Here is a 57671-nt window from a genome sequence, read left to right as displayed (position 1 = left end):
AATGATTATTATTACAAGGACAAGGAGAGAATTATGTACGATACAATCATTATTGGAGCAGGCCCTGCTGGGATGACAGCAGCCCTCTATGCTGCTAGGAGTAATCTCAAAGTGGCCTTGCTGGAGCGTGGAGTGCCAGGAGGTCAAATGAACAATACCGCTGATATTGAGAACTATCCTGGTTATGGTCATATTAGTGGTCCAGAGCTGGCTGAAAAGATGTTTGAACCTCTAGAGGCCTTAGGTGTAGAGCACCTTTTTGGTCTGGTGCAAAAGATTGAAGACCATGGTTCTTTCAAGAAGATTTTTACAGAGGATGAGAGCTTTGAAAGCAAGACCCTGATTCTTGCGACAGGCGCCAATCATCGGCACTTGGAAGTTCCTGGAGAGGCAGAATATAACAGCCGGGGAGTTTCCTACTGTGCAGTCTGTGATGGAGCCTTCTTCCGCGATGAGGACCTCCTGGTCGTAGGTGGCGGAGATTCTGCGGTTGAGGAGGCTATTTTCCTGACTCGCTTTGCCAAGTCTGTCACCATCGTTCACCGCCGCGATGAATTAAGGGCCCAAAAGGTCTTGCAGGACCGGGCCCTAGCCAATGAAAAAATTCATTTCATCTGGGACTCTGTTGTCGAGGAAATCAAGGGAGACCAGGGCCGAGTCAATACCGTTGTCCTCAAAAATGTCAAGAGCGGCCAGGTCAGCCAGCATGATTTTGGTGGGGTCTTTATCTATGTCGGTCTCGATCCTGTCAGCGATTTTGTCAAGGATTTGGATATTAGAGATGAGGCTGGCTGGATTATCACCGACCAGCAAATGGCTACGTCCGTTTCTGGTATCTACGCTATCGGTGATGTCCGCCAAAAGGATTTACGCCAGATCACAACTGCTGTGGGTGATGGTGCCCTTGCCGGCCAGGCAGTCTACAAATATATTACAGAACATTAAAGATTAAAAACCTCTTGGCTCAGATTCAGCCAGGAGGTTTTGTCTTGTGTTTACCGATAGACAACTTTATGTTAAAATGAAGGTATCTAGTATAGAGAAAGAGTAGGTAGAAAATATGAAAAAGCACCGTCTTATTTATCTTGCAAGTACGGCTGTTTTGTTAGGAATTGGTTCCTATCAAGTTAAGGCAGATGAGTTTACAGAACATCCGTTAGAAAGTGATTTAAATAGAGAAGAAAATCAAGAAGAAGGTCTAGGCCTGACTAAACAGGAAGTTAGCCAAGAAGTTAAGGAACAAATTCAACAAGACTTAGCAGATAAAGAGCAAGTAGCTACTCAGTCAGATGAGGAAAACAATACAAAAGCTGGGCTTGAGCAGTCTCCGGTAAAAGAAAATCAATTAAGGGATAAGGAAGAGACGGTTTTAGATTCTCAAATCGAAAATCAAACAGAAGACAATTTGACTCCAAAAGAGAAAGAAAAATATGATAGTCAGCCTTTAGCTCCCCATGACAAAACACCAGAAGGTCACTTATCAATTGAGAACCAGGATAATAATGCTGGGACCTATGATGTAATCGTTTCTCAAGTATATAGTCCTAAAGGTGTAAAAGAAGTTCTTCTTCCTACTTGGTCTGATAAAGATGGCCAAGATGATTTGATTTGGTATACTGCTAGTCAACAGGCTAATGGTAATTATAAAGTGACAATTAAGGCTAGGAATCATAAATTTTCTACCGGCTCTTATCACAGTCACCTTTATTATATCCAAGAAGACAATACTCAGATTGGAATTGGGTCAACTAGTACTCAGGTCTCCATTGGTCGTCCTAAGGGGAAAATTGAAGTAAGAAATCAAGATGATCAAGCAGGGACCTTTGAATTGTTAGTTACAGAAATTTCCAGTCCTAAAGGTGTAAAAGAAGTTCTTCTTCCTACTTGGTCTGATAAAAATGGTCAAGATGATTTAATTTGGTATAAAGCTAATCAGCAAGCTGATGGTAGTTATCTAGCAAAAGTAAGCTTGCGTGACCACAAATTTTCCACTGGAGTTTATCACAGTCATCTTTATTATATCCAAGAAAATGGAAGTATGGTAGGTGTGAACTCTACTAGTGCTGAAATATCGCTGGCTCCTGCTCAAGGTAAAATTGAAATACAAAATCAGGATAATCAGTTAGGAACATTCGATATCCTAATTACAAACATTTCTAACCCCAAAGGGATAAGGGAAGTTCTTCTTCCTACTTGGTCAAAAGTCAATGGTCAAGATGATTTGGTTTGGTATAAGGCTAGTCAACAGGCTGATGGTAGCTATTTAGCCAAGGTTCGAGCTCGCGATCATAAATATACATCAGGTGAGTACAGTGTTCATCTTTATTATGTCCAAGAAGATGGTACAACGGTTGGCGTTGGAAGCACGAGTTTAGACGTACAGATAGATAAAGAGCATATCAAACCTACTGGAAATATCCTTATCCAAAATAACAATCCTAAAACAGGTATTTTCGATGTGTTAATAACCAATATTTCTAACCCTAAGGGAGTTAAGGAAGTGTATATTCCTGTTTGGTCGACTATCAAGGGTCAGGATGATTTAGTTTGGTATCAGGCTAATAGGCAAAATGATGGCAGTTATAAAATAACTGTTAAAGCTAGCGATCATAAAAATTCTGTTGGAGAATATCAGCTCCATCTGTATTATGTTCAAGATGATGGAAGCAAGGTTGGGGTCGGTAGTACAACTGTTCAAGTTTCTAAAGCAACCTATACAACTCCTTATTTTTCACAGAGGGATGGCCGCTGGGCTGGACGTGTTTACGGAATTGGCAATATGGATGCAGCGGGCTGTGTACCAACAACCCTAGCTATGGTTATATCTGGAATAAGAGGAGAGACAGTTTTACCAACTACTGTTGCAGACTACCTTTATCATCAGACAAATACCTTCAATAAATTTGGTTTTGGTACCAGTAGCCGGGGCATTGTTTTAGCAGCTAATAATTGGGGGCTAACAACAGAGGTCTTAGGAACAGATATGGCTATTAGAGATGCTTTAGAATCAGGCCATCATGTCCTAGGAGCTGTTGGAACAAGTATCTTTGCTTCTTATCCAATTACCCATGAGCTAGTTTTGAAAGGTTATGATAATGGTAAGACATATGTGATGGATCCTTACAATTCTAGAAACAACGGTTGGTATAGCCTCTCCTATCTTTCATCTGTTCGAAGTACTGATCCAACAGATAATACAGAAGGCTCCCCTTTTATTGCAATTAAGGGCTAGACCAGTAAAACTTTCTTGAGCGAGTAATTAAATTTTAGATATAAAGACAGATCAAAATATATGGTCTGTTTTTATATTCCATACAAATCCTTTTTAAAAATACTAAATAGGTATAAATGCGAGATGCTCATTTCTCCTCCCTTTTAATTTGTGATATAATAAACCTATGTTTAAAAAAGGAGTAGTTTATGTATCCAGACGATAGTTTAACCTTGCATACGGACCTTTATCAAATCAATATGATGCAGGTATATTTTAAGGAAGGGATTCATCAAAGGCATGCTGTTTTTGAAGTCTATTTCCGGAAGGAGCCTTTTGAAAATGGCTATGCTGTTTTTGCTGGTCTAGAAAGGATTGTCTCTTATTTAGAACAACTCCAGTTTACAGAGAGTGACTTGGCCTATCTGAGGTCTCTCGGTTATGCAGAGGATTTTTTGGCCTATTTGGCGGACTTTAAAATGCAATTAAGTGTTCGAGCGGCCCGAGAAGGGGATTTGGTTTTTGCCAATGAACCCATCGTTCAAATCGAAGGCCCCCTAGCCCAGTGTCAATTAGTTGAGACAGCCCTATTAAATATTGTTAACTACCAGACCCTAGTAGCTACCAAAGCCGCTCGGATTCGCTCGGTTATTGAAGACGAACCCCTCATGGAATTTGGGACCAGACGGGCCCAAGAGATGGACGCTGCTATTTGGGGAACCAGGGCTGCTGTTATCGGGGGAGCAGACGGGACTAGTAATCTTAGGGCCGGCAAGCTCTTTGACATTCCTGTCCTAGGAACCCATGCCCATGCTCTAGTTCAGGTCTATGGCAATGACTATCAGGCCTTTAAGGCCTATGCTGAGACCCACCACGACTGTGTCTTTTTAGTTGATACCTACGATACCCTTCGCTTGGGAGTTCCGGCTGCCATTCGGGTAGCTAGGGAAATGGGGGATCGGATTCGTTTCTTGGGCGTCCGCATCGATTCGGGAGATATTGCCTATATTTCTAAGAAGGTCCGCCAGCAGCTAGATGATGCAGGCTTTCCAGAAGCTAAGATTTATGCCTCTAATGACCTTGATGAAAATACCATTTTAAACCTTAAAATGCAGAAGGCCAAGATTGATGTTTGGGGAGTAGGAACCAAGCTAATCACAGCCTTTGATCAGCCGGCTCTGGGAGCTGTCTACAAGATTGTCGCTATTGAGGATCAAAATGGACAGATGCAAAATACCATTAAATTATCCAATAATGCAGAGAAGGTCTCCACGCCAGGGAAGAAGCAAGTCTGGCGAATTACCAGTCGTGAAAAAGGAAAATCGGAGGGAGATTATATTACCTATGATGGCATCAATGTGGATGGCCTAAAAGAGTTGAAAATGTTCCACCCGACCTATACCTATATCAAAAAAACCGTCAGAAATTTTGATGCAGTCCCACTATTGATTGATATCTTCAAAGAAGGGAAAAGGGTCTACCAACTCCCTAGTCTGGCGGAAATTCAAAGCTATGCCCGCAAGGAATTTGATAAGCTTTGGGACGAATACAAGCGGGTCCTCAATCCCCAAGATTATCCAGTTGATTTGGCCCAGGATATTTGGCAGGACAAGATGGATTTGATTGACCAGATGCGCCAGAAAGCCTATGAAAAGGAGGAGAACAAGTGAGCCTACAAGCAGAAATTATTAAAAAGCTAGGGGTCCAGCCTGAGATTGATCCCCAGATAGAAATTCGTCGCTCGATTGATTTTCTCAAGGCCTACCTTTATAAGCATGACTTTTTGAGGACCTATGTTTTAGGAATCTCTGGTGGCCAGGACTCAACTCTAGCAGGTCGTTTGGCCCAACTGGCCATGGAGGAAATGCGGACAGAAACCGGGGACGCTAGCTATCAGTTTATCGCTGTTCGTCTTCCTTATGGTTTACAGGCTGATGAAGCAGATGCCCAGAAAGCTCTAGACTTTATAGGGGCTGATCTTAACTTGTCTATCAATATCAAGGAGTCTACGGATGCCATGATGGAGGCAGTCCAGGCTACAGGTGCGACTGTTTCTGATTTCAATAAGGGAAATATCAAGGCCAGGAGTCGGATGATTGCCCAGTATGCCCTGGCGGGAAGTTACCAGGGAGCAGTCATCGGGACGGATCATGCTGCCGAAAATATTACAGGTTTCTTCACCAAGTTTGGTGATGGAGGGGCAGACATCTTGCCCCTCTACCGGCTCAACAAGCGTCAGGGCAAGCAACTTTTAGTAGCCCTCGGAGCAGATTCAGCCCTTTATGAAAAGGTACCGACAGCTGATTTAGAAGAGGACAAGCCGGGTCTAGCAGACGAGTTGGCCCTGGGTGTCACTTATGATGAAATTGATGACTATTTAGAAGGAAAGGTCATTGCCCCTAAAGCACAGGAAACGATTGAAAATTGGTGGAAAAAGACCGAACATAAGCGGCACCTACCGATTAGTGTCTTTGATGATTTTTGGAAATAAGGAGGAAGTCAGAATGAAATCCCTAGATCAAACATTTACAGATAAGCTCTATGCGGCCTATCAGGCCAATCAAAAATTTGGATCCTTGGAGAATGCCATTAGTCATAATGGTCTTTTCAAGTCCCTAGAAAAAAGGAAGGCCCAAGTGGAGAATTTGCCTGTCTTTTCCCTGGATTTAACCAAGGATGCAGTCAGCAATCAAAAGGCATCCGGTCGTTGTTGGATGTTTGCGGCCCTCAACACTTTTCGTCATAAACTGATTGCTGATTTTGAGTTGGAGTCTTTTGAACTCTCCCAGGCTCACACCTTTTTCTGGGATAAGTATGAAAAGTCCAACTGGTTTTTGGAGCAGATTTTACTGACAGCGGATCAGGACTTGACTAGCCGTAAGGTCAAGTTTTTACTAGATACTCCCCAGCAAGATGGGGGACAATGGGATATGGTCGTGGCCCTTTTTGAAAAATATGGAGTTGTGCCCAAGTCAGTCTATCCAGAGTCCATCTCTTCTAGTAACAGCCACGAGCTCAACCATATTTTAAATAAGATTCTGCGCCAGGATGCTGAAATTCTCCGTCAACTATTGGCCAGTGGAGCGGACCAGGCCCAAGTCCTGGCTAAAAAAGAAGAGCTCCTAGCTGAAATCTTCAACTTCCTAGCCATGAATCTAGGCCTACCACCTCGCCAGTTTGACTTTGCCTACCGGGACAAGAACAATAATTACCATAGCGAAGAAGGGATTAGCCCCCAAGAATTTTACCAGAAATATGTCAACTTAAAGTTGGATGACTATGTTTCGATTATCAATGCTCCGACAGCTGATAAGCCTTATGGTCGCTCTTATACCGTTGAGATGTTGGGCAATGTCGTAGGAAGTCGTCCTGTTCGCTATTTAAACGTCGATATGGAGCGTTTGAAGGAGCTGGCTATTCTGCAAATGCAAGCCGGAGAAACAGTTTGGTTTGGTTCCGATGTGGGCCAATCCAGCAACCGTAAGGCTGGCATTATGGCGACAGAACTCTATGACTTTGAGGCCAGCATGGACATCAAGCTTAGCCAGGATAAGGCTGGCCGCTTGGATTACAGCGAGAGTCTGATGACCCATGCCATGGTCCTGGCTGGGGTGGATTTGGACCAAGCGGGCAAACCTAAAAAATGGAAGGTTGAAAATTCCTGGGGTGAAAAAGTTGGTGATAAGGGTTATTTTGTTGCTAGCGATTCTTGGATGGACGAATATACCTACCAAATCGTGGTCCGCAAGGACCTGCTGACAGAGCAGGAGCTAGCTGCCTATGAGGCTGAGCCGACCCTCCTTGCACCTTGGGACCCAATGGGGGCCCTGGCTCGTTAGTAGCAGCTGACATAAGTAAAAAAATAAAGTCAGAACTTAAAGGCTAAGTCAAACTTGCCTAGCCATTTCTTTTAGTTAGAGTAGAAGACTTCTAGCTCAAAGTCGCTAATCATCAAGCAAAGAAAAAACTTAGTAAGCTTAGTCTCCCTAAGTTTCAACTTAAAGACAAACAGTTTCAATACTTGTTTGTCTTTTCTTTTGTCCTTGTAGACCTTTTAAGCCATATAAAAATGCCTCCCAGTTTTGAACTGGAGAGGCATTTGACTCTATTGATTGTTAGAGTTTTGGTTTTGTTGATTGTTTGGGCTAGATGACTCACTAGTTTCAGTGTTGGAGGAGTCATTGCCCGTTTGGCTAGAGCTAGAGTAGTCATCTGTGGTGCTAGAACTAGTTGAGTAGTAGTTGGATGAATTGTTATAGTAGCGGTTATTATAGTAGCTACTATTGCTGAGGTAGAGGTAGGATCCGCTGCGGTAGAGTCCGCTCGGTGCCTCCCAGTCGACATTTCCTTCAGAATGAAGGTAGGTCATCATATTGCGGTAGACATCGGTTGCCACCTTGACTCCATCATCTAGGACAGGAGTTAGGCGGTTAGAGTAACCGGTCCAAACAGCCATTGAGTACTGTGGTGTATAGCCGACAAAGAGCTCGTCTGGTGTCACGATACTAGAGCCATAGTAAGGCTTGGTTAGTTTCGCTAGTTCATCAGGAGTATAGTTAGTTGTCCCGGTCTTACCAGCTTGATAGACTCCTGAAATCAAGGCATTTGTACCAGTCCCTGAGGTCAAGACCGTCTTCATCATATCGGTCATCATATAGGCCGTTGTTTCCTTCATGGCCTTGCTACCACTATTACTAAAGTCTTTAGAGGTCCCATCGGTAAAGACAACCCGATTGACATATTGTGGCTTGTAGTAAGTACCACCATTGGCAAAGGCCGCAAAGGCCGCAGCCATTTTTTCACTGCTTGCCCCGTACTCACGACCAGACTTGCTGGTATTACTTGAAATGGCATTGGAATAATGCATTTCTGGGTAGTTGATACCAAGTCCGTTAAGGAATTTGAGTGAGTCTTCCAGGCCGACCGCAGCGAGGGTCTTAACGGCTGGGACGTTCCGCGATTGCTGGATTGCGTACTGCATGGTCATCCAGCCCATGTATTTCATATCCCAGTTGTAGACGGGAGTGCTGGATTCAGGGAAGTTGTAAGGTGCATCACTGATACCGGCTCCTGTTGTGGTATAGACTTCATTTTCCAGGGCTGGAGCATAGTCGGTAATCGGCTTCATGGTAGAACCCCAGTCCCGGTTGGTCTCAACAGCTTGGTTGGTACCAAAGGAAACGTTGGAGGTCTGGTGTCTAGCTCCTAGTTGGGCAATCACTCGACCATTGGTAACGTCCATAATGGTTGAAGCAACCTGCATTTCATTGTCTGGGTAAAGGACATATTCATCACTATTATAGATGTCCCAGAGTTTTTGTTGGGCTGCCGTATCCACATTGGTATAAACTTCCATACCAGTAGTCAAGACATTATAGCCTGTTTCTTTCTCAACCTGGTCAATCACTTCTTTCAGATAGTTGTCCATATAAGCCGGATAGGCTGCGGAACTCTTGAGCGGTTGTAGGCCATCAGTGATTGGGGTATTGACAGCTTGTTCGTATTGCTCGGCTGTCAGATACTTTAATTTGTACATTTCAGACAGGACCAGATTGCGGCGCTTAAGGGAGGCTTCTGGCTGGCTGTAAGGGTCATACTGGTTAGGAGCCTGAGGCATGCCGGCTAGGAGGGCTAGCTGGGGTACGCTCAAGTCCTTCAGGTCCTTGCCGTAGTAATTTTGGGCTGCTGTCTGCATACCGTAGTTACCGTTGGACATGTAGACCTTGTTGACATAGTAGGTCAGGATTTCCTGTTTGGTCGCCTTGCGCTCTAACTGAATCGCTAACCAAGCCTCTTGGGCCTTACGCGAGAGGGTTTGATCGGCCGTTGAGGTTGAGAAATAGGTCAATTTAATCAACTGCTGGGTCAGGGTTGAGCCCCCTTGCTTACCGCCTTTTCCAAGGTTGTTGAGGAAGGCCCCGATAATCCGGACCGAATCCACTCCCCGGTGATTGAAGAAACGGTGGTCCTCAATAGCCACGATGGCATGGACCAAATCAAGAGGCAATTCACTGGTTTCAGCATTGACCCGTTTTTCAGCCCCCAAGTCCGCAATCAAATTCTTTTGATTGTCATAAATCTTACTGGACGTCGTTGCAATCAGCTTGTCCTCAGACAAGGCTGGTGCCTTATGAGCATAGTAGAAGAAGATCCCACCACCAGCTATAATCCCTAGGATAAGTAGGGAGACGAGACCGCAAGCGGCCCATTTTAAAGCTGTGAGCATGGATTGTTTATTCATTTTTATTACCACCTAGTAGATTTTTTGCAATGATTTCAAGATAAGGAACGCTGGGAAGGGCAGCCTGGGGGACCAAATATCCATGTTCTTGGATATAGGTTAGAGGCATGGACTTACTCCCCTGGTCAATCTTGTAAAAATCAATTAGATAAGGAGCGGGAAGGAGATAGGTCTCCTTCAAAGTCGAAAAATGTAGAAGGACAAAGCAAATTCCGTCTTGCTCAGTGACCCTCTCCATGTGGTCAATCTGGTGAGGGTGAAAGTTTTTCATGGGCATGGAATTTTTCTGGCGGGTTTCCTTGGCCTCAAAATCAAGATAATAGCCCTGGTAGACACCAGAATAGTCGGTCGTGGAGGCCTGCCTAAAGTAGGCTTCCACAATCTTGGCTCGACTCCTTTGGGGATAATCAACTCGGACAATCTGGACAGGTGTTGGCTTTTTATGAATGACCGCTAGCCCGCGACTAAGATAGTAGTCGTTGCTTGCGTTAATCATCTTTTCAAAAGACATCCCCCGATTAGCAAAGTTAATCGTCCCCTTTTTTCGTCTTTTTATGTTATTTTTGGGAATAACCTTATGTGGATAGTTGACCATAGAACTCCTTATTGGTACAATAACATCACTCTATTATATCATAAAAAATTGTAAAAGGATAATAAATGACAAGTATCTTGGTAGTTGGCTACAGGGCTTTTGATTTGGGCCTCTTTAATGACAAGGATATTCGTGTAAAAATCATCAAAAAAGCCATTAGAAAGGACCTGCTTGCTCTCTTGGATCAAGGCCTAGAATGGCTGATTTTTACGGGAAATCTAGGTTTTGAATATTGGGTCTTGGAAGTCGCTAGGGACCTGCAAAAAGATTATGACTTGCAACTGGCTACGATTTTTGCCTTTGAAAATCAGGGACAAAACTGGAATGAGGCCAATCAAGAAAAACTGGCCCAGTTTAAGGCGACATCCTTTGTTAAATATGCCTACCCTCGCTACGAAAGTCCCAGACAGTTTGCTGATTATAACCAATTTCTTTTGAGCAATACTCAGGGTGCCTATGTATTTTACGACGAAGAAAGGGAAACAAATCTTAAATATCTTTACCAAAAGATGAAAGAAAATCAACAATATTTTATCAAAAGATTAACCTTTGATGACTTAAATGAAGAGGCAGAAAATTTTTCTGAAAAATAAGGTTTAGACCTTGATTTTTATCTCTCTTTTCGTATATAATGATAATGACTAACGAGAATGGAGAGAGAAATGGCAAGTATTATTTTTACCCCTAAGGATATTTTTGATCAGGATTTTAAGAGCAGTGTTCGCGGTTATAGCAAGCAAGAGGTTGATGAATTTCTGGATGATGTGATTAAAGACTATGAGACCTATGCTGCTTTAGTTAAGGATTTGAAGGCTGAAAATGCTCGCTTAAAAGAAGAATTGGCTAATAAACCCCAGGAAGCTCCGGCTCCGACAGTGAGCCCTAATCCCCAACCCAAGGTGGACATCCCTCAGTCTGCTAGCGTGACTAATTTTGACATTTTAAAACGTTTAAATCGGTTGGAAAAAGAAGTTTTCGGCAAGCAAATTGTTGATAGTGAATAGATAAGACAGGTGCAATTTTTGGATAATCGCATGGGAATCGCTTGTGATTTCTATGAGGAAAGTCCATGCTAGCACTGGCTGTGATGCCGGTAGTGTTTGTGCTAGGCGAATCCATAAGCCTAGGGACGATTTTTCGTTACGGCGACCGAAAGGACTAAGTCGCAAGATAGGTCTGAATAGGTCTGAAAGTGCCACAGTGACGTAGTTTTTGTGGAAACGCAAAAAGTGGAACGCGGTAAACCCCTCAAGCTAGCAACCCAAACTTTGGTCGGGGCATGGAATACAGGGAAACGAACCTAGTATTCTGACTGGAAACAGTAGACAGATGATTATCGAAGGAAGTGAGACCTAGTCATTTCTGGAACAAAACATGGCTTATAGAAAATTGCATATAGGTTGGCTAGCGTATGCTAGCTTTTCTTTTGAGGATACTTAATGAAGAAAACATTTAACTTAATCGCCACAGCAGCGGCTGGTTTAGAAGCAGTTGTTGGACGAGAAATTAGAAATCTAGGCTTGGATTGTCAGGTCGAAAATGGTCGGGTCCGCTTTGAAGGAGATATAGAAACCATCATCAAAACCAATCTTTATCTGCGTTCAGCTGACCGGATAAAAATTGTTTTGGGCTCCTTTCCAGCCAAAAGTTTTGAGGAGCTCTTTCAAGGAGTCAAGGCCCTGGACTGGGAAAATTACTTGCCCCTGGGTGCAAAATTCCCCATAGCCAAGGCCAAATGCGTCAAGTCAAAACTCCACAATGAACCCAGTGTTCAGGCCATTACCAAAAAGGCCATTGTCCGCAAGTTGCAGGCCCACTACGCTCGTCCAGAAGGAGTTCCCTTGCAAGAAAATGGAGCAGAGTTTAAGATTGAGGTTTCAATTTTAAAGGATCAGGCTAGTCTGATGATTGACACGACCGGCTCTAGCCTTTTTAAAAGAGGGTATCGGACCGAAAAAGGGGGAGCGCCCATCAAGGAAAATATGGCGGCAGCCATCCTCCTCTTATCTAACTGGTATCCTGACAAGCCCCTGATTGATCCAACCTGTGGCTCAGGGACCTTTTGTATCGAGGCGGCCATGTTGGCCCTCAATATTGCGCCGGGCTTGGGGAGAAGTTTCGCCTTTGAGGAATGGCCCTGGGTCGAGGCCGACCTGGTCCAAGAAGCTAGGCGCAAGGCCAGGTCTGAAATTAGGCAGGATTTATCTTTAGATATTATGGGAACGGATCTGGATGGGCGAATGATTGAAATCGCTAAAAAGAATGCCCAGGCCGCTGGTGTGGCCGAGCAGATTGACTTTAAGCAAATGCGGCTTCAGGACCTCCGCACCGATAAGATAAATGGTGTGATTATTTCCAATCCTCCCTATGGAGAGCGGCTTTTAGATGATGATTCGGTCAGCCAGCTCTATCGAGAAATGGGACAGACCCTAGCCCCTCTTAAGACTTGGAGTCAATTTATCCTAACCAGTGATGAGGCTTTTGAGCAAAAGTTTGGACGACAAGCAGATAAGAAACGCAAGCTTTATAATGGGACCCTCAAGGTTGATTTGTATCAGTATTTTGGCCAGCGAGTCAAACGTCAAACAGACTAGAAAGGACAGGTCATGACTAAAGAAGAAAAATATTCAGGCAAGGGAGAAGAGGACAAGGAGTCCATTCTAGATTTTGAAGAAGCTAAGGAAATGACGGTTGGTCAGGCTAGCAGGAAAAGTGAAGAATTAGAAGCTGGTGTGACTGCTGACGATAATGTTTTGGATAAATACATCAAGCAGCATCGCCAGGAAATCGAGGCAGGAAAATACGAGGCTAAGGAGACTAGCCAAGGAAAGTTTGCTGATACCAGTCTAGACTTGGAAGATTTAATCAAGGAAATCCGCAGTGAGGCCCGAAAGGAAGGGACTTCTTCAGCAGAAAAAGTCCAAGAAATTCCAGTAGAGGATAATTCCCAAGTCGAAGAAGTAGAGGCGGAAACTCAGCCTGCCCCTAGTCTTCAAGCAAGTGACGAGCTCACACAAGAGCCTGAAAATGAAGAAGATAGTGAAGTGACACAAGCCTTCTCAAGCCCTCCTTTGGAGGAAAAGGGAAGTTCGATCCTAGAAAGCGAGCAAGAGTCCGAGCAGGATACCCTTCCCTTGGATGACTTGCCAAGTAGCCTGAGTCGCAGTCGTTCGGACCACTATGCGAGGGATGACTGGCAGGACGAGGAAGAAACAACTCCCTTTTATAAGCGGAAAAAAGTTATCTATTCCAGTCTAGCTGTTTTAGCCCTAGCTATTGGAGGGACCAGTCTCTTTCTATTGAACCAGCAGAGGCAGGCAGGTAAGACCAAGACTAGTAGTTCTAGTAGCCAGACTAGTCAAAAATCGTCTAGCTCTTCAGATAATGTGGACAATCCCGACTTAAAGGCCTTTAACGACTTGTATGATTCCTTCTTTACTGATAAGAATAAAATTTCGCTTAAGAACAGTAGTTTTTCTAACCTATCTAAGCTCAAGGCAGCCTTGGATAAACTCAAGGATAGCAAGGAATACAATGTAGCCAAGGCCAAATATGATAGTTTGGTCAAGCAAGTGGAGGCTATCCAGGCTGTTAATAACCAGTTTGAGTCGGCCGCTGTCACCGATGGCGTCTTGGACTCCAATGCCAAGGTCAAGGCGGGAGCCAAGTTTTCTGAGGTCAATACAGGTAATGACCACTTAGACAAGCTCTTAAAATCAGCCATCAGTCAGGCCAAGGGGCAAGAAACGGTTGCTCCGACCAATCCAGGGACAGCTGCTTCGACAGCTGACTCCAACCAGACAGCAGAACCTGCTCCAAGTAGTCCAAGCACACCTGCTGCAGGTGGCAATAATCAGGCGGCAGGGACGATTACCAGCCCCACTCCTTACGGGGGACTTTCAAGTGCTGGTGTAGCCTTGCAGCGCGATCGCAGTCGTGTCCCTTATAATCAGGCTGTCATTGATGATGCCAACAACCCAGCTTGGACCTTTAATCCAGGCATCTTAGAAAATATCCTGAATATCTCCCGCCAACGGGGCTATATTACGGGAGACCAGTTTATCCTGGAAAGGGTTAATATTGTTAAGGGAAATGGTTACTATAATCTCTTTAAGCCAGATGGGACCTACCTTTTTAGTATCAACTGTAAGACCGGCTACTTTGTCGGAAATGGTCCAGGTTATGCGGACTCCTTGGATTATTAGTTAGATAAAACTATAGGCTCTAGATGAAAAAACTAGAAACGAATGGCTCCTCCTTCTTAGATTGAAAGTCTAAAAAGGAGGAGCTTTTTGAATCTTAGCTTGACCTTTGCCTCCAAGTCTTACTTGTTTCCTTCAACACTCCACTGGAGTGTTGAAGCTTTGTTTAAAATTGTTATAAAACTGTTAAAAAGTCTATTCAGAGCCTATTTATCAGTCTTTTTGGGCCTAAGCTCCCCTTTTTCCGGCTTGTTTTTGTCATAAAAAGTCCTTATAATGTAAGGAAATGTAGGAAAGCCCCCGTTTTTGAGGGCGCCTACTCTTGGCTGATAAAAGGAGGAAATGCCATGCGAAAAATTCAACAGTCCTTTTTGGCTCTTTTTTTAGGGCTGCTGCTTTTCTTATCTGTTTTGCCCGTTGCTGCCGAGCGCTCTTGGCCCAGAAATATCTCGGTTGCAAAGACCAGTCTAGTCATCAATAATTATGAGTTTGGCCCGGCAGTTGACAAGCTAGTCCTAGAAATGAATGACTATGTAACCAGGGTTGACACCAGTTCATTACAAGTCAAGACAATGGGAGTAGATCGACGAGTGACCAAGGCTTATCTATCTGATGCTCAAGGTCGAGAAGCCCGACAAAATGCCAGCAAGTATCTAGCCCTAGATTTGGCTGTTGATAGCTTCAACTCAGATGATCCGACCCAGACCGCCCAACCCTTCAGTTTTGACTTGACTACTTACCGAAATAGCTGGGTTAGTTCCTATCCCGTCAAGGTGGACGGACTGAGGCTTTCTCCCTACTATGGCCGCCGCTTGATTCAAGTCAATTCAGAGCAGGAGACTATTGCTAATAAAATCATCCCTTCTGCCCAAGTCTTTTCAGAGCGTGGAGCTTACAGTCTTCCTTATGCTGCCTATCAACCCCAATCAGCAGGTAGCGGTGAGAAAAAGCCTCTCTTAGTCTGGCTCCACGGGATTGGTGAAGCTGGAGAGGACATCAATTTCCCTCTTCTAGCAAATGAAGTCAATAAATTAACCCAAGAGGAGATTCAGAGTCACTTTACATCGACAGGAACTGGAGCTCAAAAGGGCGCTTATGTCTTGATACCTCAATCTCCGACAGCTTGGGGAGAATCTCAAGAAGCGGCCCTCAAGGAAACGATTGAGAGCTATGTGGCAGCCCACCCAGATATTGATAGAAGCCGTATCTACCTGATGGGTGGTTCAAATGGAGCTAGCATGACCGTCGATATGGGGGTTAGCTATCCAGATACCTTTGCAGCCCTAGTTCCCATTGCGGGCTTACTCTCCTCGCGCGTCCAGGTGACTGAGAGTGCTGGTGACAACATCTATAGCCTAGATGAGAAAAGCATGACCGCCCTCAAGGACCAGCCTATCTGGCTGATAACAGCTAGGGCTGATGAAAGTGTCCCAGTAGATAGCAACACCCTCCCCTTCTATAAGGGCCTACTTCATGGTGGAGCTAGCAACAAGTGGTTAACCTATTATGAAAATGTGCAAGGAACAGAGCTAGCCCAAACTTACAATGGCCACTGGTCTTGGATTTATCTCTTCCATGACCAAATCACAGGGGTCCAAAATCCCGATAATGCTCGAACTTGGCCTGGTCTAACAGGAATGGTGGCTACGGATGCAGCCAAGGGGGGCGATGCCCAGGCGACAGTTAATGGTCAAGCCTATAATAATATCTTTGATTGGCTAAATGCCCAAAGACGATAATGGTTAAATAGAAATGGAAATGAAGCATTCAACCCTCTAGAAAGGAAGAAAGCTTCATTTCTTTTTTTATCAACTTAGGGTGAGAGCTTTGGACAATATTGCAATTTTTTGACAGCTATGTTACAATAGTCCAAATAAAATTTACCTAAAAAGGAGACTTCTATGGTTCAAGTTCAGTCCAATTCTTCCAGCGCCAAGGCCTGCGCGAGTAGCCTCATGGCGGCTGCTACTAGTCTGATTTCTACTTCCTCTATCCAAGAAGATAGTAGCAGTAACTATGTCGGAAATGACCTCCTTAAAGAACTTTTTGCTAGCGAGGAGACCCTAACAACAAATGTAGCTGCCCAGATTGAGAAATTTGTTGGCCTGGTTCATGGTGTTCACAAGGGCTTTGATGCTTCGGACCAATGGTTGGCTTATCAGCTTCAAAAAAATAGTTATGCTGCTCTTATCGGTCAAAGCAAGCAAAATTCTTCTGCTACTAGCAAGAAAAAGACCGGAGGCAAGTAGATGCCCAAGAAAAGTCTAAAGGAGATTGAGGCGGCTCAACTCGAAAATGAGAGAGAATTTGACCGTTTGGCTCGCAAGAAACGTCAGCTAGCCAGCTTTGAGCAAGACCTAATGCTGGCTTATTCAGATCTCTATCAACCCTTGCAGCAACTCGATTACCAAGTGACTGGCTCTAAGGATACTAGTGATTTAAATGAGCTCCTACTGACTTGGCGAAGGGTGGAAAGCCAGCTGACCCAGGCTTTTATAGAGGCCGAGGGCCAGTTAAAAAAGATGGAGGGAAACCTAGAAGACCAGTCTGAGCAGATTGCCAGACAGAAAAGAGCCTTTTACGAGGAGGAAGAAAATGGGAATTAAGATGAACTTAGGAGCTAGCGATGCCCAAGCAAGCTCAGCCCAAAGTGTGATGGCTGAACGATTGGCTGCCTACGACCAACTGGTTGCAGCTGTTCAGCTCCTTTCGGGTGCCAGTAATCTAAAAGGAAAGGCTTATGGCAATGTCCTAAGCTATGCGGAAGGGAAACTCCTGCCCTTTGCGGAAGGAGCTAAACTCCTTATTCAGGGAGTCGGCCCCACAGCAGCCAAACCTGCTAGTGATTATCGCGGTCAGGTCGGAGGAGAAGACCTAGATGAGGATGATTTAGTCAAGCAAATAGAGGCTTACAATAAGAGTATTGATGCTGCTCAGCAAACCCTGGCTAGTCTGACGGTCTCTAACCCCCTCTCCAGTATTGCCCCTCTGTCCAATACAGCCCTTAGTCGGGCCGTTTCTGCTGCTATCGCCCAAACTACTAGTAAGCGAGATGAACTCCAAACCAAGCTAGACAAACTCAGGACCTGGGCAGCTGGTACTGCCAATATCCTAGGTGAAGTCAGTCCTCTCCAAGCTGCTGTCAGTCAAGGCTTTTCTGAAATCTCTCAGGATTTTGCCGCTTTTAATGGGAGCTTCCCCACTATCAAAAAAGGGGAAGAACCCCAATGGGTCAAGACCATTAACAAGCATGTGAAGGCGGAAGAGGCAGAGGTAGAGGAAGCCAAAAAATCAAATGTAGATTATCAAAAGGTACTTGCTAAAATAGCACAGGGGAAAGAGCCTAATGAGAAAGATTTGAAAGTCATGAAAAGTTTTTCGGATAACTATCCGCAGGAAGCAATTGACTTTTTGAAATCAGCTCTATCCACAGTCAGCGAAGAAAGCCTAAAGAAGATTATCAGTAAGATTGATAGTTCTATCCCGAATCTGACTAGCTATATACATGTATCTACTAGCCAAAATCCTTATTTTAAAAATGTCGGAGTATCCTTTAATGCTAGTAGTTATGCAGATGACCTTGCCTCTTCCTTTGCTAAAAAATTCTTCAAAGGGGCAACTATTGCCGAGGTTAGTCTACCTATTCCAGGAACATCTGCCTCAATGAAAATTTCAGGAGTTAGTTCTGTCTTTATGGGACTTGACTTTATGGAAAATCTCAAGAGCGAGAATGTCGGACGAGCCTTTAGTCATACAATGACGACTGCAGCTATGACTAGTGTAGGTGTCACAGCTGTTGAAACCGGTATATTGGCAGCAGCGGTAGGAGGTTCAGAATTTGCTAGTGTTGCAGCCGCTTCAATGATGGCTCATCCAGTTGGTTGGGCGATTATAGGTGGGATAGCAGTAGGATATGTAGCAGGTTTAGCTTATGACAAGAACTTTCTAGGGATAAAGGACTTTGCGAATAGTGTGGGTGATGGTATCAATAATATGGCTAATGGTGTCGGAAAAGCCCTTGATTCAGGCTTCAAATCCGTTCAGAAAGTATTTGGGTGGTAAGTATGGATTTAAAATTTATTCCTTCAAACTTAGCTTCTTACCAGATAGTTGAGGCAGAAGGAAAAAAGTATTTAATGGATACAAGTACAATGAGCCCTAAAAGTTATTTGTGGGGTAGCCTACCGAATGAAATTTCGGTAGAGATGATAGAGCTTACTCCTAATACTGTAGATAGTTTTAGGTTACTTGGAAAAGCGAAGTCCAGAACCACACTTGGAACGGCGACTATTGTGCTTATGGTACAGCCATTTGTGAAAATCATTGATAGCTTATTAACAACCTTTTTCAACCAAAATGATATTAGTCAAAGGCTTTTTATAAAAATAGCTCTATTTCTTATTTCAATTCTATTAACTTATCTCGGTTTTATTTTTTATGCTAGAATAATACATAAAAAATCAGCTAGTCAATTGACTGGACAGGAAAAACAATATCAAATGATATTCAAAACAAGTAATAGACGTTACTATGAGTGTTATTTCTTGATAAGTATGATTTTGATTTGTCTAATTTTTTATATGCTAATTAGCGGTGGACGGGAAGGATTTTTATTGATTATAAATACAATATTCACAGCAATAACTTTTATGTATACTCTAGGAATATTTCCAGTGAACGTTTTTTATGCTAACAAAAGAATATTATTTGAAAGAATCGAAGAAATCAATCATAAGGAGAAAAAATGAACAAGATTTTACCAATTGGAACCATTCTTTATTTGAAAGAAGGAACGACAAAAATAATGATTTTAAATCGTGGTGTCACAGTAACACAAGATAATCAAGAAGTTCTCTTTGACTATTCAGCTGCGATTTACCCTATGGGGCTTAACCCCGAGCAACTCTTCTATTTTAATCAGGAAGATATTGATAAGGTTGTCTTTGAAGGCTATCACGACGAGGAGGAAGAGCGATTTGTTCAACTGTATCAAGACTGGTATTTAAAACAGAAAGAGATCCTTCCTAAAGGAAAGACTTCTCGATAAGAAAGTCAAATATTTTCTAGGCCCTGGTGGCCTCTTTTTGTTAGGAAAAAGGCTGGGAAAGTGCTACAATAGGGGAAAGAAAAGGACTATCTTGAAAAACAGATTGAGGGTATTAAGAATGGAGTAGGCGATGCTGTAAAGGGCGTCAGTGATTTTTTAGGAAGTGTGTTTAATTGAAAAAAACAAAAAATATGATTTCAATCGGTGTTTTTAAGGACAAGGGGCTGTTTTATGATTTTGATGACAATAAAGTATACAGTCGCCAACTTGGAGCATTAAAAATATATAATCTTAAATGGTTTGTCCTAGGATTAAGTCTCTTTCTAGGTGGTTTTTTGGGACAGTTGGGGTCATTTGACACAAGCTTATTATTTATGAAATGGCTCTATTTATGTTTGTCTTTTGCTGGGATTGCTTTACTTTTATCTCTAACGCTTAAAAATCCTAGTGAATTGGATTTAGAAGAATTTCATTATCATAGATATTTTGAATGGGAAGCTTTTTTGGAGAAAACAAAATCTCAATTTTACTTTCTTTTAATGGGTAGCGCCTCATGCACGCTTGCTCTAATTTTATCAATCCAAAACTATCTACGACAAGCTAGTATCATGTTTTATGTGTTGGCTAATATCTTTTTTGCAGCAGTCTATCAAATGGTAGTAGTTTTACAAATCTTTAAGCGGCATAGAATGTTGCAAATATTGATGAAAAATTTTTAGAAAAAATAATGAGCCAATTTATAGCTATCGGAAAATTCGACAATAAGATGATTTATTTTGACAAAAAACATTCAGAATTATATATGTTGCCTATGAAGCAAGAGACAGCTCCAGATTTTAGGTGGCTAGTCCCAGCTACAAGTATTGCAATTAGTAGTTTAATGGCAAAGTTAAATTCTAGTGTCATAGTTGAGCCAATTTATCGAATCTTAATTGTCCTTGTGATATTTTTATTATCTATTCTTTTAGTAGAATTTGCATTGAAAGTACCCGATAAAGAAAAGATAATTAAATTTGATTCTAAAAGATATTTTGAATGGGATAACTTTATAGCAAAAGAAAAAAGCAATTTTTTTCTTTTGCTAGGAATAGATTTATTTATTTCTTTTATAGGTGGAATATATACTTTTGATTACTTGAAAACAGGAATAAATAGTAATTTATTTATTATTATTTTAGCATTTCCGTTATTCTATCTTTTTACTTTTCAAATAGATTTAGTAAATCGTTTTAAAATACTAAGAAAATTATAGTTAAAGAAAAAATTATTGAAATTATTGAAAAGAACAAAGCAACAAATTTTAATTGGCATATTTGAAAGATGAAATATTTTCTATATGTCAGTAATTTTATGGTTATACTAATTTATATATTAGTTCATTTATTTCTATTCACCTCTAATCTATACAAGAGAATACGTATTATACATATTTTACGGAAAGGGTAATCTCATGACTAAATATTTACCACTTGGAAGTGTTGTCCAATTACATAATGGAGACGTAAAACTCATGATTATCAGTCGTTTTTCGTTATATAATCATCAAGGAGAAATTGAAGAATAAATTGGTTTAAAAAGACAGGGGGCAGTACACTAGATAAGGCAGTTCAGCTGTCTTTTTTATTTTGGGGGATATGATATAAATGTCGTGATACATAAAAAAACCTCCCTCTCTAGCTAGGCTAGGATTAGTTGGAGGTTTTTGTTTTTTTGATAGGTAGGTAGTTGTATGATTGGCCTTGGGCTAGTTAAACGAGATGGCGTTCAAAGGCATTATCTGAAATACCCTGCGCAAGGATGACTTTGGCCCATTCCTTGGCTGAAAAGAGGCTGTGATCCTTGTAGTTTCCACAGGATTCGATAGTGGTGCCTGGGACATCCTCCCACTCGGTTTTATAGGCGATTTCTTCTAGGCTGGAGCTGATTACCTGGGCAATTTCAGCTGGACTGTGTTGGCCCCACATAATCATGTGAAAGCCAGTTCGACAGCCGAAGGGCGAACAGTCGATTAGTCCATCAATCCTTTGTCTAATCAACATGGCCAAGAGGTGCTCGATGGTATGGAGGCCGGCTGTGGGGATAGAGTCTTGGTTGGGTTGGACCAAGCGAATATCATAGTTGGAGATGACATCTCCCTTGGGTCCAGTCTCCTCGCCAATCAAGCGGACATAGGGGGCCTTAACGATGGTGTGGTCCAGTTCAAAACTTTCAACGGTAACTTTTTTAGTCATGCTTGTCTCCTTTTTTTCTACTAGCTAAATTATAGCATAAATTTCCCCGACTGGCTGAAAGAAAGGCAAAGGCTTGCTGGGACTGATTTCCTATAGATAATATAAGAAATCGTTTCCTTTTTTCCAATTTCAATTTGTGAATTTTACGTTTTTATGATAAAATAATTAAGAATTTTTGAAATTCATATTAACTAAATAATGAGGTAAAAACATGGAACTTATTCTTTCAGTTGTTTTTGCCGTCATCATTGGTTTAGTCATTGGATATGTAAGCATCTCGGCCAAAATGAAGTCTTCAAAAGAGACCGCAGAGCTTACTCTTTTAAATGCTGAACAAGAAGCAACCAATTTACGCGGACAAGCTGAACGGGAGGCCGATTTGATTATCAAAGAGGCTGAACGGGAAACCAATTCGCTTAAAAAAGAAGCACTTTTGGAGGCAAAAGAAGAAGCCAGAAAGTATCGAGAAGAGGTTGAAGCGGAGTTCAAATCTGAACGTCAAGAGCTAAAGCAAGTTGAGAGTCGTTTGACAGAACGCGCAGCTAGCCTTGACCGTAAAGATGATAACCTGACCAACAAGGAAAAATCACTCGACCAGAAGGAACAAAGCCTTTCTGACAAAACTAAACACATTGATGCGCGGGAAGAGCAACTAGCTGAGCTTGAAAAGCAAAAAGAAGCTGAGTTAGAAAGGGTTGCCTCCCTTTCACAAAGTGAAGCGCGTGATATGATTCTGGCCCAAACAGAGACCAAGCTTTCTAAAGAAATTGCCAGTCGGATTCGGGATGCCGAGCAGGAAATTAAGGAGCGTTCAGACAAGGTCGCTAAGGATATTCTTGTTCAGGCCATGCAGCGGATTGCTGGTGATTATGTGGCTGAGCAGACCAACTCAACAGTCCATTTGCCAGATGACAGCATGAAGGGTCGGATTATTGGCCGAGAAGGTCGAAACATTCGGACCTTTGAGAGCTTGACTGGAATCGATGTGATTATCGACGATACTCCAGAAGTGGTTACCCTATCTGGTTTTGACCCTGTTCGGCGGGAGATTGCCCGGATGACTATGGAGGCCCTACTCAAGGATGGCCGGATTCATCCAGCCCGTATCGAAGAGTTGGTTGAGAAAAACCGCCAGGAAATTGACCACCGGATTCGAGAATATGGTGAAGCAGCAGCCTATGAAATTGGGGCTCCCAATCTTCATCCAGATTTGATGAAGATTATGGGTCGCTTGCAGTTTCGGACTTCTTATGGCCAAAATGTTTTGCGCCATTCCGTTGAGGTTGCTAAGTTAGCCGGAGTTATCGCTGGTGAGCTGGGTGAAAATGCCAATCTAGCCCGTCGGGCTGGCTTCCTCCACGATATTGGAAAAGCCATTGACCGCGAAGTAGAAGGTAGCCATGTTGAGATTGGAACTGAGTTGGCCCGTAAGTACAAGGAGCATCCGGTTGTTGTCAATACTATTGCTAGCCACCATGGAGATGTTGAGGCTGAAAGTGTCATTGCGGTTATTGTCGCAGCGGCAGATGCCCTCAGCGCCGCTCGTCCAGGTGCTCGGAGCGAATCTCTGGAAAGCTATATCAAACGCCTTCAAGACCTAGAAGAGATTGCCAACAGTTTTGATGGGGTAAAAAATAGCTTTGCCCTGCAGGCTGGTCGAGAAATCCGAATCATGGTTAATCCAGGCAAGATTAAGGATGACAAGATTACTATCCTAGCCCATGACGTGAGAGAAAAGATTGAAAATAATCTTGAATATCCAGGAAATATCAAGGTGACGGTTATTCGCGAAATGCGAGCAATTGACTATGCTAAATAAGAAAAGGAGCAGGGCAAAAGCCCAGCTCTTTTTCTAAAGGGAAAGAGGAGAAAATGGTTGAAATCAAGCTAGTTCCTGTCACATCAGCTGAGGAAGAAAAATTTATCAAGGAGATCCAAGAGGCCTTTCAAACGAGCTTTGAACAAGAGTTTGGTCCGTCAGAAGGGAAGATTTTGCCGGAGGCAGATATTCGTCAATCTTTTGAAAGTGCTGGTTCAGAAGCCTTTTTTGCTGTGGAAAACGGTCAAAAAGTAGGCGGGCTTGTTCTTGTCATTGATGAAAAGACGGGGTGCAATCACTTGGACTTCTTGTATGTCAAGGTCGGCTGTCAAAGCAAGGGGCTAGGACAGGCTATCTGGCAGGCTGTGGAGCATCTCCACCCAGAAACCAAGGTCTGGGAAACCCATACGCCTTATTATGAAAAAAGGAACATCCATTTTTATGTCAATCGTTGCGGTTTTCAAATTGTGGAATTCTTTAATTCTAGCCACCTTGACCCACATGCGCCAGCTGGTCAGCTTGGAGCACTACCTGTTGAAATCGGTAAGGATTTCTTTCGTTTTGAAAAGCTTATGAAGCCTAGCGAAAAATAAGTAAATTCATTTACAGTAGTTGAAATATCGCTCCTTTTTTGTTACACTAGATAAAAGACTGTGAAGGAGATAAAATGGCGGAACGAGGCTTACTAATCGTTTTTTCTGGCCCCTCTGGTGTCGGTAAGGGGACCGTTCGACGGGAAATTTTTGAGAGTAGCGATAATCAATTTCAATACTCTGTATCGATGACTACCCGGCCTAAAAGACCAGGAGAGGTTGACGGAGTGGACTATTTCTTTCGGAGTCGGGAGGAATTTGAGGACTTGATCCGCCAGGGACAGATGCTAGAGTATGCCGAGTATGTCGGCAACTACTACGGAACTCCCTTGACCTATGTCAACGAGACCTTAGATAAGGGGATTGATGTCTTTTTGGAAATCGAAGTTCAAGGAGCCCTCCAGGTCAAGAAAAAGGTGCCAGACGCTGTCTTTATTTTTTTGACTCCGCCAGACTTGGAAGAATTACAGGAACGCTTAGTTGGTCGCGGTACCGATAGTGCCGAGGTTATTGCCCAAAGGATTGAAAAGGCCAAGGAAGAGATTGCTCTGATGCGGGAATATGACTATGCTATTGTCAATGATCAGGTCGCTCTTGCTGCCGAGCGGGTCAAAAGAGTGATTGAGGCCGAACATTTCCGAGTGGAGCGAGTAATCGGCCACTATCAGGACATGTTGGCTCAGCCAGTCTCCACTAGATAAGAAATTAGAAATTAGGTAAAAGAAAATGATGTTAAAACCCTCTATTGATACCTTGTTGGACAAGGTCCCATCAAAGTATTCTTTGGTTATTTTAGAAGCCAAGCGTGCTCATGAACTAGAAGCAGGAGCAGCTGCGACCCAGGAATTTAAGTCTGTCAAGTCTACTCTACGTGCCTTAGAGGAGATTGAGTCTGGCAATGTTGTGATTCATCCGGATCCAGCAGGTAAGCGTGAGGCTGTTCGCAGACGTGCCGAAGAAGAACGCCTCCGCAAGGAAGAAGAAGAGCGCAAGATTAAGGCGCAAATTGCTAGAGAAAAAGAAGAAGGTGAAAAAATTTAAGGTTGAGGCATCTCAATCTTATTTTTTCGCTTCTTCCCTTTTATCAAGTGGTTAAAAATCAAGTTTTCTATGTGTAGATTTGGTTTTGAGAATAGAGAAGAAAGGAGAGAAAGATGCAAGTAGCTCAGGTCATTGTAGATGTCCCCTTGATGCAGACAGACAAGCCTTATAGCTATCTGGTACCCAGCCAGTTTGAGGGCCTTTTGGAAGTAGGGATGCGGGTCCATGTGCCCTTTGGCCAGGGCAACCGTTTGATTCAGGGTCTTGTTTTGGGCCTCTTTAATCAGGATTCACAACATGTAGCAGAAACTGAGGAGCTAAAGGAAATTGTGGAAGTCCTGGATGTGAGTCCGGTCCTCAATCAAGAGCAAATCTGGTTGGCTGACCAACTGCGTAAGACGGTTTTTTCTTATAAAATCACGATTTTAAAGGCCATGTTACCTGGCTTTCTCAACTCCAGCTATGATAAGATTCTCTATCCGACAGACCTGCTAACTGCTGAAGAGGAAGCCCAGCTTTTTGCGGGCAGGCAGAAAATGCACTTCTCGGACCTAGACAAGGACCGCCAGGCCCAGATTATGCGTCTGGCTCAAAAGGGAAAAATCAGGCTAGAATATCAGGCCTTGGACAAAAAGAAGATTAAGACTGAAAAGTGGTATCGACCGGATTTGGCGGTCTTGGCTCAGTTGGAGCTGCCCAAGGCAGCTAAGAAGAAACAGGCTTTAAAGGACTATCTTCTGGCCCAGCCGCAAGAGCTTCTGGCTAGTGACCTTGGTCAGGAATTTTCCAGACCTATCATCAATTACTTTATTGAGCAAGGGGCCTTGCTAGTGGAAGAGCGGGAGGTCAATCGGGCAGCAGCTTACTTTGAAAAGAATTATCAGAGTAAGCGACTAGAGCTCAATGAGGAGCAGGCCTTTGTCGTCCAGCAGCTGGTGCAAAAAATCGGCCAGCCTAGCAAGCCCTTGCTTTTAGAAGGGGTGACAGGAAGCGGAAAGACCGAGGTCTATCTCCAGCTTATCGAGGAGGTCTTAAAGAGGGGAAAGACGGCCATTATGTTGGTGCCAGAGATTTCTCTGACTCCCCAGGTGACAGAACGTTTTATCGGTCGTTTTGGCAAGCAAGTGGCCCTCCTTCATTCGGGGCTGTCTGACGGGGAGAAATACGATGAGTGGCGCAAGGTTGAGCGAGGCCAAGCCCAGATTGTGGTCGGGGCCCGTTCGGCTATCTTTGCTCCCCTTAAAAATATCGGAGCCATCATCATTGATGAGGAGCATGAAGCCTCCTATAAGCAGGACAGCAATCCCCGTTACCATGCGCGGGAAGTGGCTCTTTTGCGGGCCCAGTACAATCAAGCCATCTTACTTCTAGGGTCAGCAACTCCCAGTCTGGAGAGTCGAGCCAGGGCTAGTCGGGCTGTTTACGATTTTTTACAGCTCAAAAAGCGCGCCAATCCCTTGGCCCAGATTCCCCAGGTGGAGGTCTTGGACTTTCGAGACTATCTGGGGCAGAATGAGACCAGCAACTTTACCCCGGCCTTACTGGAGGCGATTGAGGCCACCTTGGCTAGGGGAGAACAGGTTGTTTTGATGCTCAACCGCAGGGGCTATTCTAGCTTTGTCATGTGTCGGGAGTGTGGGACAGTGGACACCTGTCCAAACTGTGATATTTCCTTGACCCTGCACATGGATAGTAAGACCATGAACTGCCACTATTGTGGTTTTAGTAAGGGCATTCCTAGAGTCTGTCCCAACTGTTCCAGTACCAGTATTCGCTATTACGGAACAGGGACCCAGAAGGCCTATGATGAGCTGAGCCAGCTCTTTCCACAAGCCAAAATTCTTAGAATGGATGTGGACACAACCCGCAAGAAGGGTAGTCACGAAAAGCTCCTATCTAGTTTCGGTCGTGGAGAAGCCCATATTCTCCTGGGAACCCAGATGATTGCTAAGGGTTTGGACTTTCCTAATGTGACCCTGGTCGGCGTACTCAATGCCGATATAGCTCTTAATCTGCCAGACTTCCGCTCGTCTGAGCGGACCTTCCAGCTCCTGACCCAGGTGGCCGGTCGGGCTGGTCGAGCGGAAAAAGCTGGTCGTGTTTTGATTCAGACCTATAACCCCAACCACTATGCCATTCGATTTGCTAAGGACCAGGACTATGAGAGTTTTTATGCCTATGAAATGGCTATTAGAAAGCAGCTCTCCTATCCGCCTTATTACTTTACGGTCGGCTTGACCCTGTCCCACCAAGAGGAGGATTTTGTCCTTAAAAAGGCCTATGAGGTTATGGACATTTTAAGGGCCAATCTATCCGAGCAAATTCAAATTTTAGGGCCGACTCCCAAGCCTATTGCCCGCACGCATAATCTCTACCATTATCAAATTTTACTCAAGTACCGCCAGGAAGCAGGCCTCGAGCTGGCTCTTAATGGGGTCTTGGAATGGACCCAGGCCAGGGAAAATAAGGACCTGCGCTTGAGTATTGATAATGAGCCTCAAAGTTTTATTTAGGAGGAAAGAGAATGCTTGGCTTGCTGTTGGAAAGGAGGCTGTTGACTTGCAGTAGCAGTTGGGGCTATTTATCCTAAGCTAGGAGGGAAGAATATCCAGCCCTAACAGTCAATCAGCCTTAGTAAAAGCTGAAAATTGTGATAAAATAAGAAAAAAGAGATTGAGGACAAGATGATTAAACTAATTTTTATGGGAACGCCTGATTTTTCAGCAAGGGTTCTTGAGGGCTTATTGACTAGTCAGGATTATCAAATCCTAGCGGTCGTTACCCAGCCAGACCGGGCCGTTGGCCGAAAAAAGGAAATCAAGATGACCCCGGTCAAGGAGCTGGCCTTGGCTCATAACTTACCTGTCTATCAGCCAGAAAAACTGTCTCAGAGTCCAGAATTATCAGAATTGATGCAGCTAGGGGCTCAAGGAATTGTGACAGCTGCTTTCGGCCAATTTTTGCCCAGCACTTTACTAGCAAGTGTGGACTTTGCGGTCAATGTCCACGCCTCGCTCTTACCCAAATATCGTGGGGGTGCTCCCATTCATTATGCCCTAATCAATGGGGATGAAAAGGCCGGCGTAACCATTATGGAAATGGTCCAGGAAATGGACGCCGGTCACATGATTGCCAGTCGCTCGACGGCTATTAGCGACCAGGATAATGTAGGGACCTTATTTGACAGATTGGCCCTCTTGGGGCGTGATTTGCTGCTGGAGGTTCTGCCAGCCTATGTAGCTGGAGAGATTGAGGCCCAACCGCAGGATCCAAATCTAGTGACCTTCTCCCCCAATATTTCTCCAGCAGAAGAAAGAATTGATTGGACCAAGACCAATCGCCAGGTCTTTAATCAGATTCGGGGCATGTATCCTTGGCCTGTCGCCCATACCTATCTAAAGGGGCAACGTTTCAAGATTCATAAGGCCAGCCTAGCTGAAGGAGAGGGCCAACCTGGTCAAATTCTTGCCCTGACTAAGAAGTCTTTATTGGTGGCAGCCGGTCAGGGTGCTTTAGCCCTAGAGCTAGTACAGGCAGCTGGCAAGCCCAAGATGACCATTGCTGACTTTTTAAATGGTTCTGGCCGAGATTTAGCAGTAGGAGATTTCTTTGATAAATAAAAAGCAAACAGCCCGCTCTGTCGCCCTAGAGAGCCTTCTGGAAATTTTTAAGGAGGGGGCCTATTCCAACCTAGCCCTCAATAAACATCTATCTGCCAGTAGTTTGAGCCCAGCAGACAAGAAACTAGCGACCGAATTGGTTTACGGTACAGTGGCCCGAAAGATTAGCCTGGAGTGGTATTTGGCCCAGGTCATTGCCGACCGAGAAAAGGTGGACGACTGGGTCTATATCCTTCTGATGATGAGTCTCTATCAGATTCTCTACCTGGACAAGGTGCCCCACCATGCCCTGGTCCATGAGGCGGTTGATTTGGCCAAGGTCAAAAAGCAGGCAGCAGCTCCTTTTGTCAATGCTCTCTTGCGGCGCTTGACCAAAGAAGAGCTGCGCGACCCAGCTAGTATCAAGCGCAAAAACAAGCGCTATTCCATCCAATATTCCCTGCCTGTCTGGCTGGTCAAGGCCTTGATTGAGGAATATGGGGAGGAACGGAGTCTGAAAATTTTTGCCAGTCTCTTTGAGCGCAATAAGGCTAGTTTGAGGGTGGTTGACTTGAGCCGCAAGGAGCAAATTAAAGAGGACTTAGGGGCCCAAGATTCTCTTCTGGCTCCTTCAGCCCTCATCAAAGAACAGGGGTATTTGGCTGGTCATGATTGGTTTGAGCAGGGCCTGATTACCATTCAGGATGAGTCCAGCCAGCTGGTTGCTCCGACTCTAGCCCTAAAGGGAGATGAGCAGGTCTTAGATGCCTGTAGTGCCCCTGGAGGCAAGACCCTCCATTTGGCCCAGTATTTGACCAGTGGCCAGGTCACAGCCCTGGACCTCTATGACCATAAGCTTGACTTGATTGAGGACAATGCCCAGCGCCTGGGCTTGGCAGACAAGGTCAAAACCCAGAAGCTAGATGCTCGCAAGGTTTATCAGGAGTTTGGCCCAGATGCCTTTGACAAGATTTTGGTCGATGCCCCTTGCTCAGGTATTGGTCTCATTCGGCGAAAACCAGACGTCAAATACCGCAAGGAGGCCAGTGATTTTTTGGCCCTGCAAAAAATTCAGCTGGATATACTAGATAGTGTTTGTCAAAGTCTGCGAAAAGGTGGTATAATAACTTATAGTACCTGTACCATTCTTTCGCAAGAAAATTTTGAGGTGGTCCAAAAATTCCTGGCAGACCATCCAAATTTTGAGCAGGTGAAACTAGAACATGAAAGAAAAGATATTCTAAGGGACGGATGTCTCTTGATTACACCAGAGTTATATGGGAGTGATGGCTTCTTTATCAGCCAGTTTAAAAGGATATCTTAATAGAGGAGGAAACTGACAGGATGGAAATTTCACTATTAACAGACGTTGGTCAGAAGCGTACAAATAACCAAGACTACGCCAATCAATTTGTCAATCGTTCAGGCAAGACCTTACTGGTCTTGGCTGATGGAATGGGGGGCCACCGAGCAGGTAATATTGCCAGCGAAATGGCTGTTACCGACCTTGGAGCTGCCTGGGTGGATACGCAGATTGATACGATCAACGGTGTACGTGAATGGTTTGCCCAACATCTAGAAGCTGAAAATCGCAAGATTCATGAAATCGGTCAGGGAGATGAATACAAGGGAATGGGGACAACCCTAGAAGCCCTAGTCTTAATCGACCAGCAAGCAATCTATGCCCATATTGGGGATTCTCGTATCGGCTTGATTCGTGGGGACCGCTATACCCAGTTGACTAGCGACCATTCCTTGGTCAATGAGCTACTCAAGGCTGGCCAGATTACCGTTGAGGAGGCGGAACGTCACCCTCAAAGGAATATCATCACCCAATCAATCGGACAAAAAGATGAAATTCAGCCAGACTTTGGTATTGTCAGCCTGGAAGCCGGAGACTATCTGCTTCTAAATAGTGACGGCCTATCAAATATGATTAGTAATAGTGAAATCTATGATATCGTGACTAGTGACCTTAGCCTAGCAGAAAAGACTCAAACCTTGATTCGCTTTGCCAACAATGCGGGTGGTTTGGATAATATCACAGTTGCTCTTGTTCGGGTTGACAAGGAGGAAGAGGCATGATACAAGTCGGCAAGATTTTTGCCGGACGCTATAAAATCATCGAGCAGATTGGCCGCGGTGGAATGGCCGATGTTTATCTGGCTCGTGATTTGATTTTGGATGGTGAAGAAGTCGCGGTTAAGGTCTTAAGGACCAACTACCAGACGGATCCGATTGCGGTTGCCCGTTTTCAACGAGAAGCTCGGGCTATGTCAGAATTGGACCATCCTCATATCGTTCGGATTACAGATATTGGTGAGGAAGATGGCCAGCAGTATCTAGCTATGGAATACGTAGCAGGGCTGGACTTGAAACGTTACATCAAGGACAATGCCCCCCTATCAAATGAAGAGGCTGTGCGGATTATGGGTCAGATTCTCCTGGCCATGCGCCTAGCCCATACTAGGGGAATTGTCCACCGGGATTTGAAACCTCAAAATGTCCTCTTGACACCAGACGGCTCAGCTAAGGTGACCGACTTTGGAATCGCAGTAGCCTTTGCTGAAACCAGTCTGACCCAGACTAACTCTATGCTGGGGAGTGTCCATTACCTATCACCAGAGCAGGCTCGTGGTTCAAAAGCCACAGTGCAAAGTGATATCTATGCCATGGGGATTATCTTTTATGAAATGCTGACTGGTCATATCCCTTATGACGGGGATAGTGCGGTTACCATCGCCCTTCAGCATTTCCAAAAGCCCCTGCCTTCTATTATCGAGGAAAATGCTCAAGTTCCTCAAGCTTTGGAAAATGTCGTTATTAAGGCCACAGCTAAAAAGCTGACAGATCGCTACCAGAGTGTGTCAGACATGTATGTTGATTTGGCCAGCAGTTTATCTGAGGACCGACGCAATGAGCAAAAGTTAGTCTTTGACGATGTGGCCAAGGCTGATACAAAGAGCCTACCCAAGGTTAGCCCGGTAACATCTAGCAATAGCCTAGTTAAGCCTAAGGCCAACAATGACAATCCCAAGCAGGTCTCCCAGACCTATAAGACCTCAACTCCAGCTCCTAAACCCAAGAAGAAACGCCGGCTGCGGATGCGCTATAAGATTTTGCTTGCAGCAGTCCTCTTGGTTTTGGCAGCCCTGGTAGCCCTTATCTGGCTCAGTCCCTCTAGTACCAAGGTTCCTGATGTTGCAGGTAAGACTCTGGCAGAGGCCCGCTCGGCCATTGAAGCGGCCAACCTCAAGGTCGGTGAGGAAAAGGAAGAATATAGTGACAAGGTCGCTTCGGGTTCGGTTGTACGGACCGACCCTAAGGCTGGTAGCCAGCGCAAGGAAAATAGCACAGTGAATCTGATTATCTCCAAGGGAGCCCAAAGCTTCACCATGGAGGACTATACTGGTAAGACTTCAAACGCTGCTGTAACCAGCCTCAAAGAAACCTATAAGGTCCCTGAGAGACTGATTAAGCTAGAAGAGGTCGAAACCAATGAATACGAGTCAGGTGTAGTCATCGATCAAAGTCCAGAAGCTGGTTCAAACTATGATTTGACCTCTGGCAATAAGATTACGCTCAAGGTTGCTAAGACCCTAACTTCGATTGAGATGCCAAACTTTGGCAGCCTGCAATATTCTTATGCAGAAGCTCGAAACTACCTCCTTTCTCTGGGAGTGCCATCTAGCAATATCGAGCGGGTGGTCGATCGTTCAGTGACCAGCAGTCAAGCAGATATGGTCACCTCCCAATCAATCCCAGCTGGAGAAACGGTCAATCTTAAGACAACCAAGATTACCCTTTATGTGTCAGAGGCAACTAGCCAAAGTTCTAGCTCTAGCTCAAGTTCCAGCTCTAGCTCGTCTTCGTCCAACACGAGCTCTAGCTCAAGTTCAGATACGACTAGTTCCAGCTCTAATCACAATGAATAAAGGTCTAAGATGAGTCAGTTATACTGGCTCATCTTTTTTCAGCTTTTCCTGCTCTAGGCTGAGGTTTTTTTCTAAGTTTTTGGTACAATAGAGTAGGAAGGAGGGACAAAGATGCGAAAAATCCAATTTTTTATTTTTATTGAAGCCATTCTTTTAAGCATGGCCTTGATGACTATCTTGGCAAACGATTTTTCTCGTGTTGTCCTTCTTTTAGTTCTCTTTTTATTATTGTTTTACTATTATCGAGGCCACCAAAGGGCCAATGTTTTATTGGTTTCAGCCTCAATCTTGCTCTTTTTTATCATCATGCTCAATCCCTATGTGATTGCGGCGGTGCTCTTTGCAGTGGTTTATGGCTTGATTGTGGTCTTTCCCTATATCTATCGGGAAAATGAGGATAGCCATCTGATTTTTGAAGAGGAAACTGTCATGAAAGAGGAGAGAAATCGTTGGTTGGGGGACCTCCATCACCTCTCTGCCCAGGATCATTGTCAGTTTGATGATATCAATCTCTTTCGCCTGGCCGGTCGAGATACCATTCATCTAGAAGAAGTTATTTTGACCAACCATGATAATGTGGTTCTTTTGCGCAAGGGCTTTGGGGATACCCGCATCATTGTTCCCGTTGATGTGGCTGTTTCTCTCCAGGCTAATAGTCTCTATGGCCAGCTCATCTTTCTAGAACAGCCAGCTCGGGATTTGCGTAATGAGACTATCTCGATTAAGACAGCCGATTTTCAAAAGGCCAGCAAGAGTGTCAAGATTGTCTTGAGCAATCTGGTTGGAAATATCGAGGTTGTCAGAAGATGAAGAAGGCTCATTACTTTTTACTATTCTTTTATACCTTTCTTATCCTGGGGATTCTGATTCACTACATCTTTGAGCTATTTGGCTTTCAGTGGCAGGCTATTTTGGGCAATTTGGAAAAGCTAGAAAAATTTGTCTTTTTCGTCTTTTTTCTAGGTCTCTCCTTGACTATTTTGATGCTACTAATCATCAAATTTGTCCAGCTGGTGACAGTTGCTGGTATCCAGAAAAATATCAAAAACATTCTGGCTGGTCGCAACCTCCAAGCCAGCAACCAACCAGAGATTGATCGCGGTCTAGAGCGCTTGGCGACTCGGCTAACTGTCATGACCGAAAATCTTCAAAAGTCCGAAAATCAGGTCCTGGAGCGGGAGGAAGAAATCATTGAAAAGGAAAGACGGCGGATTGCTCGCGACCTTCATGATACGGTCAGTCAGGAGCTTTTTGCAGCCAATCTAATCCTTTCAGGTTTGGCCGGTCAGGTAGATAGACTGGATGCTCAAAAGATTTCCCAGCAGCTGGCAGGAATCGAGGGAATTTTAAATACCGCTCAAAAAGATTTAAGAATTTTGCTGCTACATTTACGGCCGACAGAGTTGGAAGGGCGCAGCCTAGTAGCTGGTCTAGAGGTTATTTTGAAGGAATTGACCGACCGCAGTGAGATTGAAATCAATTTTCAGCATCAGGTGGGGCGCTTGCCCAAGCAGATAGAGGAGCATATCTTTCGGATTGCTCAAGAGATTATCAGCAATACCCTGCGCCATGCCCAGGCCAATCATCTAGATGTCTATCTCTATCAGGACCAGCATGAATTGCAGCTGAAAATGGCAGATGATGGTCTTGGTTTTGACTATCAAAAGAAGGATGACTTGAGCTATGGTCTGAAAAATATTGAAGAGCGGGTCTATGATATGGCTGGTAGTATCCAAATTTTGACGGCTCCCAAGCAAGGGGTAGCCATTGATATTCGAGTTCCCTTGCTGGAGGGGCTAGAGGCTAAGAGCTAGGCTTGATAAGGTAAAACCCTTTAAACAGAAGAAGGAGTTTCTAAGTTTGATGAAAATTTTATTAGTAGATGACCACCAAATGGTTCGTCTGGGCCTCAGGGGTTATCTGGATCTACAAGATGATATGGAAGTAATCGCTGAGAGTTCAAATGGCCGAGAAGGGGTGGAAAAGGCTCTGGCCCTGCGACCAGATGTGATTATGATGGATATTGTCATGCCAGAGATGGACGGAATCGAGGCGACCCTGGCTATTTTAAAGGAATGGCCTGAAGCCAATATTTTAATTTTGACCTCCTATCTGGATAATGATAAGATTTATCCCGTTTTAGAGGCTGGGGCCAAGGGCTATATGCTAAAGACCTCCAGTGCCGATGAGATTCTGCATGCTGTACGCAAGGTTGCCAAAGGAGAGTTGGCTATCGAGACCGAGGTCAATAAAAAGGTCCAATACCACCGCAATCACATGGAGCTCCATGAAGACTTGACAGCCAGAGAGCGGGACATCTTGGGCCTTTTGGCCAAGGGCTATGAAAATCAGCGCATCGCTGATGAACTATTTATCTCCCTCAAGACAGTCAAGACCCATGTTTCTAACATCCTTTCTAAACTGGAAGTCAATGACCGAACCCAGGCTGTCGTCTATGCCTTTCAGCACCATTTAGTTCCCCAGGAAGATTTTTAATGTGGTATAATAGGACATAAATGACAGAAAGAGGAAGAATTGTGGACGCAAAATTAAAGTATAGGGCCAAGAAGATTAAGATTGTCTTTTTTGATATCGACGATACCCTGCGCGTGAAAAATACTGGCTTTATGCCAGAGTCAGTCAAACAGGTTTTTAAGTCCTTAAAGGAAAAGGGAATTTTGACAGGAATTGCCACTGGTCGCGGTCTCTATGGAGTGGTACCAGAGATTCGAGAATTGCAACCGGACTATTTTGTCACCCTAAACGGTGCCTATGTTGAGGACAAAAAAGAAAGGATTATTCACCAGCATCATTTTTCCAAGGAGCTGGTGGAGGACTGCATAAGCTGGGCCAAGGAGCAGGGCTTGGACTATGGTTTTGCAGGCAGTCATCAGGCGGCCCTGGCCCAGCGTAGTCCAGCCATTAGCCAGGCTATTGATATTGTCTATCCTGGTTTACCACTCAATCCAGACTTTTATCAGGAGCAGGAGGTCTATCAGATGTGGACCTTTGAAAGTCCAGACCGCCAGGTCAATCACTTGCCAGAAAACTTGGCAGACCAGCTGCGACTTGTGCGTTGGCATCCGATTTCTTGTGACCTGGTTCCCCAGCTAGGCTCCAAGGCTGCTGGCGTAGCCAAGGTATTGGAGGAATTGGGTCTGAAACCAGAGAATTTGCTGGTTTTTGGAGATCAAGTCAATGATTTGGAATTATTTGACTATGCAGGAATCAGTATCGCTATGGAAGTATCCCATGAAGAAATTAAGCAAAAGGCTGATTATGTAACTAAAAAAGTAGAAGAAGACGGCATTTTTCATGCCCTGGAGGAATTAGGAATGGTAGAAAAAGAAGTGAATTTTCCACAAGTAAACTTAGCCGACCAGGAGGGACCTCGTGTCAAACTAAAAACCAATCTAGGAAGCTTGAACTTGAAACTCTTTCCCGAGCAAGCCCCTAAAACGGTCGCAAATTTCCTGGCCCTAGCCAAGGATGGCTACTATGACGGGGTTATTTTCCACCGTATTATCAAGGATTTTATGATTCAAGGAGGCGACCCAACTGGTACTGGTATGGGAGGGGAGTCCATCTATGGCCAAAAGTTTGAAGATGAATTCTCAGCTGAATTGTATAATATCCGGGGAGCCCTTTCCATGGCTAATGCGGGTCCCAATACCAATGGCAGTCAATTCTTTATTGTTCAAAATAGCCAGCTTCCTTACTCAGCCAAGGAATTAGAACGAGGAGGTTGGCCAGCGCCAATCGCCAAACTCTATGCTGAGCAAGGAGGAACTCCTCATCTGGACCGTAGGCATACAGTCTTTGGGCAACTGGCCGATGAGGCTTCTTATCAAGTCCTAGACAAGATTGCTGGTGTGGAGACAGGAGCAATGGATAAACCAGTAGAAGATGTAGTCATTGAAGGGATTGAGGTTATCGAAGAATGAAGATAGGCGACAAGTTACAGGGAAAGATCACCGGCCTGCAGCCCTATGGCGCCTTCGTTGAATTGGAGGGCGGCCTGACCGGGCTCATCCATATCTCGGAGATTAAGACAGGCTATATTGATAATATCTATCATACCTTATCCGTGGGCCAGTCTGTTCTCGTTCAGGTCTTGGACTTTGACGAATTTAGCCGTAAGGCTAGTCTTTCCATGCGGACCTTGGAGGAAGAAAAGCACCGCCTACCCAAGCGGCACCGTTTTTCAAGCGACCGTCGCAAGTATGGTTTTGCTCCCCTAGCTAGGAGCTTGCCAATCTGGACAGAGCAGGCTCTCAAATTTCTCAAGAAAGAAAAAAAGAGCTCTTAAAAACTAGTTCACTGACAACTTATCAAACAAAAAATCAGTTGCCCTTGGCCAACTGATTTTTATTTGTGAGCTTCTCCAGCTTTTTTAAGAGCCAAGAAGAAAACCACCAGCTTGGCCGGTGGTTGATTAGTTGCTTTGCTTTTTTATTTGACTTCGAGTAGGCCGATGTCCCCATCTTCACGGCGGTAGATAACATTGGTTGTGGCATCTTCAACATCGGTATAGATAAAGAAGTCATGTCCCAAGAGGTCCATTTGGAGCAGGGCTTCTTCTAAGTCCATCGGTTTTAAATCAATCTGTTTTGAACGAACAACTTTTGCAGGAACGTCTTCAGTTTCTTCGACAAGGGCGTCTGTAAAGAGTTGGCTAGTTGCTACTTTATTGCGATTCTTTCTCTCAATCTTTGTCTTGTTTTTACGAATCTGGCGCTCAATTTTATCTGTAACCAGATCGATTGAACCATACATGTCTTGAGAAATGTCTTCAGCACGCAAGGTGATGGAGCCAAGAGGAATGGTTACTTCAACTTTGGCTGTCTTTTCACGATAAACTTTCAAGTTTACGCGAGCGTCCAGCTCTTGTTGAGGTTGAAAATATTTTTCAATTTTCTCAAGTTTAGAAACTACGTAAGCACGGATTGCTTCTGTTACTTCAAGGTTTTCGCCACGGATACTATATTTAATCATATAAGTACCTTCTTTCTAAACATAAAATTTTCTTTTATTATACTATAATTATAACGCTTTCATTCCTTTTTTGCAAATTTTTTCCTCATCTTGCGAGTGAAAATGTCATTATTTCTTTCACTCCATTTTCATATAAAAGTTGCTTGGCTCCTTGTAAGGTGGCCCCTGTGGTGTAGATATCGTCAACCAAAAGAATTTTTGAGGAAAGCGGGGCCTTTTCCAGAAGAAAAAAATTCTGCTGGCTGGCCAAACGCTCCTCTCTAGTCTTGCTGGATTGGGCCGGACCTTCCTTTTTTCCCAGTAGGTTGTGGTAGTCTATCTGGGCTGCCTCTAGAAAAGCAGTGACTTGGTTGAAGCCCCGGACCTTCCAGCTTTCCTGACTTAAGGGAATGGGAACTAGTTGGTAGTCAGAAAATGGGCGGAGTCCTTCTTTGAAAATTGGAGCAAAAACCTGCCTCAAGAGGTAGTCACCTTGAAATTTATAGCGACTAAAATAATCTTTCATGGCCGGATTATAGCTAAAAATACTCTGATGCTGGACGGCTTGCCCCTTATCCTGCCAGATTTTACAATCCCTACAAACCTCCCTTTCTCCCTTTTTATAGCAAGTAGGACAGTGGGGGTCACCTATTCTTTCAAACTGACCCCAGCAGGAGGGACAGACCAGCTCTAGTCGGCTCTTTATCAGGAAAATCTGGCTGAAGCTGGGACGGCTAGAAAATATTTGGCCGCACAAAATACAATCCCTCATAAACCGGCCTCCTCATTCATGGCTTTGATCTCTCGAATGGCCTCTTCGATGGCCAGACTGCTGCCCTCGTGAAAGAAGATGAGCTGCCCACTAGGTCGCTCTTTGCTTCGACCTACCCGACCGGCAATTTGGATGAGGGCGCTGGCTGTAAATAGGTGGTGGTGGGCCTCCAGTACAAAGACATCTAGTCCTGGAAAGGTCACTCCCCGCTCCAAGATTGTCGTTGTCACTAAAATGGTCAAGTCTTTCTGACGGAAGTCTTGGACCAAGTCCAGGCGGTTTTCAGTTTTTGAGGAGACGAAGCCGATTTTTTCCTGACTTAGAAGTCGCTGTAAGATTTGAGCCAATCTTTTCCCCCGTTCAATTTCGGCCATAAAGATTAGAAGAGGAAAGCCGGTCTTTCTCTGCTTCTTAATATAGGAGAGGAGTTTACGGGGGACTTTTCCTCTTTTAAGCTGACTGGCTAGCTTGTTTAGCCAGACCTTGCTGGGTAGGGTAAGGGGATTGCCATGAAAGCGCCTAGGGAGGCTGAGTCGGCAGAGTTGTCCCCTTTCTACCTGCCGGTTAAGCTCAGGGGTAGAGGTAGCAGTTAGAAAGACCTTGCGACCCCCTTTTTTGCTAGCCTCTTGAACTGCCTGATAGAGCATGGCATTATCCAGATAGGGAAAGGCGTCCACCTCATCGATAATCAGGAGGTCAAAGGCCTGATAAAATTTTAAGAGTTGGTGGGTGGTCGCAATCACGAGGGGGCTGCGACTATAGGCTTCTGACTGACCGTGTAAGAGGGAAATGGGACAGTTGAAATCCTCTACTAAGCGGCGGTGCAGCTCTAAGCAGACATCAATTCTAGGACTGGCTAGGCAGACGGCCTGGCCTTTTCTGAGATAGCTGGCCAAGAGAGGATAAATCATCTCGGTCTTACCAGCCCCCGTAACAGCATGGACCAAGCAATCCCGGCCTGCTTGGACTTGGGCTAGGAGGGAATCAGCAACTCTTTGCTGCCAGTCGGTTAATTGCCCCTGCCAGATTAAGGCTTCTTTTTTTGGAAAGTCCCGCTGGGGAAAATAATAAAGGTCTTGGTCGCTCCGAATGCGACCTAAAAGGAGGCAGGTTCGGCAATAATAGGCCCCAATCGGTAAGCGATTCTCCTTTTTATCGATAGGACTGGCGCAACGGCCACAAAAGAGTCGTCCTTTTTCTGTCAGCAAGGCTGGTTTTTTATGAGCCTGGGCTTCTAGGTCCGAATTGAGCTGGCCTGCTATAAATAAACGACCCCAACAATCTTCTAATTTCATACTTGTTTATTCGTAAAAAAGCCAGAAAAGCAACTATTTTTTCAGAAATTTAGTAAAATAGAAGTATGGACTATAAAACAATCAAACAGGACGGCAGGGTCCAGGAAGAAATTAAGAGATCTCGCTTTATCTGTTCGGTTAAGCGGGTGACCAGTGAGCAGGAGGCTCGGGAGTTTATTGCTGCTATCAAAAAAGAACATTATCGGGCCACTCATAATTGCTCGGCCTTTATCGTCGGTGAAAAAGCCCAAATCAAAAGGAGCAGTGATGATGGAGAACCCAGTGGAACTGCGGGAGTCCCTATTTTGACGGTGCTGGAAAAGCAGGACTTGACCAATATCTGTGTGGTCGTTACGCGTTATTTTGGTGGCATTAAGCTGGGGGCTGGTGGTCTCATTCGAGCTTATGCGGGCTCGGCTTCTCTGGCCTTGAAAGAGCTGGGGCTGGTGCAAGTCAAAGAGCAGGTCGGTCTTTTGCTCTCACTTAGCTACAGTCAGTATCAGGAGCTAGCTAACTTCTTGAAGCAGGAAAATTTAGAGGAGCATGAGCCAGAGTTTACAGATAAGGTTACTTGTAGCCTCTTTGTGAATCCAGATCAAGAGGAGGCCTTAAAAGCTAATCTAATCGACTTTTTCCAAGGCAAGGTTGATTTTAGCAGCCAGGGAAGGCGTAGGGTAGAGCTGGACTTGCCATAAATAGAAACTATCTGAGCCATAGTTTTTTTATATTTTACAAAAGGTCCTAGGGGACTTATACTGTTATTATCAAGATTTTGAGGTAAGATACTATGACACAAGTTTATCAAAATATTAGTCAGTTAATTGGTCAAACCCCAATTGTAAAATTAAACCAGATTGTTCCTGAGGGGGCAGCAGATGTCTATGTGAAATTAGAAGCTTTTAACCCAGGTTCCTCTGTCAAGGACCGGATTGCCCTGAGTATGATTGAGGCGGCCGAAAGAGATGGCCTACTTAAAGCAGGAGACACCATCGTAGAGGCTACCAGTGGGAATACTGGGATTGGTCTGTCCTGGGTAGGAGCAGCCAAGGGCTATAAGGTAGTTATTGTCATGCCAGAAACCATGAGTGTAGAGCGTAGAAAGATTATCCAGGCCTACGGGGCTGAATTGGTCCTCACACCAGGTAGTGAAGGAATGAAGGGGGCCATTGCCAAGGCCCAGGAAATTGCCGCAGAGCGCCAGGGTTGGTTGCCCCTCCAATTCAACAATCCGGCTAATCCAGAAGTTCACGAAAGAACAACAGGAGCTGAAATTATTGCAGCCTTTGGTGAAGATGGATTAGACGCCTTTGTTGGAGGAGTTGGTACCGGTGGAACCATTTCTGGAGTTTCACATGCCCTTAAAAAGGTTCATCCAGAGGTTCAAATTTTTGCCGTGGAGGCAGATGAGTCAGCCATTCTTTCTGGTGACAAGCCTGGTCCTCATAAGATTCAGGGCTTATCTGCGGGCTTTATCCCAGAAACTCTGGATACCCAGGCCTATGATGGGATTGTTCGTGTCCGGTCCGATCAGGCTTTAGAGCTAGGTCGCGCCTTGGGAGGCAAGGAAGGTTTCTTGGTTGGGATTTCGTCTGCCGCAGCAATCTTTGCAGCCATTGAAGTAGCGAAAAAGCTGGGAGCAGGTAAGAAAGTCTTGGCCCTGGCACCTGATAATGGGGAGCGCTACCTTTCTACCGCCCTCTATGAATTTGATGCTTAAAAAGAACAGAAGCAGGAATTTGACCCCAGGTCAACTCCTGCTTTTTGCTTCTGCCTCCGCCTTAAAATTATGTTATAATAAAGAGATAATGTGAAGGTGGTATTATGGCAAAACTTATTCCTGGGAAAATTCGTGCGGCTGGCAGAGATCTTTATGAAGCTGGTAAGGTCGAGATTTTAGAGGTGAAAAAAGGTCTGATTTATAGTCGAATTGAGGAGCATCATCTCCGTTATAGCTTGGAAGATGAGGCTATCTTTTGTGCCTGTGACCTCTTTCATAAAAAGAAATATTGTAGCCACCTAGCAGCCCTAGAATATTACCTAAAGCAGGATAAAAAAGGTCAGGAGCTATGGGCTGACTTGCAGGCTGTTGAGGACAATCAGCAAGAAAGGCAAATCAGGGTTTCCTTTGGCAACCTCTTTTTAGACCAGATTCTTCCTGATAAGCCTGAGCAAGCTCTTTACTATCTCAGTGCCCAAGGAAGTGAGGACTCCTATACAGGCCAATTTTTATGGACCTTGAGAATCCGTCGTTGGCCAGATGAGCGTTCCTATGTTGTGCGAGATATCAGAGCCCTCCTTCAGGTTCTAACCAAGGGAGGCCGCTATCAGATTGGCAAGAGCTACTATGAAAGTCTGGACTTCCAAGCCTTTGATGAGGCCAGTCAGGCCTTGCTGACTTTTCTGCAAGCCTTGCTGTCTAACCGGATGGAGCAGGATTCAGCCTTTCTTTTTCCCAATTCTGGCCGCCATCTTTATTTTTCAACGGCCTTACTAGAAGAGGGCTTAGACCTCTTACAGGGTTTAGAAGCCTTTCATCTAGAATACAGTGTTTATCATTATCAGCAGGTCTTTTTCCAGGATTTGGTTCCAGAAGCAGAGCTCTATTATTTTGAGGTGACCGAGCAGGGAGGCTATTTTGAGCTAACTATCCATGAGAAAACATATAAACTCTTGGAGCAGGAAGACTTTATCTTTCACGGAGGCATCTTCTACCAACTCTCCTATCAGCAAAAACGGATACTTGGGGCCCTGCGTTCCCTTCCCTTGGAGCAGGATCGAAAAAAACGCCTGCAATTTGAAATTTCCGACCAGGATAAACTGGCCGCCAGCCTATTAGAGTTTAAAAAGTTAGGCCCCGTTCAAGCACCAAAGAGCTTGGAAATTCAGGATTTTCAAGTAGACTTTAGCTTTGGACTAGCCAGTAATGGAGACTTGTCGGTGGACCTTAGCTTTAGCTATCCTAATCAGAGCCTAGTTACTAGTCGAGCAGAGCTGGCCCAGCTTCCTTTTGCTAGTAATTTTGAAAAGGAGCAGTTGGTCTTTCAGACCCTGCTGGCTACTGGTTTTACAGCCGATTTTCATAGTCATCGGCCAGCCTTAAAGCGGTCAGAACTTTATTCCTTCTTTGAAGATAGCCTAAAGCGTTTTAGGGAGCTTGGACAGGTGGAGCTTTCTTCGGACCTTGAAGATCTCTATCAGCTGGCTAGACCAAGCATTGCCATTGAAAACAAGGGAGGTTTCTTGGAGATTGGCTTTGACTTTGCAGGAATTGAAGAGACCGAGGTCAATCAGGCCTTGACAGCCTTATTTGAGGCCCAGGATTACTATGTTAGTCAGGCCGGCCAACTCTTGGTTTTTGATGAGGATAGCAAAAAAATTAGTCAAACTCTTAAAAATTTAAGGGCCAGTCAAAAATCAGGCGGAATCTTAGAAAGTAGCCCCTTGCTGGCCTATCAATTATTGGATTTGTTTGAAGAGCAAGAGCAGGTTAGCTTTTCACAAAACTTCCGCCAGTTAGCCCAGGATTTGTCCCATCCAGCTAGCTTCCCCTTGCCTGACTTAGCCATTCAAGCTGAATTGCGGGACTATCAGGAAAGAGGGGTCCGCTGGTTGGCCATGCTGGACCACTATCACTTTGGTGGAATTTTAGCCGATGATATGGGACTGGGTAAGACCTTGCAGACCATTGCCTTTCTCTCTAGTCGCTTGACAGAGCAGAAAAAGGTCCTGATTTTGGCTCCTTCCAGTTTGATTTACAACTGGAGCGATGAGTTTACTAAGTTTGCTCCCCAGCTGGATTTGGCGGTTATCTATGGCCTTAAATCCAGACGAGACGAGCTAATTGCTGAGGAGCATCAAATCTATATTACTAGCTATAACTCCTTTCGGCAGGACCAGGAAGAGTATCGAAAACTAAGTTTTGACTACCTGATACTGGATGAAGCCCAGGTCATGAAGAATGATCAGACCAAGATTGCCCAGCATTTACGCTCTTTTGAGGTCAAGCATACTTTTGCCCTGTCTGGAACACCAATTGAAAATCATTTAGGAGAGCTTTGGTCTATCTTCCAAATCATTTTACCAGGTCTTCTGCCAGCTAAAAAGGAGTTTTTGAAAATGCCAGCCGAGCTAGTGGCTCGCTACATCAAGCCCTTTGTCCTGCGACGCAAAAAAGAGGAAGTCCTGCAGGAATTACCTGACTTGATTGAGATATCTTATAAGAATGAACTAGCCGATAGCCAAAAGGCCATCTATTTGGCCCAGCTTAAGCAGATGCAGGAGCGGGTAATGGGGGCCAGCGAGGAGGAATTAAATCGCAGCAAGATTGAAATTCTCTCTGGGCTGATGCGCTTGAGGCAGATTTGTGATACACCGGCCCTCTTTATGGAAGATTACCAAGGGGAGAGTGGCAAGCTCGAAAGCCTAATCGAACTTCTGGAGCAAATCAAGGCTGGCAAGCATCGGGTTCTGATTTTCTCTCAATTTCGGGGGATGTTAGATGTGATTGAGAGCGAGCTAGAGAAGCATCAACTAAGTTCCTTTAAAATTACTGGCTCAACACCAGCCAAGGAAAGGCAGGCAATGACCCAGGCCTTTAATGAAGGGGACAGAGAGGCCTTTCTTATCTCCCTCAAGGCTGGTGGTGTCGGTTTAAATCTGACCGGTGCCGATACCGTTATCCTGGTCGACCTTTGGTGGAATCCAGCCGTTGAAGCCCAGGCTATTGGTCGGGCCCATCGAATGGGCCAGGAAAGAAATGTGGAAGTCTACCGCCTGATTACCAGGGGGACTATTGAAGAAAAAATTCAGCAGTTGCAAGAGTCCAAGAAAAATTTGGTCTCAACCATATTAGACGGAAGCCAGTCTCGCTCTAGTCTAAGCCTGGCTGAAATCCGAGAAATTTTAGGAATTTCGCCGGAAGCCCTTGAAAATTGAGCTGAATAGGTTATAATGAATTGTTGAAAGGAAAAAAGTATGACTGAGAATAAATTTCCTCTGGTTTCTGATGGAGAAGCCATGTTAAGCGATATGCCTCAGATGAATCTTTATGATGAATTGGATTTGATTAGCAATATCAAAGGAGACTATCAGGATCGAAACTACTTAGAGTGGGAACCCATTGCTCAGCCTCACCTTCAGCAAGTAGAGGGCAAGCAAGCCCCTTCTTTAGCTAAGCGGGAGCAAAAGAGCTATTCTGAGTTGGCAAGAGAAGAAGCGAGGGCCGATTTGAAGAAAAAGCGGTCAGCTTCTTATCTGACCAGTGATGTGCCAATCAAGGCACATAGCCATAAGCTCAAGGCCCCCCTCAAACTCAAAGGAGCCAACAAGGAGAGTCAGCCGACAGCCTTCTTTCAAAAGGAGCAGGCGGGTGAATTTGCTAAATTTAGCAAGAAATTACGGCAAGAAGACTATATTCTGGCCGATTTGAAGCCGGACTATCGTCCTAAGGAAGAGGAGCAAGCCCAGGCCCCTAAAGTCAAAAAGAATAACTATGACTTCCTAAGGACCAGTCAAATTTACAATAAAAAAGAAATTCAGAGCCAAAGAGAAAGAAGCATCGCTCAGGAACTAAACCTGACTCGGCTTAGCGATTAAAACTCTGACAACTATTTGAAAAGAAACTATTAAGACTTATGCTTAAATAAATAAGATAAAAAGCAGGCCTAGGTATAGTAAAGCAAGGACTTTCAATAGAGCGCCTTGCTAGCTTTTCCCATTTCGCAGCACAAGGCAGTTTGCGGGTGGGCTCATATCTTATTTAACTGAACACGGGCTAAAAGCTTTGAAAAAAAACGCAAATGGACTAGTAATGAACTCCAGACGCAGTAGACATCTGCTTGGAGGTAGCGCTTGAGCTTACCTCCAAGCTAGTTGTCCTTGTGGAGGTTTCAAACAGTCCAGTGGACTGTTTGAAGGCTAGCCTAGAAACTAAAAAGCTGCAAGTTCGGCCGCCTAATTTTCAGTCGCTTTTTGACGTGAGAATTTCAAAACGATAATTTTTGAAATTCGAGCTAATGCAGCGCATAGAAAATTCTCCTAGGAATTTTCGTTCAGTAGCGAGGAGGTTCACCTCCCGATACTGCTTGCGTCTGCTAACGCCCTCGTATCTTATGAAATTGAACACGCCCTAAAAACTTTGAAAAAAAGATAAATACTTCTAGGAGCTAAAGCTCCGTCGTCGTATTTCCTATTTTTTCTTCGTTTTCTTAACGGGCTCGTATCTTATTTAACTGAACTCGCCCTAAAAACTTTGAAAAAAAGATAAATACTCCTAGGAGCTGGGGCTCCGTCGTCGTATTTCCTATTTTTTCTTCGTTTTCTTAACGGGCTCGTATCTTATTTAACTGAACTCGCCCTAAAAACTTTGAAAAAAAGATAAATACTCCTAGGAGCTGGGGCTCCGTCGTCGTATTTCCTATTTTTTCTTCGTTTTCTTAACGGGCTCGTATCTTATTTAATTGAACACGGGCTAAAAGCTCGGAAAATAGATAAATCTTCCTAGAAGCAGGGAGCTTCTTCGTCAGATTTCCTAATTTTCAGTCGCTTTTTATACGCCCTTTGTATCTTATGGAGGAATCATGACCAAAACTTATCATTTTATCGGGATTAAAGGCTCTGGGATGAGTGCTTTAGCTTTAATGTTGCACCAAATGGGCCACAAGGTTCAGGGGAGTGATGTGGACAAATATTACTTCACGCAACGTGGTCTGGAACAGGCGGGTATTTCAATCTTCTCTTTTGATCCTAAAAATATTGAGGCAGATTATGAAATTATTGCCGGCAATGCCTTTCGTCCAGATAATAATGAAGAAATCGCCTATGCAGAAAAAGAGGGAATCCCCTATCGTCGTTACCATGAATTTCTAGGTAGCTTTATGCGGGACTTTGTCAGTCTAGGTGTGGCTGGTGCTCATGGGAAAACCTCTACGACCGGGATTTTGGCCCATGTTCTTTCTAATATTACCGATACGAGCTATCTGATTGGAGATGGAACAGGTCGGGGTTCAGCTGGGGCCAAGTATTTTGTCTTTGAATCTGACGAGTACGAACGTCACTTTATGCCCTACCACCCAGAGTATTCTATTATTACTAATATTGACTTTGACCACCCAGACTATTTCACTAGCCTAGAGGATGTCTTTAATGCCTTTAATGACTATGCCAAGCAGATTGGTAAGGGCCTTTTTATCTATGGAGAAGACGAGCAATTACGTCGCCTGACTGCTGAGGCTCCGATTTACTATTATGGTTTTTCTGAAGGCAATGACTTTGTGGCTCATGATCTCCTGCGTTCGACAACTGGCTCTAGCTTTAAGGTTTCTTTCCGAGGAGAAGAGCTAGGAGAGTTTCAAATTCCTAGCTTTGGTCGCCACAATATCATGAATGCTACGGCAGTGATTGGTCTCCTTTATACTGCTGGTTTTGATTTGAACTTGGTAGCCCAGCACCTAAAAACCTTTGCTGGAGTTAAGAGACGTTTTACAGAGAAAATTATTGATGGGACAGTGATTATTGATGACTTTGCTCACCATCCAACAGAAATTATCGCCACTCTGGATGCCGCTCGTCAAAAATATCCAAGCAAGGAAATTGTAGCCATTTTCCAACCCCATACCTTTACTCGGACCATCGCCCTTTTAGATGAATTTGCAGAAGCCCTCAATCAAGCGGATGCAGTCTACCTGGCGCAAATCTATGGTTCAGCGCGTGAAGTGGATAATGGCGATGTCAAGGTGGAAGACCTGGCAGCCAAGATTGTCAAGAAGGCTGATGTGATTACTGTGGACAATGTTTCCCCCCTCCTAGACCATGAAAATGCAGTCTATGTCTTTATGGGAGCTGGAGATATTCAAACCTATGAATACTCTTTTGAGCGCCTCTTGTCTAATCTGACTAGCAATGTTCAATAACATGGAAAATCAAATCAAGATTCGTTTTGCTAGCCCTAGGGACCTGGAAGAAATCATCCTCATCGAGCAAGAAAATTTCTCGGTTGAGGAGGCGGCTAGCCCGCAAGCAATGAAGGAGCGGCTGGAGAAGATTGCCGATACCTTTTTAGTGGCTGAGTTCTCCGACCAGATAGTAGGCTATATTGTAGGTCCCGTTATTGAAGCGCGGCATTTGACTGATGACCTATTTGAAGAGGTGGTTGAAAATCCTGAAACAGCTGGTTTTATAGCTGTTCAAAGCTTGTCTGTAAGAGCAGACTATAAGGGCCAGGGGCTTGGCACGCTACTTTTGGCAGCCCTCAAAGAATTGGCTGTCAAAAATGAGCGCCAGGGCATTAGTCTGACCTGTCATGATTATCTCATTTCCTACTATGAAATGAATGGTTTTGTCAATGAAGGCCTGTCTCAGTCGCTTCATGGCGGTGCGACCTGGTATGACTTGGTTTGGGACAACCCCTATCTTTCTGAAGAAGAAAAGTGATTAAGAGTGAGTAGAATTTACGATGAAGATTAGACCAGCAAGCAGGGCTGATTTAGAAGCCATCTATGCGATTGAGCTTGATAATTTTAGCCCAGAAGAAGCCATGGCCAAGGAAGTGCTAGGAACTCATATTGATACCATCAAAACTAGCTTTTTAGTGGCTGAAAAGGATGGGAAAATCTTGGGCTATCTAGAAGGACCAGTGACAGCCAGCCGCCATTTAGAAGACCGCTCTTTTACCAGCCGATTGCAAGATGATCCCCATCTGGTGGGAGGTTACATTTCTATTACCAGTCTCTCTATTGCTCGTGAGGCGCAAGGAATGAAGCTGGGCCAGAAATTACTGGCAGCCATGAAAGAGCTGGCTACTGAGGACCAAAGGCAGGGAATCAATTTAACTTGTCATGATTATCTCATTGGCTACTATGAAAAGCAGGGCTTTGTCAATGAAGGTTTATCCCAATCAACTTATGCCAACCAAGTTTGGTATGACCTGGTTTGGGACAATCCAGATTACCATTCGTAATCAAAATTTAATATAATATCCCTAAAGAAAGCCTAATTTTATTGCATTTATCAAAGTTTTAAGATATAATGTTAGGGATTATGAAGAAGGAGGTCAAATTTTTGACTGAAAATTCACAAGAAAACGAAAAAAATCTTAGCTTCAAGGAGCAGATTTTAAGAGATTTGGCTCAAGCGAAAAAAGAGGCCGAGGATCAAGAATCCGTCCTTGAAGATGAAGGAATCAAGGTAGCTAGTGACCTTAAGGGCTTGGCTAGTCAAACTTTAGATTCTTCAAGTAAACCAGCAGAAGAGGCAGCTTCAAAAGAAGAGCCTGCTTATGTCGAGTTTCGCTCAGAAGATATCGTTTCAGAAGATTCTGCTCAGCCAGAAACTCCATCCTCTCTTTCCCAAGAAGTTTCTGCTAGCCAGCAGGCTACTTCAACTGATGACGATTGGACTCAGCCTCTGGCTAAGGAAACCGTCCCTCTGGCAGATGACCTGAAAGAGGATAAGGAATTTAATAGCCAGTTAACCCGGGTGCCTGTCTCTTACAAGACGGAAAAGATTTCCCCGATTGAGGAGCCCGAGGAGGAAAAGTTGGCCTACCGTCAAGAAAGACCAGAAAAACCGAGCAAGGAAGCAGATAAGTTTTCTAGGGCTAAAAGGGTCGCTCAAGACCAGCAAAAGAAACGCCAAAACAATGTGGCTAAAAAGATTGTTTGGACTGTTCTTAGCTTACTCTTACTAGGCCTAGCTGTGACGGGACTCTTTTACTATAACTATGTGACCGATGCCCTTAAGGCGGTCGATAGCAAGGCAACAGAATATGTGACTGTAGAAGTCCCTCAAGGTTCTAGTGCCAAGGAAATTGGTAGAATCCTTGAAAAAGAGGGCCTGATTAAGAGCAGTCAAGTCTTTAACTTCTACAGCAAATTCAAGAACTATTCCAACTTCCAATCAGGTTACTATAACCTGCAAAAGAGTATGGACCTAGATACGATTGCTAAAACTCTCCAAAAGGGTGGAACAGAGACACCTCAAGCTCCAAGTCTAGGCAAGCTGACTATTCCAGAAGGTTATACCTTGGAGCAGATTGCAAAGACTGTCGGCGAGACCAAGAGCAAGAAGGTCAGCATTAGTGCTGATGACTTCCTAGCCAAGGTCCAGGATGAGAACTTCATCAGCCAGCTAGTAGCCAAGTACCCAAGACTGCTAAGCGGCCTCCCAAGCAAGGAAAGTGGCGTCAAGTATCGCTTAGAAGGTTACCTCTTCCCAGCGACCTATAACTACACGCCGGAAACGACAGTTGAGTCCTTGATTGATGAGATGGTTGCAGCCATGGATAATAGTATGGCTAAATATTATGATGACCTCTCAGCTAAAAATCTGACTGTAAATGATGTCTTGACCATGGCTTCCTTGGTCGAAAAAGAAGGCTCAACCGATCAAGACCGCAAAGATATTGCAGGAGTCTTTTATAACCGCCTCAACCAAGGCATGCCCCTCCAAAGTAACATCGCTATCCTCTATGCCCAAGGCAAGCTCGGTCAAAAAACGACCCTGGCTGAAGATGCAGCGATCGATACGGAGATTGACTCTGCTTATAATGTCTACAAAAATACTGGCCTGATGCCTGGTCCGGTAGATAGTCCAAGTCTATCTGCTATTGAGGCCGTGGTCAATCCGAATAAGACCGACTATCTCTACTTCCTAGCAGATACGGAAACAGGGACAGTCTACTATTCAAATACCTATGAAGAACATGCTAAAAATGTTGAAGAACATATCAATAGCAAGCTAAATCAAGCAGGTGGTTCTAACTAAAATTATGTGGTTCATCCACATAATTTTCTTGTTTTTAAAAAATAATTGATAATTTAGAGAAGAAAGAAGAAGGAAAATGGCAGAAAAAACATATCCGATGACAATTGAAGAAAAGGAAAAATTGGAAAGGGAATTGGAGGAGTTGAAATTAGTCCGTCGGCCAGAAGTGGTGGAGCGGATTAAGATTGCTCGTTCTTACGGGGACCTGTCTGAAAACAGTGAGTATGAGGCAGCCAAGGATGAACAAGCCTTTGTTGAGGGGCAAATTTCCAGCCTAGAGACCAAGATTCGCTATGCTGAAATTGTCGATAGTGACGCTGTGGCCAAGGACGAAGTAGCTATTGGTAAGACTGTTACTATTCAAGAGGTCGGAGAAAGTGATACAGAGGTTTATATCATTGTAGGCTCAGCTGGAGCAGATGCTTTCGCTGGCAAGGTTTCTAACGAAAGCCCAATCGGTCAAGCCTTGATTGGTAAGAAAACCGGAGACCTAGCAACCATTGAAACACCAGTTGGTAGCTATGAAGTTAAGATTTTAAAGGTTGAAAAAACAGCCTAATGAAAAAAGAAAGTTTGCTAGTCAGACTTTCTTTTTTGTTTTGTTTAAGTTCAAGATTATAAGGTAGGAAGTGTAAAAATCAGGTCTGAAAGCGGCTGATTTTTGGAAATATGATATAATGAGAACAGGAATAAAACGAGGAGTGCGAGCATGAAAGAGCAAGGAATTTACGGGGCTTACGCGCCCTATCTACCCTTGATTTTAGAGGACATTAGCCAAAGAATCCAGCAGGCCAACCAGGCCCACAAACAAGAAACGGGCCATAAATTATTTGAGCATTTCAATGCCCGAGTTAAGACCGAAGCTAGCATGCTGGAGAAGTGTCAGCGAAAAAATCTAGCACCCCATCCAGAGTCTGCCCTAAAGACTGTTCGTGATGCGATCGGGCTTCGGATTGTCTGTGGCTTTATCGATGATATCTATCAAACCATTGAAATCATTCGTCAGCTAGAGGGCTGCCGGATTGTTGCGGAGAAAGATTATATCCTAGCAGCCAAGCCCAATGGTTATCGCTCCTACCACTTGATAGCGGAGCTAGAAACTCCCTACGAGGACTGTTGGGGCCAAAAGCCTGGTCACTATTTTGTAGAAATCCAATTACGGACTATTGCTATGGACTCCTGGGCTAGCCTGGAACATCAGATGAAGTATAAGCAAGAGATTAAGGATAGTAAGAGAATTGTGCGGGAGCTGAAGCGGTGTGCAGATGAATTGGCTTCTTGTGATTTGACCATGCAGACCATTCGCAATCTCATTCAAGAAAGTGAGTAGACTATGAAAGTATTATTGGCAGAAGATGAAGAACAACTATCAAAAGTTTTAAGAGCCGCCATGGAGCATGAGGGCTATGAAGTGGATGCGGTCTTTGATGGCCAGGCTGCGGTGGATTTGGCCCAAAAATCAGCCTATGATTTGATGATTTTAGATATTATGATGCCCGTAAAGACTGGGATTGAAGCCTTGAAGGAAATTCGTCAGTCGGGGGATAGGACCCACATCATCATGCTGACAGCTATGTCGGAGGTTGATGATCGGGTGACAGGCTTGGATGCGGGGGCAGATGACTACTTGACCAAGCCCTTCTCCCTCAAGGAGCTCCTGGCTCGTCTCAGGTCCATGGCCCGCCGTCTGGACACCTTTACTCCCAATCTCTTACAGCTAGGTCAAACCAGTCTCAATGTCGGCGAGCATGAGCTAGCTAGTTCTAACTCTATTCGCCTAGCGGGAAAAGAGTCCAAAATGATGGAATTTTTGATGTTAAATAACGGCAAGGAATTGACAACCTGGGAGCTTTTTCGTCATGTCTGGTCGGATGAGGAGGATGTAGATGAGGGCTTTGTCTGGATTTACATTTCCTATCTGCGGCAGAAACTCAAGGCCATTCAGGCAGATATTGAGATTTTAGGTGAGGAAAATGGTAGCTTTCAGCTAGTCCAAAAGACGGGTGATTGGCATGCTTCATAAATTACGGATTCGTTTTATCCTGATTGCCTCGGCAGCCATTATCTGCGTCCTAGTCGTCATTATCGGGGTTCTCAACTCGGCCCGTTTTATCCAAACGGACGGTGAAATCAAGGCCGTCCTCAATATTCTTTCTGACAATAATGGTGATTTTCCCAGCGTCAAAGAGACGGCTGAAGTTTTGGGGAATGACCGGATATCTATTGATACTATTAACCAGTATCGCTATTTTAGCGTTCAGCTTAACCAAGATGAGACCATTCAGGAGGTCAAGCTGGACCATATTTCCAATATTTCGGAAGAATTAGCTATCAAGTATGCCCGCGAGGCCCTCCTATACCCACGAAAGCAAGGCAGTTTCAATATTGGCAGCCAGCTCTATACCTTTCAAGTCACCCGCCTAGCCAAGTCCAAGGCCTACTTGGTTGTAATCTTGGATGCGACCAACTATATCGATGAACGAAATGACTTTCTGGTCTTATCTATCCAGCTATCGGTTTACAGTTTGATTTTCTTTATCATGGTGGTTTCGATTGTTTCCAACCAAGCCATTCGGCCCTATATCAACAACTATGAAAAGCAGAAGCGCTTCATTACCAATGCGGGGCATGAACTCAAAACGCCTTTGGCCATTATTTCGGCCAATACCGAATTGCAGGAGCTGATGACGGGAGAGAATGAATGGACCCAGAGTACCAAGGAGCAGGTCAAACGGCTGAGCGATTTGATTAACCATCTGATTAGCCAGGCCCGCCTGGAAGAACAGGCTGATCTTAGCCTAGTTGACCTAGACTTTTCGGCCCTAGTAAGAAAAGTGGCTAGCAACTTTAAGTCGGTCACAGAAAAGGCCGGCCAAGGCTACCAGCTATCGATTGAGGAGGGGATTAGGGTCAAGGCCTCAGAAAATGAACTCTATGAGCTAGTCAGTATTCTCCTGGACAATGCCTGCAAGTATTGCGATCCAAATGGCCAAGTGCGGGTTAGCTTAAGTAAGAAAAAGTGGAGTAAGCAGGCCAGCTTAACCATTTCTAACAGCTATGCCGATGGGAAAAACATTGACTACAATCGCTTTTTTGATCGCTTTTATCGCAAGGAAGAGTCCCATAATAATCAAAAACAAAGCGGCTATGGCATTGGCCTCTCCATGGCCCAAGGCCTAGTCCAGCTCTTTAAGGGGAAAATCTCAGTCAGCTACAAGCAGGGCATGATTCATTTTACAGTCCTCTTGTAAAAATGCTTGCCAGATTGCTCTTCTAGTGACACTAACAAAGTAAAACAACCTAGGATTTTTCCTAGGTTGTTTTCTTCTTAACGAGACTTCTGCTTACCAGCGTTTCGTTTTTTCTTATTTTGCTTGCCTTGCTTGAGGGCTCCAGCATTTTTAGGAGTGACATCCTTGGTGGCTTTAGGCTTGTACTTGTCCCACTGTGGTGGGTTAGCCTCAAACTCAGCAGCCACTCGGGCTTTCATCTTAGGGCGAACCCAGTAGTTGATGACTAGCTGTTGGAGGATTTGGAAGAGACCGCCGACTACCCAGTAAAGGGTCACTCCGGCTTGGGCACCAAGGGTGAACATGACCATCATGATTGGTGTCATATACATCATATTCTTCATCTGGTCCTGCTGTTCCTGGTCCATACCATACATGGACATTTTACTTTGGATAAAGTAGAGTAGGGCTACGATAGCAGTCAAGACGAGACTTGGTTTTCCAAGATCAATTCCCAAAAAGACACTAGCTTTAATCCCTGGAGTATTGGCAGCAGCCACATAGATAGCAGAGAAGAAGGGCATCTGAATCAGGATTGGCAGACAGCCGATTCCTCCCATGATACTGACACCATGGGCTCTTTGAGCATTGAGCAATTCCTGCTGGGCCAGTATTTTTTCTTCCTGGGTTTCAGCATTTTTCATCCGCTCATTGATTGGAGTAAAGATGGGGCTGAGGAAATTCCGCTTTTCAGAGTGGTAGGTGGCATTTTTAGACTGGTAAATTCCCAGAGGGAAGATGATGAGGCGAACAATGATAACTACGATAATCAAGCCGACCCCATAGCCTAGGCCCTGGTTGTTGGCAAAGTATTCAATAGCCATCGACATGGGCTTGCCTAGAAAATCCCAGACAACCCCAGTTGGCTGTCCATTTTTCATCTGGACACAGCCAGAGAGCAATAAAAGACAGGATAAGAGGATGCCTGAAGCATAGATACGATTTAATTTATTCACAATAGATTCCTTTCCTGGTGGTCTGACAATCACTTGCTTTCAGACCACCTCGGTCTTTATGTCTTTTAACATACCTTTCTATTCTACTGTTTTTTTCCTAATTATACAATAGTTCTTGGGACCTAATTTGAAATTTTAAAGTCAGAATAGGAGTTGAAATTGCTGAGGGTGACGTCTAAATAGGTCACCTTAGAAAAGGGGGTAGGGCCTTTTCTGATTTCCTGGATGAACTTAGCCATTGAGGCAGAGTCCTGGGCTTCTGCTAAAATTTCGACAGTTCCGTCATCCTTGTTCCAGACCCGGCCAGTGATTCCGCCGATTTCCTGGGCTAGGGAAAAGACTCCCCAGCGAAAACCGACCCCTTGGACCCGACCTTGGGCAATCATTTTTACCTTTTGCATGGCTCCTCCTTTAGAGAATTCTTTAAACCTATTATAACATGAGTAAAAAAATCTTTCCTCTCCCAGAAGAACTTTTAGGAGAAAAGTAGAGAAGTTTTTAGAAATTAAGAAAGGAAACTAATCTATCAGGACAGAGTTAGTTAAGGAGGACTTTTTCTGAACATTTTTCAAGGACTTTTTCGTGCTTGCTGTTAGCAACTGTGGTATAATAAAGGCATGAATAGTATCAGTTCAAAGGCCAATCCCCTTATCAAAAGAGTCAAGAAACTTCATCAGAAAAAATATCGGAAAAGTTCTTATTTGATCGAAGGCTGGCACTTGTTTGAAGAGGCGGTGGCGGCAGGAGCAGAGATTCTTCACATCTTTGCCCTTAAGGAGTATGAGGAGCGCTTGCAGGCCTTTCCCCAGCTCATTCTTGTCAGTCCAGAAATTCTAGCCGATTTGGCTAAGAGCAAGACCCCCCAGGGAGTGGTGGCCGAGCTGGCCTTGCCAGAGGCGGCCTTACCTCAGCAAGTCCAGGGTAGGTATCTTTTTTTGGAGGACGTGCAAGATCCAGGTAATGTTGGGACCATGATTCGTACAGCCGATGCGGCTGGGTGGACAGCCGTTTTTCTCTCTGAAAATTCAGCTGACCCCTACAATCTCAAAACCCTTCGTTCCATGCAGGGCAGTCACTTCCACCTGCCGATTTATCAGGTAAAGACCCTTGAACTCCTCCAGTTGGCTAGGGAGCAGCAACTGGAGGTTCTGGCTAGTACCCTGGCCGCAGATTCTATTCCTTACCAAAAAATAAAAGAAAAAGAAAGTTTTATCCTCGTTATGGGCAATGAGGGCCAAGGGATTAGCCAGCTAGTAGCTAAGGAGGCTAATCAGCTAGTACACATACCGATGAAGGGCCAGGCAGAGAGCCTCAATGTAGCAGTGGCTGCTGGCATCCTCATCTTTGCTTTAAGCTAGCTTTTGGGAAATTGCTTATAATGAAAGCATAAGGAGGTAATGCGATGCCTTATCAAAAAGATCAAGAGTTTATGGCCTATGTCGGCCACCTATTAGAAGAGCCTAGTCTCAAACGTTTGGAAAAAATTCCCCATCATATTCACTCCAACCGCCTGGAGCATTCCATCAATGTCAGCTATACTAGCTACAAGATTGCCAAAAAGTTTGGTTGGAATGCGCGGAGTACAGCAAGAGGAGCCCTCTTGCATGATTTGTTTTACTATGACTGGCGGGAAACCAAGTTTAAAAAGAGCCATGCCTGGGTCCATCCTAGACTGGCTGTGCGCAATGCCCGTAAGCTGACAGAGCTTAGTAAGCTGGAAGAAGATATTATCATCAAGCACATGTGGGGCGCCACTCTAGCACCGCCTCGCTATAAGGAATCCTATATCGTCACCATGGTTGATAAATACTGGGCGGTTAAGGAGGCAACAGCCCCCTGGCGCAAGAAGTGGGTTAAACGGAGACAATTCCACCGAAAAATGTTAAAATCATAGTATCGTTTTTATTGCTCGAAGAAAAGAGGGTAGGGGGACTTCCAGTTACTTAGCTTCTGGAGTCCATTAGCTAACCTAATCCTCATTTTCTAAGAGAATGGCAAAATCTTTATCATAAAGGAGAAGAGAACTTATGAACAATACGACTATTCATGAAACTAGTGGTATCAATGCCTTCTATGCCAAGATTTATTCCTTGGTTGGAGTGGGAGTTGGTATTTCAGCCTTGGTTGCTGGCTTGATGTTGAGTGTCTTTCAACAAACTATCGTTCAAATCTTGATGTATGCTAACTGGATTTACTATACAGCCATTGTGGTGGAGTTGATTCTAGTCTTTTTCGCTTCAAGTATGGCCAGCAAGAATAGCCCCCTAGCCCTACCAGTCTTTCTGGCTTACTCGGCTCTCAATGGCTTTACCCTAAGTATTATCCTGGCCCTCTACACCCAATCTCACGTAACAGCGGCCTTTGTGACTGCATCAGCCATGTTCTTTGCCCTAGCCTTTATCGGCAAGGTGACCAAGAAAGACCTGTCTGGTATCGGCCGGGCTTGTCTGGCTGGTTTAATCGGCTTGATTATTGCTGGCGTGGTCAATATTTTCTTGCGTAGCTCCACTATGGATTTCATTGTTAGCATTATCGGCGTAGTGATTTTCTCAGGCTTGATTGCTTGGGACAATCAAAAGATTCGTCTGGTTTATGAGCAAACAGGTGGTCAGGCTAGCAATGGTTGGGCTGTTTCTATGGCTCTGAGTCTCTACCTAGACTTTATCAACCTTTTCCTAAGTCTTTTGCGTCTCTTTGGTCGAAACGACTAAAAAAGGCTCTTTAAATTTTATAATGACTCTCCGAGACCCCGGCTAAGGCTGGGGTCTTTTGTTTCTAGCGTTCAAGCCAAGCTTCCTGAGCCAAGATGGAATATGACAGCCTTTCTAAAATTGTGCTATAATGGAACAAGCAAAAAGAAAGAGATAGAAAACATGAAAAGACCATTTATTAGTCCTGACAAGTTAGCTCAAATCACCGAGCAGTTCCCAACGCCCTTTCATCTTTACGATGAAAAAGGTATTAGAGAAAAGGCACGGGCTGTCAATCAAGCCTTTGCTTGGAATAAGGGCTTTAAGGAATATTTTGCAGTCAAGGCGACACCAAATCCGACGATTTTGAAGATTTTACAAGAGGAAGGCTGCGGTGTGGACTGTGCTAGCTATGTTGA

General features: G+C 44.4%; 55 protein-coding genes, 1 other RNA gene and 1 pseudogene (1 of these 57 cut by a window edge). 49 read left to right on the top strand and 8 right to left on the bottom strand.

The window, feature by feature from the left end:
* The first annotated feature begins 33 nt into the window (after positions 1-33).
* The 5 genes and pseudogenes from trxB (at position 34) to pepC (ending at position 7050) form a co-directional block, all read left to right on the top strand.
* The gene (trxB, locus tag C4K46_RS05890; RefSeq protein WP_209627966.1) at positions 34-945 is read left to right on the top strand and encodes a thioredoxin-disulfide reductase; all 912 of its coding nucleotides are present in this window, start codon (positions 34-36) and stop codon (positions 943-945) included.
* 520 nt (positions 946-1465) lie between these two features.
* A pseudogene (locus C4K46_RS05885) lies at positions 1466-3232 on the top strand (GBS Bsp-like repeat-containing protein); the annotation flags it as partial.
* A 188-nt stretch (positions 3233-3420) separates the two neighbouring features.
* Positions 3421-4881 (top strand): nicotinate phosphoribosyltransferase, encoded by a 1461-nt coding sequence (locus tag C4K46_RS05880; RefSeq protein ID WP_209627964.1) that lies wholly within the window; start codon positions 3421-3423, stop codon positions 4879-4881.
* Complete coding sequence (gene nadE / locus C4K46_RS05875; protein WP_209627963.1) at positions 4878-5702, top strand: ammonia-dependent NAD(+) synthetase; 825 nt, start codon at positions 4878-4880, stop codon at positions 5700-5702. Before C4K46_RS05880 ends, nadE begins: the two co-directional genes overlap by 4 nt.
* 13 nt (positions 5703-5715) lie before the next feature.
* Positions 5716-7050, top strand: coding sequence for an aminopeptidase C (pepC, locus tag C4K46_RS05870; RefSeq protein ID WP_209627962.1), 1335 nt, complete (start codon positions 5716-5718; stop codon positions 7048-7050).
* A gap of 266 nt (positions 7051-7316) precedes the next feature.
* Here the strand turns inward: pepC and pbp1a are convergent, their stop codons facing one another.
* Entirely contained in the window at positions 7317-9452 is a 2136-nt protein-coding gene (pbp1a, locus tag C4K46_RS05865) for a penicillin-binding protein PBP1A (protein WP_209627961.1), read from the bottom strand.
* Positions 9445-10047, bottom strand: coding sequence for a Holliday junction resolvase RecU (gene recU / locus C4K46_RS05860; RefSeq protein ID WP_209627960.1), 603 nt, complete (start codon positions 10045-10047; stop codon positions 9445-9447). The genes pbp1a and recU overlap by 8 nt, the downstream gene beginning before the upstream one ends.
* A 65-nt stretch (positions 10048-10112) precedes the next feature.
* Between recU and C4K46_RS05855 the strand changes: the two genes are divergently transcribed.
* The 14 genes from C4K46_RS05855 (at position 10113) to C4K46_RS05790 (ending at position 20860) form a co-directional block, all read left to right on the top strand.
* On the top strand, positions 10113-10640 hold the full coding sequence (locus C4K46_RS05855; RefSeq protein WP_209627959.1) for an SLOG family protein: 528 nt from the start codon (positions 10113-10115) through the stop codon (positions 10638-10640).
* Positions 10641-10709: 69 nt separating this feature from the next.
* The gene (gene gpsB, locus C4K46_RS05850) at positions 10710-11051 is read left to right on the top strand and encodes a cell division regulator GpsB (protein ID WP_209627958.1); all 342 of its coding nucleotides are present in this window, start codon (positions 10710-10712) and stop codon (positions 11049-11051) included.
* A 14-nt stretch (positions 11052-11065) separates the two neighbouring features.
* Positions 11066-11434: RNase P RNA component class B (gene rnpB / locus C4K46_RS05845), an RNA gene on the top strand.
* 52 nt (positions 11435-11486) lie between these two features.
* Positions 11487-12641 (top strand): THUMP domain-containing class I SAM-dependent RNA methyltransferase, encoded by a 1155-nt coding sequence (locus tag C4K46_RS05840; RefSeq protein WP_209627957.1) that lies wholly within the window; start codon positions 11487-11489, stop codon positions 12639-12641.
* A 12-nt stretch (positions 12642-12653) separates the two neighbouring features.
* A complete protein-coding gene (locus tag C4K46_RS05835; protein ID WP_209627956.1) occupies positions 12654-14252 on the top strand; it encodes a cell division site-positioning protein MapZ family protein in 1599 nt (532 codons plus the stop codon).
* Between the two features lie 344 nt (positions 14253-14596).
* Positions 14597-15988: a PHB depolymerase family esterase gene (locus C4K46_RS05830; RefSeq protein ID WP_209627955.1), complete on the top strand. Its 1392-nt coding sequence runs from the start codon at positions 14597-14599 to the stop codon at positions 15986-15988.
* A gap of 162 nt (positions 15989-16150) precedes the next feature.
* Positions 16151-16498: a TIGR04197 family type VII secretion effector gene (locus tag C4K46_RS05825; protein ID WP_209627954.1), complete on the top strand. Its 348-nt coding sequence runs from the start codon at positions 16151-16153 to the stop codon at positions 16496-16498.
* Positions 16499-16855 (top strand): hypothetical protein, encoded by a 357-nt coding sequence (locus tag C4K46_RS05820; RefSeq protein ID WP_209627953.1) that lies wholly within the window; start codon positions 16499-16501, stop codon positions 16853-16855.
* A complete protein-coding gene (locus C4K46_RS05815) occupies positions 16845-18311 on the top strand; it encodes a hypothetical protein (protein WP_209627952.1) in 1467 nt (488 codons plus the stop codon). The genes C4K46_RS05820 and C4K46_RS05815 overlap by 11 nt, the downstream gene beginning before the upstream one ends.
* Positions 18312-18313: 2 nt before the next feature.
* Positions 18314-18997, top strand: coding sequence for a DUF443 domain-containing protein (locus C4K46_RS05810; RefSeq protein WP_209627951.1), 684 nt, complete (start codon positions 18314-18316; stop codon positions 18995-18997).
* A complete protein-coding gene (locus C4K46_RS05805) occupies positions 18994-19296 on the top strand; it encodes a DUF4176 domain-containing protein (protein ID WP_209627950.1) in 303 nt (100 codons plus the stop codon). Before C4K46_RS05810 ends, C4K46_RS05805 begins: the two co-directional genes overlap by 4 nt.
* Positions 19297-19469: 173 nt before the next feature.
* Positions 19470-20015, top strand: coding sequence for a hypothetical protein (locus C4K46_RS05800; protein WP_209627949.1), 546 nt, complete (start codon positions 19470-19472; stop codon positions 20013-20015).
* Positions 20016-20023: 8 nt separating this feature from the next.
* A complete protein-coding gene (locus C4K46_RS05795) occupies positions 20024-20548 on the top strand; it encodes a hypothetical protein (protein ID WP_209627948.1) in 525 nt (174 codons plus the stop codon).
* A 198-nt stretch (positions 20549-20746) separates the two neighbouring features.
* Positions 20747-20860, top strand: coding sequence for a DUF4176 domain-containing protein (locus C4K46_RS05790; protein WP_209627947.1), 114 nt, complete (start codon positions 20747-20749; stop codon positions 20858-20860).
* A 184-nt stretch (positions 20861-21044) separates the two neighbouring features.
* Here the strand turns inward: C4K46_RS05790 and C4K46_RS05785 are convergent, their stop codons facing one another.
* The gene (locus C4K46_RS05785) at positions 21045-21527 is read right to left on the bottom strand and encodes an S-ribosylhomocysteine lyase (RefSeq protein WP_209627946.1); all 483 of its coding nucleotides are present in this window, start codon (positions 21525-21527) and stop codon (positions 21045-21047) included.
* 211 nt (positions 21528-21738) lie between these two features.
* Between C4K46_RS05785 and C4K46_RS05780 the strand changes: the two genes are divergently transcribed.
* The 14 genes from C4K46_RS05780 (at position 21739) to C4K46_RS05715 (ending at position 36823) form a co-directional block, all read left to right on the top strand.
* The gene (locus tag C4K46_RS05780; protein WP_209627945.1) at positions 21739-23346 is read left to right on the top strand and encodes a ribonuclease Y; all 1608 of its coding nucleotides are present in this window, start codon (positions 21739-21741) and stop codon (positions 23344-23346) included.
* Positions 23347-23399: 53 nt separating this feature from the next.
* Positions 23400-23939: a GNAT family N-acetyltransferase gene (locus C4K46_RS05775; protein WP_209627944.1), complete on the top strand. Its 540-nt coding sequence runs from the start codon at positions 23400-23402 to the stop codon at positions 23937-23939.
* A 74-nt stretch (positions 23940-24013) separates the two neighbouring features.
* A complete protein-coding gene (gmk, locus tag C4K46_RS05770; protein ID WP_209627943.1) occupies positions 24014-24640 on the top strand; it encodes a guanylate kinase in 627 nt (208 codons plus the stop codon).
* 25 nt (positions 24641-24665) lie between these two features.
* Positions 24666-24980 carry a DNA-directed RNA polymerase subunit omega gene (rpoZ, locus tag C4K46_RS05765; RefSeq protein ID WP_209627942.1) on the top strand — a complete coding sequence of 105 codons (315 nt, stop codon included), beginning with the start codon at positions 24666-24668 and terminating at the stop codon, positions 24978-24980.
* Between the two features lie 113 nt (positions 24981-25093).
* A complete protein-coding gene (locus C4K46_RS05760) occupies positions 25094-27493 on the top strand; it encodes a primosomal protein N' (protein WP_209627941.1) in 2400 nt (799 codons plus the stop codon).
* A 171-nt stretch (positions 27494-27664) separates the two neighbouring features.
* Positions 27665-28600: a methionyl-tRNA formyltransferase gene (fmt, locus tag C4K46_RS05755; RefSeq protein WP_209627940.1), complete on the top strand. Its 936-nt coding sequence runs from the start codon at positions 27665-27667 to the stop codon at positions 28598-28600.
* Positions 28590-29903 carry a 16S rRNA (cytosine(967)-C(5))-methyltransferase RsmB gene (gene rsmB / locus C4K46_RS05750; protein ID WP_209627939.1) on the top strand — a complete coding sequence of 438 codons (1314 nt, stop codon included), beginning with the start codon at positions 28590-28592 and terminating at the stop codon, positions 29901-29903. The genes fmt and rsmB overlap by 11 nt, the downstream gene beginning before the upstream one ends.
* Positions 29904-29923: 20 nt before the next feature.
* The gene (locus C4K46_RS05745; RefSeq protein ID WP_209627938.1) at positions 29924-30664 is read left to right on the top strand and encodes a Stp1/IreP family PP2C-type Ser/Thr phosphatase; all 741 of its coding nucleotides are present in this window, start codon (positions 29924-29926) and stop codon (positions 30662-30664) included.
* Positions 30661-32514, top strand: a complete 1854-nt coding sequence (gene pknB / locus C4K46_RS05740; RefSeq protein ID WP_209627937.1) for a Stk1 family PASTA domain-containing Ser/Thr kinase — start codon at positions 30661-30663, stop codon at positions 32512-32514. The genes C4K46_RS05745 and pknB overlap by 4 nt, the downstream gene beginning before the upstream one ends.
* A gap of 111 nt (positions 32515-32625) precedes the next feature.
* Entirely contained in the window at positions 32626-33324 is a 699-nt protein-coding gene (gene liaF / locus C4K46_RS05735) for a cell wall-active antibiotics response protein LiaF (RefSeq protein WP_209627936.1), read from the top strand.
* Positions 33321-34328 carry an envelope stress sensor histidine kinase LiaS gene (locus C4K46_RS05730; RefSeq protein ID WP_209627935.1) on the top strand — a complete coding sequence of 336 codons (1008 nt, stop codon included), beginning with the start codon at positions 33321-33323 and terminating at the stop codon, positions 34326-34328. The genes liaF and C4K46_RS05730 overlap by 4 nt, the downstream gene beginning before the upstream one ends.
* A 49-nt stretch (positions 34329-34377) precedes the next feature.
* Complete coding sequence (locus C4K46_RS05725) at positions 34378-35010, top strand: response regulator transcription factor (protein WP_209627934.1); 633 nt, start codon at positions 34378-34380, stop codon at positions 35008-35010.
* Positions 35011-35051: 41 nt separating this feature from the next.
* Positions 35052-36458 (top strand): bifunctional Cof-type HAD-IIB family hydrolase/peptidylprolyl isomerase, encoded by a 1407-nt coding sequence (locus C4K46_RS05720; protein WP_338059781.1) that lies wholly within the window; start codon positions 35052-35054, stop codon positions 36456-36458.
* The gene (locus C4K46_RS05715) at positions 36455-36823 is read left to right on the top strand and encodes a S1 RNA-binding domain-containing protein (protein ID WP_209627932.1); all 369 of its coding nucleotides are present in this window, start codon (positions 36455-36457) and stop codon (positions 36821-36823) included. The genes C4K46_RS05720 and C4K46_RS05715 overlap by 4 nt, the downstream gene beginning before the upstream one ends.
* A gap of 143 nt (positions 36824-36966) precedes the next feature.
* On the opposite strand, the gene hpf is transcribed toward C4K46_RS05715, so the two are convergent.
* The 3 genes from hpf to C4K46_RS05700 form a co-directional block, all read right to left on the bottom strand.
* Entirely contained in the window at positions 36967-37509 is a 543-nt protein-coding gene (gene hpf / locus C4K46_RS05710) for a ribosome hibernation-promoting factor, HPF/YfiA family (protein WP_209627931.1), read from the bottom strand.
* Between the two features lie 85 nt (positions 37510-37594).
* Positions 37595-38260, bottom strand: coding sequence for a ComF family protein (locus C4K46_RS05705; protein WP_209627930.1), 666 nt, complete (start codon positions 38258-38260; stop codon positions 37595-37597).
* On the bottom strand, positions 38257-39555 hold the full coding sequence (locus C4K46_RS05700; protein WP_209627929.1) for an ATP-dependent helicase ComFA: 1299 nt from the start codon (positions 39553-39555) through the stop codon (positions 38257-38259). Before C4K46_RS05700 ends, C4K46_RS05705 begins: the two co-directional genes overlap by 4 nt.
* Positions 39556-39620: 65 nt before the next feature.
* Between C4K46_RS05700 and C4K46_RS05695 the strand changes: the two genes are divergently transcribed.
* The 12 genes from C4K46_RS05695 to C4K46_RS05640 all read left to right on the top strand — a co-directional run bounded on the left by C4K46_RS05695 (position 39621) and on the right by C4K46_RS05640 (position 53567).
* A complete protein-coding gene (locus C4K46_RS05695; RefSeq protein ID WP_209627928.1) occupies positions 39621-40250 on the top strand; it encodes a YigZ family protein in 630 nt (209 codons plus the stop codon).
* Between the two features lie 92 nt (positions 40251-40342).
* Complete coding sequence (gene cysK / locus C4K46_RS05690) at positions 40343-41272, top strand: cysteine synthase A (RefSeq protein ID WP_209627927.1); 930 nt, start codon at positions 40343-40345, stop codon at positions 41270-41272.
* 104 nt (positions 41273-41376) lie between these two features.
* A complete protein-coding gene (locus tag C4K46_RS05685) occupies positions 41377-44490 on the top strand; it encodes a pilus expression-regulating Snf2 family helicase (RefSeq protein WP_209627926.1) in 3114 nt (1037 codons plus the stop codon).
* A gap of 39 nt (positions 44491-44529) precedes the next feature.
* The gene (gene zapJ / locus C4K46_RS05680; RefSeq protein ID WP_209627925.1) at positions 44530-45150 is read left to right on the top strand and encodes a divisome accessory protein ZapJ; all 621 of its coding nucleotides are present in this window, start codon (positions 44530-44532) and stop codon (positions 45148-45150) included.
* Positions 45151-46133: 983 nt separating this feature from the next.
* Positions 46134-47465 carry a UDP-N-acetylmuramate--L-alanine ligase gene (murC, locus tag C4K46_RS05675; protein WP_209627924.1) on the top strand — a complete coding sequence of 444 codons (1332 nt, stop codon included), beginning with the start codon at positions 46134-46136 and terminating at the stop codon, positions 47463-47465.
* 13 nt (positions 47466-47478) lie between these two features.
* Positions 47479-47985 carry a GNAT family N-acetyltransferase gene (locus C4K46_RS05670; RefSeq protein ID WP_420853779.1) on the top strand — a complete coding sequence of 169 codons (507 nt, stop codon included), beginning with the start codon at positions 47479-47481 and terminating at the stop codon, positions 47983-47985.
* Between the two features lie 22 nt (positions 47986-48007).
* Positions 48008-48511 (top strand): GNAT family N-acetyltransferase, encoded by a 504-nt coding sequence (locus C4K46_RS05665; protein ID WP_209627922.1) that lies wholly within the window; start codon positions 48008-48010, stop codon positions 48509-48511.
* A gap of 101 nt (positions 48512-48612) precedes the next feature.
* Complete coding sequence (gene mltG / locus C4K46_RS05660; protein ID WP_209627921.1) at positions 48613-50316, top strand: endolytic transglycosylase MltG; 1704 nt, start codon at positions 48613-48615, stop codon at positions 50314-50316.
* Between the two features lie 76 nt (positions 50317-50392).
* Complete coding sequence (gene greA, locus C4K46_RS05655) at positions 50393-50875, top strand: transcription elongation factor GreA (RefSeq protein ID WP_209627920.1); 483 nt, start codon at positions 50393-50395, stop codon at positions 50873-50875.
* 150 nt (positions 50876-51025) lie between these two features.
* Complete coding sequence (locus C4K46_RS05650; protein WP_209627919.1) at positions 51026-51646, top strand: GTP pyrophosphokinase; 621 nt, start codon at positions 51026-51028, stop codon at positions 51644-51646.
* A gap of 3 nt (positions 51647-51649) precedes the next feature.
* Positions 51650-52339 (top strand): response regulator transcription factor, encoded by a 690-nt coding sequence (locus C4K46_RS05645; RefSeq protein ID WP_209627918.1) that lies wholly within the window; start codon positions 51650-51652, stop codon positions 52337-52339.
* Positions 52329-53567: a sensor histidine kinase gene (locus tag C4K46_RS05640; RefSeq protein WP_209627917.1), complete on the top strand. Its 1239-nt coding sequence runs from the start codon at positions 52329-52331 to the stop codon at positions 53565-53567. The genes C4K46_RS05645 and C4K46_RS05640 overlap by 11 nt, the downstream gene beginning before the upstream one ends.
* Before the next feature lie 77 nt (positions 53568-53644).
* Here C4K46_RS05640 and yidC read toward each other — a convergent pair whose 3' ends face one another.
* Together yidC and C4K46_RS05630 are read right to left on the bottom strand one after the other, a co-directional pair.
* A complete protein-coding gene (gene yidC, locus C4K46_RS05635) occupies positions 53645-54562 on the bottom strand; it encodes a membrane protein insertase YidC (RefSeq protein ID WP_209627916.1) in 918 nt (305 codons plus the stop codon).
* A gap of 122 nt (positions 54563-54684) precedes the next feature.
* The gene (locus C4K46_RS05630; protein WP_209627915.1) at positions 54685-54963 is read right to left on the bottom strand and encodes an acylphosphatase; all 279 of its coding nucleotides are present in this window, start codon (positions 54961-54963) and stop codon (positions 54685-54687) included.
* A gap of 216 nt (positions 54964-55179) precedes the next feature.
* On the opposite strand from C4K46_RS05630, the gene C4K46_RS05625 reads away from it, so the two are divergent.
* The 4 genes from C4K46_RS05625 to C4K46_RS05610 all read left to right on the top strand — a co-directional run.
* Complete coding sequence (locus C4K46_RS05625; protein WP_209627914.1) at positions 55180-55920, top strand: TrmH family RNA methyltransferase; 741 nt, start codon at positions 55180-55182, stop codon at positions 55918-55920.
* A gap of 44 nt (positions 55921-55964) precedes the next feature.
* Complete coding sequence (locus C4K46_RS05620) at positions 55965-56456, top strand: HDIG domain-containing metalloprotein (protein WP_209627913.1); 492 nt, start codon at positions 55965-55967, stop codon at positions 56454-56456.
* A 133-nt stretch (positions 56457-56589) separates the two neighbouring features.
* Positions 56590-57273, top strand: coding sequence for a Bax inhibitor-1/YccA family protein (locus tag C4K46_RS05615; protein WP_209627912.1), 684 nt, complete (start codon positions 56590-56592; stop codon positions 57271-57273).
* 162 nt (positions 57274-57435) lie between these two features.
* A protein-coding gene (locus C4K46_RS05610; RefSeq protein ID WP_209627911.1) for a diaminopimelate decarboxylase crosses the window boundary here: on the top strand, positions 57436-57671 show its start. The gene runs 1015 nt beyond the window's last position; only the first 236 of its 1251 coding nucleotides appear in the window; it begins with the start codon at positions 57436-57438; the stop codon falls past the right edge of the window.

Source organism: Streptococcus oricebi, assembly GCF_017883985.1.
GTDB classification, from domain to species: Bacteria; Bacillota; Bacilli; order Lactobacillales; family Streptococcaceae; genus Streptococcus; species Streptococcus oricebi.
This window is presented reverse-complemented; position numbering and strand designations above follow the sequence as displayed.

Coding starts and splice junctions, on each gene's coding strand:
- trxB (WP_209627966.1), top strand. CDS start 34: ATGTACGATACAATCATTATTGGAGCAGGCCCTGCTGGGATGACAGCA.
- C4K46_RS05880 (WP_209627964.1), top strand. CDS start 3,421: ATGTATCCAGACGATAGTTTAACCTTGCATACGGACCTTTATCAAATC.
- pepC (WP_209627962.1), top strand. CDS start 5,716: ATGAAATCCCTAGATCAAACATTTACAGATAAGCTCTATGCGGCCTAT.
- pbp1a (WP_209627961.1), bottom strand. CDS start 9,452: ATGAATAAACAATCCATGCTCACAGCTTTAAAATGGGCCGCTTGCGGT.
- recU (WP_209627960.1), bottom strand. CDS start 10,047: ATGGTCAACTATCCACATAAGGTTATTCCCAAAAATAACATAAAAAGA.
- C4K46_RS05855 (WP_209627959.1), top strand. CDS start 10,113: ATGACAAGTATCTTGGTAGTTGGCTACAGGGCTTTTGATTTGGGCCTC.
- gpsB (WP_209627958.1), top strand. CDS start 10,710: ATGGCAAGTATTATTTTTACCCCTAAGGATATTTTTGATCAGGATTTT.
- C4K46_RS05840 (WP_209627957.1), top strand. CDS start 11,487: ATGAAGAAAACATTTAACTTAATCGCCACAGCAGCGGCTGGTTTAGAA.
- C4K46_RS05835 (WP_209627956.1), top strand. CDS start 12,654: ATGACTAAAGAAGAAAAATATTCAGGCAAGGGAGAAGAGGACAAGGAG.
- C4K46_RS05830 (WP_209627955.1), top strand. CDS start 14,597: ATGCGAAAAATTCAACAGTCCTTTTTGGCTCTTTTTTTAGGGCTGCTG.
- C4K46_RS05825 (WP_209627954.1), top strand. CDS start 16,151: ATGGTTCAAGTTCAGTCCAATTCTTCCAGCGCCAAGGCCTGCGCGAGT.
- C4K46_RS05820 (WP_209627953.1), top strand. CDS start 16,499: ATGCCCAAGAAAAGTCTAAAGGAGATTGAGGCGGCTCAACTCGAAAAT.
- C4K46_RS05815 (WP_209627952.1), top strand. CDS start 16,845: ATGGGAATTAAGATGAACTTAGGAGCTAGCGATGCCCAAGCAAGCTCA.
- C4K46_RS05810 (WP_209627951.1), top strand. CDS start 18,314: ATGGATTTAAAATTTATTCCTTCAAACTTAGCTTCTTACCAGATAGTT.
- C4K46_RS05805 (WP_209627950.1), top strand. CDS start 18,994: ATGAACAAGATTTTACCAATTGGAACCATTCTTTATTTGAAAGAAGGA.
- C4K46_RS05795 (WP_209627948.1), top strand. CDS start 20,024: ATGAGCCAATTTATAGCTATCGGAAAATTCGACAATAAGATGATTTAT.
- C4K46_RS05790 (WP_209627947.1), top strand. CDS start 20,747: ATGACTAAATATTTACCACTTGGAAGTGTTGTCCAATTACATAATGGA.
- C4K46_RS05785 (WP_209627946.1), bottom strand. CDS start 21,527: ATGACTAAAAAAGTTACCGTTGAAAGTTTTGAACTGGACCACACCATC.
- C4K46_RS05780 (WP_209627945.1), top strand. CDS start 21,739: ATGGAACTTATTCTTTCAGTTGTTTTTGCCGTCATCATTGGTTTAGTC.
- C4K46_RS05775 (WP_209627944.1), top strand. CDS start 23,400: ATGGTTGAAATCAAGCTAGTTCCTGTCACATCAGCTGAGGAAGAAAAA.
- gmk (WP_209627943.1), top strand. CDS start 24,014: ATGGCGGAACGAGGCTTACTAATCGTTTTTTCTGGCCCCTCTGGTGTC.
- rpoZ (WP_209627942.1), top strand. CDS start 24,666: ATGATGTTAAAACCCTCTATTGATACCTTGTTGGACAAGGTCCCATCA.
- C4K46_RS05760 (WP_209627941.1), top strand. CDS start 25,094: ATGCAAGTAGCTCAGGTCATTGTAGATGTCCCCTTGATGCAGACAGAC.
- fmt (WP_209627940.1), top strand. CDS start 27,665: ATGATTAAACTAATTTTTATGGGAACGCCTGATTTTTCAGCAAGGGTT.
- C4K46_RS05745 (WP_209627938.1), top strand. CDS start 29,924: ATGGAAATTTCACTATTAACAGACGTTGGTCAGAAGCGTACAAATAAC.
- pknB (WP_209627937.1), top strand. CDS start 30,661: ATGATACAAGTCGGCAAGATTTTTGCCGGACGCTATAAAATCATCGAG.
- liaF (WP_209627936.1), top strand. CDS start 32,626: ATGCGAAAAATCCAATTTTTTATTTTTATTGAAGCCATTCTTTTAAGC.
- C4K46_RS05730 (WP_209627935.1), top strand. CDS start 33,321: ATGAAGAAGGCTCATTACTTTTTACTATTCTTTTATACCTTTCTTATC.
- C4K46_RS05725 (WP_209627934.1), top strand. CDS start 34,378: ATGAAAATTTTATTAGTAGATGACCACCAAATGGTTCGTCTGGGCCTC.
- C4K46_RS05715 (WP_209627932.1), top strand. CDS start 36,455: ATGAAGATAGGCGACAAGTTACAGGGAAAGATCACCGGCCTGCAGCCC.
- hpf (WP_209627931.1), bottom strand. CDS start 37,509: ATGATTAAATATAGTATCCGTGGCGAAAACCTTGAAGTAACAGAAGCA.
- C4K46_RS05705 (WP_209627930.1), bottom strand. CDS start 38,260: ATGAGGGATTGTATTTTGTGCGGCCAAATATTTTCTAGCCGTCCCAGC.
- C4K46_RS05700 (WP_209627929.1), bottom strand. CDS start 39,555: ATGAAATTAGAAGATTGTTGGGGTCGTTTATTTATAGCAGGCCAGCTC.
- C4K46_RS05695 (WP_209627928.1), top strand. CDS start 39,621: ATGGACTATAAAACAATCAAACAGGACGGCAGGGTCCAGGAAGAAATT.
- cysK (WP_209627927.1), top strand. CDS start 40,343: ATGACACAAGTTTATCAAAATATTAGTCAGTTAATTGGTCAAACCCCA.
- C4K46_RS05685 (WP_209627926.1), top strand. CDS start 41,377: ATGGCAAAACTTATTCCTGGGAAAATTCGTGCGGCTGGCAGAGATCTT.
- zapJ (WP_209627925.1), top strand. CDS start 44,530: ATGACTGAGAATAAATTTCCTCTGGTTTCTGATGGAGAAGCCATGTTA.
- murC (WP_209627924.1), top strand. CDS start 46,134: ATGACCAAAACTTATCATTTTATCGGGATTAAAGGCTCTGGGATGAGT.
- C4K46_RS05665 (WP_209627922.1), top strand. CDS start 48,008: ATGAAGATTAGACCAGCAAGCAGGGCTGATTTAGAAGCCATCTATGCG.
- greA (WP_209627920.1), top strand. CDS start 50,393: ATGGCAGAAAAAACATATCCGATGACAATTGAAGAAAAGGAAAAATTG.
- C4K46_RS05650 (WP_209627919.1), top strand. CDS start 51,026: ATGAAAGAGCAAGGAATTTACGGGGCTTACGCGCCCTATCTACCCTTG.
- C4K46_RS05645 (WP_209627918.1), top strand. CDS start 51,650: ATGAAAGTATTATTGGCAGAAGATGAAGAACAACTATCAAAAGTTTTA.
- C4K46_RS05640 (WP_209627917.1), top strand. CDS start 52,329: ATGCTTCATAAATTACGGATTCGTTTTATCCTGATTGCCTCGGCAGCC.
- C4K46_RS05630 (WP_209627915.1), bottom strand. CDS start 54,963: ATGCAAAAGGTAAAAATGATTGCCCAAGGTCGGGTCCAAGGGGTCGGT.
- C4K46_RS05625 (WP_209627914.1), top strand. CDS start 55,180: ATGAATAGTATCAGTTCAAAGGCCAATCCCCTTATCAAAAGAGTCAAG.
- C4K46_RS05620 (WP_209627913.1), top strand. CDS start 55,965: ATGCCTTATCAAAAAGATCAAGAGTTTATGGCCTATGTCGGCCACCTA.
- C4K46_RS05615 (WP_209627912.1), top strand. CDS start 56,590: ATGAACAATACGACTATTCATGAAACTAGTGGTATCAATGCCTTCTAT.